This is a genomic window from Ruegeria sp. HKCCE4148 (assembly GCF_017872495.1).
Taxonomy (GTDB): domain Bacteria; phylum Pseudomonadota; class Alphaproteobacteria; order Rhodobacterales; family Rhodobacteraceae; genus Ruegeria.
The window spans coordinates 281,369-338,784 of the sequence record NZ_JAEDOS010000002.1; the positions used below are offsets into that span (position 1 = coordinate 281,369).

Sequence of the window (57,416 nt, forward strand, 5' to 3'; positions counted from 1 at the left end):
AGATGCGCGGCAGACAGCAGCATGATATTTGGTGCCAGCGTTGCCAGCACATAGCTTAGGGCACTCAAGATGGCTGCGCCGATCAGGGCCATGGTTACACCCAGCCGGTCTACCAACTGACCCAACCACATATTGCCCAGGGCAAAACCGATCATCGTAAGCGTGTAGGGCATCGAAGCTTCTGCGCGACCAGCGCCGAATTCAACCTCGACTGCGGGCATGACCACTATCACCGCCCACATCCCCACATTCGCCACTGTTGCAATGGCGAGTGTGATCAGAAGGCGAAGCCAGGAATAGCGGCTGTCGTGGATCGGGTGGCTCATGCGGTGACGCTAGGGTGCGGTAGGTGTTTTGACCAGTCACATCTTGCGTGAGCTATTTGTGTTCACGTCACAGCGTCTTCTGTTTCGGTGCGCTTCAGGTGTAAACCGGCGCGGGCCGCAGTCATGGTGGCCTGCCATGTGACCGGGGGCAGGGCGCGGGCCCGGCGGCGGGTCAGGGTCCAGCGTCTTGCTTCGCCCTGATGGGCGGCAGCCATGTGCCAGCGTGTCTCGACCCCTTGCGCGCCACCGTCACCGGGTGTCAGCAGCAGGCCAAGCGGAGCCCGCCCCATCGTGCCGCCCTGTTCGGCGGCCAGATGCATCCGGCGCACCGGTGTCAGATCCGGCGCGCCCGGCAGGTCGCCGATGATCAACGGGATCGCCCCGCTGCGCAGCGCCTCTTCCATGCACCACAACAGATCTTCGGCGCGGGTGGGGTGGACAAAGATGAACCGGGCCGGATCGGCAAAGGGCATCATCCCGTCCGGGTTCAGCTGGCCGGGCTCCCACGCGGGAGAGATCCACAGTACGGGCCCCTGCGCCTGGCCAGCCAGCCACATAGCAAAGCTGCGCCGGGCGGGGCCGCATGCCTCGTGCACGCGGCCCAGTTGCAGGGTGATCTGATTATGCAGGTTTAACCCCGGAGCAGCACGCGCGGGTTTTTGATCGAGAAGATGGGCAGACATGCGGGCAGATTAGCATGTTCTTATTTTGTTCTCAATGATCGAATGCAGCCCTGAAGAGGTCAGCGTGACAGGATCATGCGCCCGTCTGCGAACTGGATGTTCGAAAACCGATGCAGGTAATCCATCCCCAGCAGGGATTTGTGCAGCTCACCCTCATTGACCCAGGCCGAAACGTTTTGATCGGTGATGGGGCCAACCGTCAGGGTTTCCAGCCGGATCGGAGCCGTGCGCACCTCGCCATTGGCAGTCAGGGCGCGCCCGAAATAATTCAGTTGATCAGGATTGATACCTGCACGTTCCGCATCCTGCGCGCTCAGAACAATCTGGCTGGCACCGGTGTCGACAAGAAAGTTGATCGGCTCACCATTCACCAAAACGGGTAGGTAATAATGGCCATCATAGGCGCGGGGCACCTCGATCGTCTCGCCTGAAACGGTCATCTGCGGGGCGGGGCCAACCGAGGACCGGATATCCTCCCACAGGCCGATGACGGCAATGACTCCGACAAAGATGAACACCCAGGCCATTACCTGCTGCAACGTCTTGTTCAGGGACTGGCGGTTTTGCGAGACGAACCAGAAAGCAACCGCCAGGCCAAGCACGACCAGATAGACCAGTTGTCCTATGTTGACGTCTTCCATTCGGGTATCCCCACTTCGGTCAGTACTACGGTATATGGGGGTTTATGCGGCAAAACCAAAGGCTTTGAGGCCATCCAGAATGAACTGTACCGAAAGCGCCGCCAGCAACATCCCCAACAGCCGGGTCAGAACGTTCAGACCGGTCTTGCCCAGAACGCGCGCCACTGCGCCGGATGTCAGATACATCACGAATACCATCGCCAGAACGACCAGCATGACGCCAATAACAACGGCAAGACCCTGAATGCCGGGCTGCTGGCCCGCAAGCAGGATCATCGTTGCAATCGAGCCGGGGCCAGCGATCAGCGGAATGCCCAGTGGGAAGACTGATGGGTCCGGGTGCTCCTCTTCTTCGGCGCTGCTTTCACGGCGTTTGGTGCGGCGCTCAAACAGCATGTCGAGCGCGGTCAGGAACAGCAGAACGCCCCCCGCAACGCGAAACGCCTCCATCGAGATGCCGACAAATCCTAGAAGAGCTTCACCGAAAGCGGCAAACAAAGCCAGAATGAAGCCTGCCGTCAGGCACGCCCGGATCGCAATGGATCGGCGCGTGTGCCAATCCATCCCCTGAGTCAACGCCACAAAGATCGGTGTTTGCGCAGGTGGGTCCAGGACAACGAAGAGCGTTGTGAACGCGGTAATTAAGAATGCACTGTCCATTTTAGTTGCTGCTCCGTTGCAGTGCCTGCAGGATTTTCAGGGCGTCTTTCGACCGGTTTGAAGGCACATAGACATGATCGTGGTGATACCCAGCGACCATGTTTGCAGGAATGCCAGCCTGAGCCAGCGCGTCGGATACGGTTGCGGTCAAACCGACACCTTCCAGCGAAGAGTGAACCTGCAATGTGATGCAACGCATTGCGACGGCATCCTGCGGCGCCTGTGCGGTTGGCACGATGAGAGACAACCCCTCAGCCTCGACACAGCTCGCACGCGTGCCTTCTGGCCAGGGTTCGTTTTCTGACCAGACAACAAAGGCAAACTCACCAGGCTGTAAAACAGGATGCATACCGGCAATCATAGCGTTGGTATCCTTGATCGGTGTTGTCATGCTGTTTCTGCCTGTTCCAGCCGTTCTGCCGCAGCAACCCATAGTGCTTCGGCCTTTTGCATCGCCTCGGTCACTTCCGCGAATTTGCGGTTCCAGGTTTCCAGATCGTTGATCCTGTCGTCTTCATACAAAGCCGGGTCCGACAGTTTGGCCGAAAGCTTGTCATGCATATCCGTCAGCTTCTCGATCCGATCCTCGCATTTGCGCAAATCGGCCCGCAAGGCCAGCATAGCCTCGCGCGAGGGGCGTTTGGACTTGCTGACTTGCGGCTTTTCTTTGACCGGTTTGTCCCGCGCCAACAACAAAGATCGGTACGCTTCAAGGTCGCCGTCGAAGGGTTTGACTGTCCCGTCCGAGACCAACCAAAGCCGGTCCGCGACAAGGCTTAGAAGGTGCATGTCGTGGCTGACTAACACGACTGCACCGGAATAGGCGGTCAGTGCTTCGACCAGAGCCTCGCGGCTTTCGATATCGAGGTGGTTGGTCGGTTCATCCAGGATCAGCATATGCGGCGCATCAATCGTGGCGATCAGCAGCGAAAGGCGTGCTTTTTGGCCACCGGACAGACGACCAACCTCGGTTTCGGCCTGATCCGCGTTCAGTCCAAATCCAGCCAGCCGAGAGCGCCACTTGCCCGGCGCTTCGTCAGGACGCAGACGGCGCAGGTGGTCCAATGGCGTTTCGTCCACATAAAGCTCATCCACTTGATGCTGTGCGAAATAGCCGATGCGCAGCTTGTTGGAACGGCTCATCTTGCCCGCCATCAGGGGCAGGCGGTCAGACAAAAGCTTGGACAAGGTTGATTTGCCCTGACCGTTCTTGCCCAACAGGGCAATCCGGTCATCCTGGTCAATCCGCAGGTTCAGGCGGCGCAGAACCTCAGTCTCGCCATAGCCTGTCGCACCGCCCTCGATCTGGATGATCGGCGGCGACAGTTCTTCGGGTTCGGGGAAGGAAAACGCGCGCAGGGCGGCCTCTTGCGGGGTCGAGACAAGTTGAATGCGCTCGATCATCTTCAGGCGGGATTGGGCCTGAACGGCCTTGGACGCCTTATAGCGGAAGCGATCTACAAAGCTTTGCAAATGCGCGATGCGTGCCTTCGCCTTGGCGTTCTCGGATTCCGCCTGCGCCAGACGTTCGGCGCGTCGTTCGGCGAACTTGTCATAAGGCACCGCGTAATAAGTCAGCTTGCGGTCCTCGAGATGCAGGATCGAGCCGACAGCACGGTTCAACAACCCTCGGTCGTGGCTGATGATGATCACCGTGTGCGGATATTTGGCCAAATAGCTTTCCAGCCACAGAGCACCTTCAAGGTCCAGATAGTTGGTCGGTTCGTCCAGCAACAGCAGATCGGGCTGCGAAAACAACACCGCCGCCAAAGCGACACGCATCCGCCAGCCGCCCGAGAAATCGGAACACGGGCGCAACTGGTCTTCGTCGTCAAAACCCAACCCCTTGAGGATTGAGGCTGCGCGCGCCTCGGCGGACCAAGCGTCGATATCGGCAAGGCGGGTCTGGATCTCGGCAATGCGGGCCGGGTCATCCGCCGTCTCAGCCTCGGCCATCAGGGTGCTGCGTTCTGTATCAGCGGCAAGAACCGTGTTGATCAACGAGACGCCAGACGAGGGCACCTCTTGCGCCACACCACCAATCCGAGCGCGTTTGGGGACCAAGATATTGCCGGACTCCAGCGCCAGTTCACCCCGGATCAGGCGGAACAGAGTGGTCTTGCCGGTACCATTCCGGCCCACAAGGCCAACCTTGTGCCCGTCTGGTATGGTCGCGCTTGCGCCGTCAAATAAAGGGCGGCCTTCAACGGCATAGGTGATGTCTTCGATCCGTAGCATGGGCCGCTCTTAGCAGAGGCGTGATGCCGCCGCCAGCGGCTTGGCATGTTCAAGCCTCATTCAATGTGTTAGCGCTGTGTCGTTTGCTTTTCTGATCGGTTTTTCCAATGCGCGCGGCCCAAACGCCCCCTCATCTGATCACGCTGATCTTTGCCACTGCGTTGTCGGTGCTGTCGCTGAACTTGTTCCTGCCGTCGCTGGCCCACATGAGCGAAGATTTCGGCGTGGATTACGGCCTGATGAACCTGTCAGTTGCCGGGTATCTGGCGGTTTCAGCCGTGCTGCAACTGATCATGGGGCCGCTGTCTGATCGCTTCGGGCGCAGACCGATACTGTTGATGTGCATGACCTTCTTCGTCATCGCCTCAATCGGATGCACACTGGCCCAGTCGATCTGGGTGTTCTTGGGGTTCCGTCTTTTGCAGGCCGCAGTGGTGGCCGGGTCGGTTCTGTCCAGCGCATCAATCAGAGACCGGTATCCGCCGAACGAGGCGGCCAGCAAACTGGGTTATGTGACGATGGCCATGGCTTTGGCGCCGATGCTTGGGCCGATGCTGGGCGGCGGGCTGGATGTGCTTTTTGGTTGGCGCTCGGGGTTTGTGCTTTACACGTTGCTGGGTGCAGGGGTGCTGGTTCTGCTGTGGTTTGACATGGGCGAAACCAACACGAACCGTTCTTCTACCTTTACTGCCCAACTGCGCGAATATCCGGATCTGTTTCGCGCCCGCAGGTTTTGGGGTTACGCCTTGTGTGCGTCGTTTTCGATTGGTGGATTCTATAGCTTTATCACTGGCGCGCCTCTGGTCGCGGCTGCTTGGTTCGATCTAAGTCCGGCGATGTTGGGTCTTGGGATTGGCATCATAACCGGTGGGTACATGGTCGGGAATTTCGTCACCGGCCGGATCGCGGCGCGGACACGCCTGACCACGATGATCCTGATCGGCCGGGTTGTGGCTTCGACCGGGCCATTCCTTGGATTACTGCTGTTTCTCACTGGCCTGGGGTCAATCTGGGTGTTCTTCGGATCGGCCATCTGCGTTGGATTCGGCAATGGCCTGACCAATGCAAATGCCACTGCAGGTATCATGTCCGTGCGCCCTAAGTTGGCGGGCAGCGCAGCCGGGCTGTCTGGGGCAATGATCGTGGCGCTTGGGGCTATCCTGACCTCGGTGACGGGTGCATTTGTCAGCCCTGAAAACGGGCCCTTTCTGGTTCTGGGCATGATGTGGGCGTGCAGCTTTGCCGGGTTGTTGGCCGTAGTTTATGTTCGTCGTCTGGATTGGATCGACCCGCTGCCTGACACAATCTGAACCCCAAAGCGGCAAACGGGCCATCATAACACTTTTCATAAGCCAAAGACCGTGATACGCGGCGCGCGATGGATTTCGGCGCGGGCCCCGCGCCACATTGTAAGGAGAGGCCGACATGGCACTGGAACGCACATTCTCGATCATCAAACCCGATGCAACCCGCCGCAACCTGACTGGCAAAATCAATGCCAAGTTCGAAGAGGCCGGCCTGCGCATCGTCGCGCAAAAGCGCATCCACATGACCAAAGAGCAAGCTGGCAAGTTCTACGAAGTGCACGCCGAGCGTCCGTTCTATGACGAACTGTGCGAGTTCATGTCGTCGGCTCCGGTCGTTGTTCAGGTTCTGGAAGGCGAAGGCGCCATTGCAAAGAACCGCGAAGTCATGGGCGCAACCAACCCCGCAGACGCAGCCGCTGGCACCATCCGCGCCGAGTTCGCGGAATCGGTTGGCGAAAACTCGGTCCACGGTTCGGACGCTCCGGAAACCGCAGCGGTTGAGATCGCGTACTTCTTCTCGGGCATCGAACTTGTTGGCTAAGCCAACGCTTCTGCCAAATCATTGGGCCGCTCCAACTGGGGCGGCCTTTTTTGTTCAGATTTGCTTTAGATCTTGTGGTGCAACGCGCACGCCAATGGCATCCAGATCGGCGATCATCTTATTTTCCGGCGCGGCACTGTTGCCTGACTTTATGGCGTCAAAGCGTTGACGCAGGGCCTTCTTTTCTTCACCCTTGCAATCGTTCCACGGACGGCCCTGCAAGCCCATCACCAGCACGTAGTAACCGATGAAGTGGGCCTTAGTGCCTGCTTTGAGCAGGCGGGCATAGGCTTCATCCGGCCCGAGATCACGCAATTCTTCAGCCGAGTGAATACCCGCACGGGCGCAGGCTTGTTCGAAAGCCGGGCCAAGGTTTCGGATCGATGAAACAGGGTCGCTCATTCGTTCGTTTTACGTTTATCCCTGACCCCTGTCACCCGGGGATTACGCATGGTCAAAGCGGAATGTCTTGAAGTTTTTCCAAGCTTGAGATTGCATAAGGCTATGCTATCGCGGAGGGTCGAGTGTCAGAACACAAAAAGACCAGAGGTGGATCAACCGCAAGGAGGATGCCCGGGGCGTCTGAAGACCTGTTTTTTCTGCCCTCTGTGATGGACACGTTCGCTGTTGAAGCCGCCTTGCCGGGGTTCTCTGTTGTTGTTGAACAGGACAGCGAGGCCAAACCTTTTTCATTGCTGGATTGCCATGATCAATCTTTGCGGGCCAAGGGTTGGATGCTGATCGAAATCGGTGATGCGTTGCAATTGCTGCAAAAGGAACAGCGCCCATTGTTCCAGAACTGCTCAGGCAAGGGGCGGTTCATTCAGGATCTGCCGAGCGGTGAAGTGCAGGCGGCGTTGCGTGATTTTCCAAAGCTCAGAGCCCTCATGCAGATTGGGGCCGGTAAGTTAGAAGAAAAAAACTTTGTTGTGCTGGATGAATTGCAAAAGACCCAGGTCAGAGGGGTGATCTGGTCAATGACTTCAACCTCGGGGCAGGCCACGCTTGTCCGGCTTCAGAGGTTGCGCGGGTACGAACGGACATATCAAAAGGTCAGTACAGCCTTTGCCGATCTGCCAGACTGCGCGAAGGATGTTGAAGCGCTGTATGCCGGGTTGTTTCCTGGCATGGAGACCTATCGCGCCAAGCCCGATATCCAATTGGGAAGAGCGGAACCCTCCATCGAAGTCGCAGCAGATATTATTCACACATATCTGAAGGTTGCCCGGCAAAACGAAAGCGGTATGGTTGCCGACATTGATACAGAGTTTTTGCACGATTACCGTGTTTCGCTACGTAAGATCCGGTCTGTGATCAGCCTGTTCAAAGGCGTCTTTTCCGAAGATCAAACCGTCGAGCTTAAACGAGTGTTTTCAGATATTATGGCACCGACCGGGCGCATGCGTGATCTGGACGTGTATCTTTTGGAAAAAGATATGTATTTCAATCTAATACCAGAGCATCTTCATTCTGGTTTGCAAGCGATGTTCGACCGGTTCCAGTCAGAGCGCGGGCAAGAATTGTCGCGCTTGTCTCGCAGATTGCGCAGCAAAGCCTATGCCACCTCGATGAAGCATTTGATCGAAACGTTCGACGGCATCGGTCAACTGCAACCCGGGCCAAATGCGGATCGGGGCGCGTACGACTATGCCTGCGCGCTGATCTGGAAACGCTATCGCAAGGTATGCAAAATCGCACGCGGCATCACCGATGACACCCCGGACGAAACGGTTCATAACCTGCGCATCGACTGTAAGAAACTGCGCTATCTGATGGAATTCTTTGCACCTCTCTTTGACGCAAAGGGATTTAAATTGATCCTCAAGCCTTTGAAAAAGCTTCAGGATAATCTGGGTCTTTTTAATGACTATTCCGTCCAGCAAGAGGCTTTGCTGGCCTTTGTCTCTCAGCAAAGCAACACGCAGGGCCGTGTGGACGCCCAGGTTGGCCTGGCCGTTGGTGGATTGATTGCCGTTCTGGATCAACGCCAAAAATCCGAACGCAGCCGTGTGATCGCCAGTTTCCAACACTTTGACAGCCCCGAAACCCGAAATCTGTTCCGCAGTTTGTTTCACGACAAAGAGGAGTGAGGAATGAAGATCATTGCCTGCTACAGCAACAAGGGCGGTGTCGGCAAAACCGCGACCTCGGTGAACCTGGCTCATGCATATGCACATGCAGGCAAGCAGGTTTTGCTGTGTGATCTAGACCCTCAGGGCGCGTCGGGTTTTTATTTTCGCGTGAAGCCGTCCAAAAAGTTGACGGACGCGCGGTTTTTCGAGGACGTGGAACGGTTTACCAAAGCGATCCGGGCCAGCGATTTCGAAGGATTGGACGTGTTGCCCGCAAATCTGACCTTCCGCGATTTCGATGTTTTCTTGTCCCGAATGCGCAACAAGCGCTCACGCTTGAAAAAGGCGCTGGTGTCCGCCGGCAGCGATTATGACGTGGTCCTTCTGGATTGTCCGCCGAACTTTTCCACCCTGTCTGAAAACATCTTCAAGGCGGCAGATGAAATCGTTGTTCCCGTCATCCCCACGACTCTGTCCGAGCGAACGTTTGATCAATTGGTGCGCTTTTTCGACGAACACAAGCTGCGCAAGAAGAAGTTGCGTGCGTTCTTTTCGATGGTGCAGAAACGAAAGGTTTTACATCAGGAGACAATGGCCTCGATGCGCAAGCTATATCCTAAACGGTTTTTGCAAACGGCGGTTCCATTTGCTGCGGATATTGAAAAGATGGGTCAGCATCGAGCGCCCGTCAGCACCTATGCCGGGCGCAGTGCAGCCTGTGTGGCCTATCGGGCGCTGTTCGACGAACTGGAAAACGGAGTGGTTTCAACCCAATGAGCAAAGAAATCGAGCGCAAGTTTCTGGTGGCAGCCGCGCCGGACCTGAGCAACGCGCAGAAATCCGTTGTGCGACAGGGTTACTTGACCGCGCCTGACGACTCGACTGAGTTGCGGTTGAGGCAGAAGGACGATGCGTTTTTCCTGACACTGAAAGGCGGCGGTGGTCTGGTCCGTGTTGAGCGCGAGGCACAAATCACAGCGGAACAGTTTGAAACCTTCTGGCCCGAAACAGAAGGCCGCCGTGTCGAGAAAGAGCGTTACACCGGGCGTTTGCCGGATGGGCTCATGTTCGAGCTGGATATTTTTTCCGGTGATCTGGCGCCGTTACGCCTGGTTGAGGTCGAATTCGACTCGGAGGATGATGCCGAAGCTTTTGTACCACCTGATTGGTTCGGGGCGGATGTAACAGAAGACAAACGCTTTAAGAACAAGACGATGGCAACAAACGGTATCCCGATTTAGGGATTCTGCGCCAGATAGATCGTCGCCTTCAGCCCAGGATCACAATTTTGGGCTGCAAACCTTCCGCCATGCATATGCGAAATCGCTGCGACCAATGCCAGACCCAGCCCGGCGTTTCGCTCCGTACGCGCAGGGTCAAGCGTTACGAAAGGCAGTTGCAGGCGATCCAGTTCTTCAGGTGGGACGCCCGGGCCTTGGTCGCGCACGTGCAGACATGCAAAACCGTTTTCGGTATCCAGCGAAATCGTGATGGTCGACTCCGCAGGCGCATATCGCATCGCGTTTTCAAGCAGGTTGGACAGGGCCTGTGACAATAGAGGGCGGTGCCCTTCGATTGGGGGGGCTGAGCCAGTCACCTCGAGTGTTATGCCCTGATCGGCAGCCACCGGGTCGTAAAGTTCGACAACATCGCCGACGAGGTGCTGCAAGTCGATGGTTTCAAACTGTTCGCGCCCAAGCCCGGCTTCGGCGCGCGAAATCTCGGTCAGCTGTGCCAGCACGCGCAGCACGTGGTCAATTTCTGCCGTAGCGCGGGCGACATCGATTTCTCGTTCCAAATCGGTTTTTCCCGGCTCTGACAGGGCTTCAACGCGCTGGCGCAGGCGTGACAATGGAGACCGCAGGTCATGCGCGATGGAATTCGACGTGGTGCGCAGGTTGCTGATCAATTCTTCGATCCGGTCCAGCATGTTGTTCAAAGTGCCCGAGACCTGGTCGAATTCGTCGCCGGTTCCGCGCAGGGGCATTCTTTTGGATAGATCGCCTGATACGATGTTTTCTGCTGTGCTAGCTATGTCCGAGAGGCGTGCAAAGACCAGGCGTGTAAACAGCCAGCCGGTAATCACGCTCAGCACAAAGGCAATCCCCAGCGCCAGTGCAACGGATCGGAACAAGACGCGGTCAAACTGCTGACGCGTGGCGGCGTCGCGCCCAACCAGAAGACGCTCTCCGCCGGGCAGGCGGATCGATGCAGCAGAGACCGGAACAAGCTGGTCATTGTCGGCGCGGCGAAGCTCCAGATCGACCCAACCACTGCCTGCTGCAACATTGACAGGCCAGGATTTCAGGTTGCCCACCAGCTTGACCCCAAGCCGGTCGGTCAACAGGTAAAGCGCGTCGCGTTCAGAGGCGCTTGGCAGGCGACGTTCGATTGCGGTGATCAGCCCAAGCAGGCCTCGCCGTTCATATTCATCCGCCAACCCGGTCAGCTCGGCCGAGACGACCGAGCGTGTCTCGGCTTCAATGCTTCGGTTCGCGGTGACGTACACCACGGCCAGTACCGACGCAGTCAGAAAGGTGCTGAGAAACATGCTGGTCGCGACCAGCCGTGTTCTGGAATTGTTTAGGGAAAGCCGAAGGTTATCCATCGGACATCATGTAACCCGCGCCGCGAACGGTTTCAATCAGGGGGGCATCGCCGCCTTCATCCAACTGCCGCCGCAGCTTTGAGATATGGACGTCGACAACATTTGTGTTTGGATCGAAGTGATAATCCCAAACGCCTTCAAGCAGCATGGTGCGAGACACCACACGGTTCTTACGGCGCAGAAAATACTCGAGGATCTGGAACTCGCGCGGGGTGAGGGTGATCTCATGCCCGTCGCGGGTAACCTTGCGGGTCAACAGATCCATCTCAAGGTCTTTGCAGGTGAGTGTCGGAGTTTCTTCGGATTCCTGAGGACGACGCAGCAGAGCCTCGATGCGGGCGTGCAACTCCTGAAAGGAAAACGGTTTGACCAGGTAATCGTCTGCGCCCGAGCGCAGGCCCTTGACCCGTTCATCCACCGCGCTCATGGCTGTCAGCATCAGGACGGGTGTTTTCAAACCGGCTGCCCGCAGTGACTTGATCAAGGACAGCCCATCCAAGCCCGGCAGCATCCGGTCCAGTACAATGGCGTCAAACCCGCCATCTGTGGCGTGATACAACCCTTCGCGCCCATCTGCGGCGGTTTCGACCACATAGCCTTCTTCGCCGAACCCTTTGGCGATGAAGTCCCTGGTGTCAGCGTCATCTTCCACGATCAACAGGCGGCGGCTCATGGTCTGGCTCCTTTCTATCGGGATTTAAACACAATTTTCAGGTGATGCACATGGAATTCGGGGGATCTTGCCGGGTGCTGGGCACGCACCCGGCAAGCCCGGCAGACAGTGGACAATTCTGATCTGCCGGGTGAGGCGCGCCGAAAATCCCCATCAAGCGGCGCGCCCGGTTTCCTGATCAGGCGAGTTCGACTGCGACGAAGATCTGACTACCGCCGCGATTGATCAGCACCAGAGCCGGATCGGTCTTTTCGCTGTCCAGCGCCGCCTTCAAAGCATCGGGTGTGAACGTCTCTTGGTTGCCCAGTTTGACGATCACGTCACCACGCTGCAGACCGGCCTTTGCGGCGGGGCTATCGGGTTTCAGATCCGTGACGACAACACCGTCGACAGTCTCGGGAATGCCCGTCTCGGCACGGACCGTTTCAGTCAGCGGGGCTACAGTGACACCCAGTGTCGTACCTGCAACCTCAGCCTCGACCGGTGTATCAGGTTGGGCAGACGCCGCCTGATGCTGACCGACTGTCAGAGTCAGCGTTTCCTGCTTACCATCACGCAAAACCGTCAGAGTGCTGTCCGTGCCAACTTTGGTCGTGCCGACGAGAATGGGCAGGTCACTGCTTGAGTCTACGGCTTCATCGTTGAACGTCAGGATCACATCGCCTTGCTTCAGAACACCATCCGCCGGGCTGTCGGAAACAACATCGGACACCAGCGCGCCAGAGGAAGCATCGATACCCAAAGCGGCTGCAAGTTGTGGGCTGACATTTTGGATCGAAACGCCCAACCAGCCACGGCTGACCTGGCCATCGTCACGCAGGTCGGCTGCGATATGCTGGACGATATTCGAAGTCACCGCAAAGCCCAGGCCAACGGATCCACCGCTGGGCGAATAAATGGCTGAATTCACGCCAATAACTTCGCCTTCCATATTGAACAGGGGGCCGCCCGAGTTGCCCTTGTTGATCGCAGCATCGGTTTGAATGAACTCTGCATAGGGGCCTTCAGAGATGTTTCGCCCTTTTGCCGAGACGATGCCGGTGGTCACTGTGGAGCTGAGGCCAAAAGGATTGCCGATGGCCACGACGTCTTCGCCGACACGGATGACATCGCTGTCGCCCAGTTCAACGGCCTGAAGCGCGGTGTCCGGGTCGATTTTCAAAACGGCGATGTCGGTCAGCGGGTCGGTGCCGACCACCTCGGCTTCATAGCTGCGATCATCACTCAGCCGAACGGTCACGGTAGAGGCGTTGTCTACGACATGATGATTGGTGACGATATATCCCGCCTCATCCAGCACAAAGCCCGAGCCCAAGCCCTGTGCCGGACCGCGCTGGGGTGCATTGAAACCTTCGGGCGCACCAAATCGCTTGAAGAACTCGCCAAACGGGTGCCCGTCAAAGTCGAAGTTTTGCCCAGGCGCTGCGCTAGGTACATTGTCCTGCTCCGCGATGATGGTCACCACCGAAGGGGAAACGGTTTCAACCAGATCAGCCAGTGCCTCGTCCGCCACGGACGGAATGGCTGTTGTCGCCAACAGCGCGGCCCCTAGGGCGCTGATGCCCATCCAGTTGGAGGTTCGGGGAAGTAAAAGCGATGATTTGCGGATGCTCATTTCTGTCTCCTGTATGTGTCGCGCAGATTCGACTGCGCGTTAAAGCAAGAGATGCAGCACCAGGATTGGTCTTTCCTGAGGGATACGTGAAGAAATCTTAATTTCGCCACAAAGGCGATGTTCTGTGACGATCGACGTCAGACTGGATTCGTCGAAATTGACGGGTCGGAGTCGTGCGAATCGGAGGATTGTTGCTGAAATCGACGTCAAACTCTCAAAACCGTTGAATTATTTTTGTTTTGTTGACAATGATTGGTCAGCAGGATGGGGGAAATAGCTGCTCCCTCAATGGTTGTGTGTTTGAAGGCTGCTGGTCGGCCTTGACACCAAAAATGTAACGTGTGCGAGGTGAAATCGCGAATAAGTTTGCGCATAATCTCGAATCGTTATCTTGTGCATAAATTCGAAATCGCCCTAGGGTTGATCGTCGTAAATGGCGTTGTTGCCCAAAAACCATTCAGAGTTGAGCCAAGTTAACCATTCCCTCCAATTTTACATTGTTTTGAACGATCAGATCAGTGAGGATGAACATGCCCAAGTGAGGGGGAGCCAAAAGCGCTAGGGGGCGCTGCTGGTTCACTCGATCACCGAGAGTTTTAGCGGCGTGTTAACGAGGGGGTCTTGTTTAGGTTTGGCGGCTATTTAGTCAGCGTGCTTTGACGGCGCACTGGCCGGACTTTTGGGATTGAGGAAAGTGGTAGTCCTGTTTTGGGCAACGGCCCGGTCTTAACAGACCGGGCCGAGTTTATTCTGGGGCACGGTTTTTTTTCCAAGCGTCCCAGTCTTGGGGTGTATCCAAGTCCAGCAACGCATTTCGGTCGGGCAGGCGGTGCAGGTACACTTTTTGTGCATGTGCCTGGACCACCTTTTGCGCGCCTTCATCGCCCCGTAGGCCCGAGAGTTGATCAAAGAGCGATTGGTCAAAGACGACTGGATGGCCCGGCTTGCCATTTGCAGTGGCCCCGCGCCAGATGAGGTTTTCCGGGTGGGCATCGCGTGCCTGTAAAACCGCGCGCAGATCGAGCTGAGTCAGGTTAGGCAGATCTGCAAGCAATACCATGACAGCTTCTGCACCCGGCGGAACATGTCGCATCGCCGCCCGTAAGCTTGCATTCATTCCCTCTGCGGCTTCAGCGACCGGCACCGGAAGAACGTCCAAACCCTTTAGCGCCTCATATCGAGGATGCGGTTTTGGGGGCAGGGCGACTAATACGGGACCTACAGCTCGCGCCGTGCGTGCGGATCGCTTCAGCAGCGGGGTGTCGTCGATTGGTTGCATCAACTTGTCCACGCCGCCCATGCGGCTGGATTGACCGGCGGCCAGCAGTATGATGGGAACATCAGTCATGCAGCCACCATGCCGCCGGTAAAGCGCAGTGTCATCCCCTCATGCGTGCCCCGTCCGGATCGAACAAGGGCGTCGAGATCACCCGGGCCTTACGCATCTGCCCCAGGATTTCGATTTCGACCTCAAGCCCGTCTGACACACGCTCAGAAGGCAAGAACCCCATCGCAATGGATTTCTGCGCGAAGTGAGAAAAGCCACCCGACGTGCAGAAGCCAACCACCGAACCGTCCAGCCAGATCGGCTCATAGGCGTTGACGTCTGCATCTTGTGCATCGACTTCAAACGCAACCAATGTGCGGGCGCTTCCGTCCGCGCGGTCTGCCTCGGCGGCGGCGCGGCCGATAAAGTCGCTGTTCTTGCGGAAGGAGATGAAGCGGTCCAACCCGGTTTCCGCAGCGGTGTAATCAGGCGAGAACTCTCGCATCCACGAGCCAAAAAACTTGTCCAACCTCAGGCTCATCATCGCGCGCATCCCAAAGGGAACCATGCCATGTGTTTGCCCGGCTTCCCACAATGCCCACCAGAGTTGTCGTTGGGCCATCGGATCGCAATAGATCTCGTACCCAAGATCGCCGGTATAGCTGACACGTTGAACGATACAATCGGTCATGCCAACTGTCATACGGCGGACATCGAGGAACTGGAAATCACTCAGATCGTCACGCGTGCAGGCGGCCAGCACCTGTGTTGCCTTGGGGCCTGCGATCTGAAACCCGTTCAAGCGGTCGCTGATGTTCTCGATGGATACACCTTCCTGCACATTTTGTAAGAACCAGCGCATGTGGAACGCTTGGCTGCCGTATGAGGCCGTAAGTCGAAACTCGTTTTCGCTCAGACACGACACGGTGAAATCGCCGATCAGTTTGCCTTTGGGCGAGAGCATCGGTGTCAGGGACAGGCGGCCGGGTTTTGGCATACGTCCAGCCATGATCCGGTCCAGCCAATCCCGCGCCGATGGTCCGGTGATCCGGTATTTACCAAAGTTGTGGACCTCGTTGATACCCACGTTCTCGCGCACAGCGCGCACTTCGCGACCTGTCGCATCGAACGCGTCAGACCGTCGGAACGATGGGGTCTCGAACCCCGGCTCCTCTCCTTGGGCAAAGTAGTTGGCGACTTCGAGCCCGTATTGCTGGCCCCAAACCGCGCCCAGATCACTGAAGATGTCGTACATCGGCGTTGTGCGGTTGGGACGCGCTGCGGGCAGTTCCTCGTTCGGGTAGGCGACGCTGAAGCGTTTCTGATAGTTCTCGATCACTTTGGGGCGGGTATAACCGGGGCTGATCCAGTCGCCGAACCGGGCCACGTCCATGGCAAACACGTCGCGTTCGGGCTCGCCTTCGATCATCCATTGCGCCAGCGTCAGGCCAACACCGCCGCCCTGGCTGAACCCGGCCATCACGCCACAAGCCGACCAGTAGTTGCGCATTCCGGGAACCGGCCCGACCAGAGGGTTTCCGTCGGGTGCGAAGGTGAACGGCCCGTGGATTACAGACTTCACACCAGCTTCGGCGAGAACTGGGAAACGTTTGTAGGCAAATTCGATGCTGTCGGTGATCTTGTCATAGTCATCAGGCAGCAGTTCATGGCCGAACTCCCAAGGTGTTCCATCGACGGCCCAGGGTTTACAGGGTTGCTCGTAAAACCCGATGCAAAGGCCGCGCCCTTCCTGCCGGAGATAGCTTTCGCCCGCCGGGTCCATCACATGGGGATGCTCGCCACCGGCGTCGATGATCGCCTCGATCTGAGGGATCGAGTCCGTGACAAGATATTGGTGTTCCATCGGGTGCAGAGGGAAGTAGATACCCGCCATCGCGCCCACCTCGCGCGCCCAGAGACCGCCTGCATTGACCACATGCTCCGTGTGAATCGTCCCCTTGTCGGTCACCACATCCCATGTGCCATCCGGGCGCTGGTTGGTTTCTCGCACCATGCAATGGGTTTCGATCGTGGCCCCACCCATCCGCGCCGCCTTGGCGTAGGCATGTGTGGTGCCCGAGGGGTCAAGATGCCCATCGAGAGGGTCGTAGAGCGCGCCGATGATGCCATCGGTATTGGTGATCGGGGCGATTTTTTTGATCTCGTCCGGCCCGACGATTTCTGTTTCCAACCCCATGAAACGGTGCTTGGCGCGCTCGGCCAGCAGCATGTCAAAACGGTCCTGATTGTCGGCCAGGGTCACGCCGCCGACGTGGTGCAACCCGCAGGACATGCCTGTGATTTCTTCCAGCTCTTTATACAGTCGGATGGTATAGCCCTGCAGCGCGGCCATATTGGTGTCGCCGTTGAGGGTGTGAAACCCGCCCGCCGCGTGCCAGGTCGATCCGCTGGTTAACTCGGAGCGTTCCAGCAGCATGACATCCGACCAGCCCAGCTTGGTCAGGTGATACAGGACTGAACAACCGACGACACCGCCGCCAATGACCACCACGCGGGTTTGCAGTTTCATAAAGACCTCCGATTGATTTCCGCCAGTGTGCGCAGGGCGCTACTGAGCGCAATGCCAAACGCGACAAAACTTGTCGTGGAAGTCATTCGCAAGGCTGGATAAACGCACCCAAGGTCGGTCACGCGCCCGTTACAGAATCAATCTAAAGGCGCTGCGACTGCACCTTCGTGAGACTCTCAGTTAGGAAATGAAATGAGTAAATTCGAACTCAACCCCCAAGCGTTGAGCCGCCGTGAGTTCATGGCGAAATCTGCGGCCCTGGGCCTGAGCGCGGCTGTAGCCAGCACCATTTGGGCTGAATCCGGGCTGGCGGATACGCCCAAGAAAGGGGGGCACTTTGTTCTGGGTCTGAAAGGAGGAGAAAGCACCAACACTCTGGACCCGGCCCTGTCGACGTCGCACGTGACTGCGAAGGCTTTGCGCGCCTTTGGCAACACTTTGACGATTGTCACCGCAGATGGCGACATTGCCCCCAGCATTGCTGAAAGCTGGGAAGCGTCCGGGGATGGCAAGGTTTGGACTTTCCGCATTCGCAAGGGAGTAGAGTTCCACAATGGAAAGACCTTGACGCCAGAGGATGTTCAACAGACGTTGGCGCGTCACTCGAACGAGGATGCTCAATCCGGTGCGTTAGGGATCATGCGTGGGATCGAGGATATCCGGGTCGACGGTGACTATGTGGTCGTCACCTTAACCACCCCAAATGCGGACCTGCCGTATCTGATGTCGGATTACCACCTGGTCATGCAACCGGGTGGCGGCATGGACAATCCGGCCGAAGGCATTTCGACCGGGGCATACAAGGTCGTCGCGGACGAACCGGGCGTACGCTATGGGTTCGATAAATTTGCCAACCACTGGGATGACAGCGTCGGCCATTATGACAGCCACGAGATTCTGGTTCTGAATGATGACACCGCTCGTTCGGCGGCTTTGCAGTCAGGTCAGGTTCACGCGATGAACATCGTCCCACCACGGACCGCGAAACTGTTCGGGCGCGCGCCTGGCATCAACATCAACGCCACATCGGGCCGCGGGCACTACATCTTTGTTATGCATTGCGACACCGCTCCGTTCGACAACAAAGACCTGCGTCTGGCGCTGAAATACGCGATCAATCGCGAACAGATGGTCGAGAATGTATTGCGCGGCTACGGCTCGGTCGGGAACGATATACCGATCAATGAAGCCTATCCTTTGTTCGATGATACGATGGAACAGCGCGCTTTTGATCTGGCCAAGGCTTCCGAGCACTACAAAGCGTCGGGCCATGATGGCTCGCCTATCGTACTGCATGTCTCGGATGCCGCTTTTGCAGGTGCCGTTGACGCCGCGCAACTGTTCCAACTGTCAGCGCAAGAGGCGGGTATCCCGCTGGAGATTCAGCGTGAGCCCGCAGATGGGTACTGGTCCGAAGTGTGGAACAACAAGCCGTTCTGCGCGTCCTATTGGGGTGGTCGCCCGGTGCAGGATCAGATGTGGTCGGTTGGTTATCTTTCCACTGCCGACTGGAACGATACGCGTTTCAAAAACGAACAGTTCGACGCGTTGCTCTTGAAGGCGCGTTCCGAGTTGGACGAGACCAAGCGCAAAGAGCTCTATGGTCAGATGGCCCGGATCGTCTGGGAAGAAGGTGGTCTGATCAACCCGATGTTCAACCAGTTCATCGATGGCTACTCGGATAAGGTGACCGGCTGGGGCGCGCACGCCAATGGCGACCTTATGGACGGCTATGTCGCCAGCCGTACCTGGTTCGCCTGAGGTAGAGATTGCGACCGGTGCCCTGATTTGGGGCACCGGTTTTCGCGACGCCTTACAGCGGGCGGACTTTCAAAGCGGTGATACGATTGCCTTCGCGATCGGTCACTTCGAAGCGGAACCCGTGGAACGAAAACACCTGACCCACGACGGGGATCATTTGTGCTTCGTGTATGACCAGCCCAGCAAGTGTATTGGCCTCTTCATCCGGCAGTGACCAGTCCAGCGCCCGGTTGGCATCACGGATGGTCATTGCGCCTTCGACAAGGTACTGCCCGTCTTCGGTGCGGGTGACAGGCACTTCTTCATCAATGTCAAATTCGTCTGCGATTTCGCCTACGATCTCTTCCAGAATGTCTTCCAGCGTGATCAGTCCGCGCAAAGATCCGTATTCGTCGACCACCAGTGCAAAATGGCTGTGCATCCGCAGGAATTCACGCATCTGGTCGTCCAGAGTGGTGGTTTCCGGCACGAAATAGGGGTCATTGGCAACTTTACCGATATCAAAGCTGGCCAGACGGTCAGTGCCGCCATCGCTGCCACCGGCTTGCGCATACATCGCTCGGAAAAGGTCTTTGGCATGCACAACACCCACAATGTTTTCCGGCTCATCCCGAAAGACGGGAAGGCGCGTATGCGGGCTTTCCAGACATTGCTTAAGGATCGCTTCGGGCGCGGCGTCGGCGTCAATCATCTCGATATTCGAGCGGTGCAACATGATCTCTTCCACCGCGCGGTCACCCAAATCCAGTGCGCCCAGAATACGGTCGCGGTCTTCCTTTTCTACCACGCCTTCGGAATGGCCCAGTTGCAGGGCGCCGGCAATTTCTTCACGAACAGCCAGAATGTTGCTGTCGGGGTCGATCTGCACCCCAAACAGGCGCAAGACACCGCGCACCAGCAATCGCACAGCGGCAACGATGGGCGAAAACACCGTCACAACCACGCTGATGATTGGTGCAACCGCAGATGCAGCTTTTTCAGAATTGGTGATGGCGTAGGTCTTCGGCAGCACTTCGGCAAAGATCAGAACCAGCAATGTCATCACCAGTGTCGCCAAGGCCACGCCGCTTTCGCCGAACAAGCGTGTGAACAACGCCGTCGCCAGCGACGCCGCCAAAATGTTGACCAGGTTATTGCCCAGTAGAACCGATCCGATCAGACGTTCGTTGTCATCGGTGATCTCGAGCGCCTTTTTTGCCCCGCGTGATCCTTTGTCGGCCTGCGCCCTGAGTTTTCCGCGAGAAGAGGCCGTAAGCGCTGTTTCCGAGCCAGAAAAGAAGCCGGACAAGACGAGCAAAAGGAGGATAGCACCAGAGGTAAACCAGAAAGTGCTGTCGATCAGAGAAGGTGAGGGTTCCATAGGTCCTTGAGAGCTAGAGTTCTGCATCCGTTATGGGGATGCGACCCCGCCGGATCAAGGGCTTAGCCCTCGTCTTTCTTGGGGTCTTTGCTCAGCGGGTGATGCTGCAACACCAGTTCCGCCAGACGTTCGTCCAGAACATGGGTGTAAATCTCGGTTGTTGCGACGTCGGCGTGACCCAACAGTGTCTGGATCGAACGCAGATCAGCGCCATTTGCCAGAAGATGCGTGGCAAAGGCATGTCGCAACGTGTGCGGCGTAACCTTTTCGGGTGAAACACCACCGTGCACGGCCAGTTCCTTGACCAGCAGAAAGAACCTGTGTCGCGTCAGATGGCCCGATTTCCCGCGCGACGGGAACAAAAAGCGGGACCTTTGGCCACCTTTCTCAACGGTCTGCTCTTCGGCTTCATCCCGTTCGGTCAGCCAATCGGCCAATGCATTCCGCGCAGGTGGGGACAATGGCACCATGCGTTCCTTGCCACCTTTGCCCAGCACCAGCAGCATACGCGGATCGCCGCGCGCCGAGGAAACGGGCAGGGACACAAGTTCGGTCACGCGCATTCCCGTGGCGTAAAGCAGTTCCATCAGGCAAGTGTTACGCAACCGGTCCGACTGGGTGCGTCCGGTTTGGCGCGCTGCTTCAAGAAGGCGGTCCACCTCGGGCACACCCAAAGTTTTGGGAAGACGTTTCTGTCGCCCGGGACCTTTGATCTGAATGGCCGGGTTCACATCGTGCCAACCTTCCTCGAAGGCAAATCGATAGAGTTGTTTGATGGCCGAAAGACGTCGCGCTCGGGTGGAACGGGACAAGCCCTGCGCATCGCAGTCGATTAGGTAGGCTTCGATTTGGTCGCGGTCGGCCTGTTCAAACCCTGTGGCTCGGTGCTCCAGCCACGCGGCAAGATCTTTCAGATCACGCCCATAAGCCAGCAACGTGTTTGTCGCCGCGCCAAGTTCAGCCGCCTGCGCTTGCAGGAAGGTTGAGATCCATAGCTCGTTGGATGCTGGGCCGCCCATGGTCACCGCTCTTGCAGGATCAGCAGCGTCAGCGCGGCACGGCGGGCCGTGTCCTCAAGCCCCACCTTTCGGAAGGTTGCGATTGCTCCGGCCAGATCCACCAGATTGCCGCGCGCGCCATGGGCAAACAGTTGCATCGCTTCCAAAATGGCTTCGCCCAACTGACCGTTGGCTAACAACGCGTCGATGTCGCTGGGCACAGGTGCCAACCACTCGAATCCCTGCGCGACGGCATCTGCCAAGGGGGAAGGGGAAACAGCGCGTCCGGGATCGCCTTGCGCAAGTGCCGCAAGGAACAATGTGTCGGTCCCGTTGTTGGGCGTAGCAAGGGCTGCACGCTCATACATGTCGGACAACATGAGGATGCGCCAGCGCAGGTTTTCGGTGGCGGGCACCGGCAAAGTTACCTGCGACAAGCGCTCGGCAAAAAGGTCGGCAAAGGATACTTCAAGTCCCACGCTGCGCATCTGTTGCCAGACTGTAGGCAGAGTCTTTCCGATGGCGTCGGCATTGCCCGTATTCAGCGCGCTTTCAAATTGTTGGATGGCTGCGACACGATCCCAGACTGCACCAGAAGCAGCGGGATCACGTTCGGTATACAGGCCCAAGAGCTGATTTGGGGTCAAAGCACCGATCCGCGTCAACCGTTCTGCGGCTTCGATCTGAGCCTTCCAGCCCGCGACGTCCCGCAGATCTGCATTGGCAAAAGCACGCGGCAAAGGGGCGGATGGCAGGCGTTCCCCGATGGCTTCGAACAGCCGGAAACTCAGCGGGTCCGGGTCTTCGGGCTGCGGCAAATAGGCTGCGCCCTCATAAAGCTCGGGGCTTAGAAACCGATCAAGAACAGCAAGTTCTTCGGGCGGCAGAAGTTCTAGTGCGTGCGCCGCTTCGAGTGTCAGCGCCGCAGACGCCCAATCCCCGCGACGTGCTTTGCAGAATATCTGCACCGCATAGTTCTGCGACAGATGAGGTTGGGCAATCAGGGCGGTGCAGCTGCGATCTTCGTCCCCGGTCAGCAGAGTTGCGTCAAACCAGCGTTGAAACCGCTCCTGGGTATCCGTCGGTCCTGCCAATTGCACAAGGGATTGTACAGGATCTGCTGCACCCAACTGCATCAGCCGATCCAGGCGGGCCAAAAGCAGCACCTCTTGCGCATCAGGCCCGGACGGGGCGCGGGATTCGGACAAGAGCAACGTGAACAGCAAGCGCTGCATGGCAGGATTGTCACGAACAGGGATTTTGGAGATCAGCTCAGCCAGGCGAGCGGGGTCACTGCCTTTCCAAAGGTCGATCGGCAGTCCCGTAACGGTGGACGAAACAAGACCCAACGGCCGCGACAGAGCCTCAAGCGACGTCACCTCGATGTCCGGTAATGCGCCGTTTTGGGCGACCGGGGGCTCTAGCAGAACGGTTCCGGGAAGGTTTTCGGGCGGATTTGACAGCCAATCGATGGCTGACAAAGGGTCCTGCGCCTGTGCCGATCCTGCCAGAAAGACGGCAAAAAGCGCCTGTTTAGTCGACATCCAGCACGACCGGTTCGCGGATTTCACTTTGGGGTGCTGAGAAATCCGCGCCAAAGAAAGGACCGACATAGGCATAAGCCACCAGCCCAATGAAACCCAGGCAAAGAACATATATCACGAATTTGATCAGACGGCCCATGGCCCCACGCTGCCTCAATTTTTGATTTTGGCCAAGTTATAACTGGCATTTTTCCTAAGATCACGTCATTCACAGAGAAATGAGCGAAATTAAGCATAACACGCACATCGCAGACGCACAGGGCAGGTTTGATCTGCACAAAACCGTGGTTTTGGTCGGGATGATGGGGGCAGGCAAGACTGCTGTGGGCCGCGCTTTGGCGGCGCGCTTGGGCGTTCCGTTTCTGGACAGCGACGCCGAGATCGAATCAGCGGCCAACATGACCATCCCGGAAATTTTCGAACGGGACGGAGAACCGTTTTTTCGGGCAAAGGAAGCGCAGGTTATCGGCCGCTTGCTGGAAGAGAAGAAGGGTGTCCTGTCCACTGGCGGCGGGGCATTTCTGCAACCGGGAAACCGGCGAACGATCAGCCAGCAGGGCGCCTCGGTATGGCTACGGGCTGACCTGAACGTGTTGTGGAACCGGGTGCGCCACAAGGACACGCGCCCGTTGCTTCGAACCGCAGATCCGTATGCGACATTAAAAGCCCTCTACGAGGCGCGCGTACCGGTTTACGCCGAGGCGGATTTGACGGTCGAGTCCGATGGCGAAACCTCGATCGAGAATATGGTGGACAGGGTTGTCGCAGCGTTGCTGGCGCGCCCCGATGTTTTGGAACAGAAGTAATGCATCAAACAGTACATGTGGATCTGGGCGACCGTTCGTATGATGTCGAGATCGGCCCGGATCTTCTGGCGCGGGCAGGAGAGTGGATTTCCCCACTATTGCCGCGCCCCAAAGTGGCCGTCCTGACCGATGAGAACGTGGCTGAGTTGCACTTGGACGCTCTGCGTGCGGGTCTCAACGCCGCCGGTGTCGAGATGACTGCCTTGGCCTTGCCTGCGGGCGAGGCCACCAAAAGCTGGCCACATTTTGAACGCGCGGTTGAATGGCTGCTGGCAGAGAAAGTCGAGCGCCGGGATGTGGTTGTGGCTTTGGGTGGTGGGGTCATTGGTGATCTTGCAGGTTTTGCTGCGGCTGTCCTGCGCCGCGGGGTCAGGTTTGTGCAGATCCCTACCTCGCTGCTGGCGCAAGTTGACAGCTCGGTTGGCGGCAAAACCGGGATCAATGCGCCTCAGGGAAAAAACCTGATTGGGGCGTTCCATCAACCATCGCTGGTTTTGGCCGATACCTCGGTCCTGGGAACCATGACCCAGAGGGATTTTCTGTCGGGCTATGGCGAGGTCGTGAAATACGGTCTGCTGGGTGACGCGGAATTCTTTGAATGGCTCGAGCAAAACGGCCCAAGCGTGTCCGCCGGAGACATGGCGGCACGCGTGCGGGCCGTCACCCGTTCAGTGCAGATGAAAGCCGATATCGTTGCACGGGATGAAACCGAACAGGGTGATCGTGCTTTGCTGAACTTGGGGCATACGTTCTGCCACGCGCTTGAGGCGGCAACAGGGTATTCCGACCGGTTGCTGCATGGCGAAGGCGTCGCCATCGGCTGTGCGCTTGCGTTTGAACTGTCCTCGCGTCTTGGCCTGTGTTCGCAGGAAGACCCAAGCCGGGTGCGGGCGCATCTACGCGCGATGGGGATGAAAACCGATCTTGCTGATATTCCTGGAGACCTTCCAAGTGCCAACGCGCTGGTGGAACTGATGGGGCAGGACAAGAAGGTTGTGGATGGGCAATTGCGCTTCATCCTCGCGCGCGGCCTCGGTCAGGCTTTTGTTACGTCTGATGTTCCGAAAGACGCCGTTCTCTCAGTCCTGTCAGACGCTTTGGCAGCGGCGTGAAACAGGGTCCTAGCGGCCCTGAATCACCATGAGTTCACCGATATTCTCACGCGTGATATAGCCCACCATGCGCCCGCCATGGGTGACAACAGCGATGGCCGGAGCGCCTTTGTGAAGATGCTCCAGCACCTCTTCTAGCCCAGTGGTCAGGGCGACTGAGGGAATATCGGCATCCATCACCGAAAGCGCAGAGGTTGATCGGGGCTGATCGCTGGCCAGAGCGGCGAACAGGCGATCCCGGGTTACGAAACCCAGCAGGCCACGATCATCCTCCAGGACAGGAAATTCGTGCTGTGTCGTATGAATGACGGCTTGCGCCGCCGTGCTGAGCGTGTCGCTGGGGGATAAGGCGTGAAACTCGGTGATCATCGCGTCCCGGGCCAAGACGCGGCGGGCGGCGGACCGCAATGCAACATCCTGGCTTTCTGCGTTGGCTGCGATGAAAACGAACACCGCAATCAGGACAAGGATGGGGTTTGCGGTGCTAAGACCAAGAAAGCCAAGGCCGATGGCGACGATCTGGCCACCTATTGCGGCCAAACGCGTTGCCTTGACCCTGTCCATGCGCAAGCACAACAGGGCCCTGAACACCCGCCCTCCGTCCATGGGAAAGGCGGGGATCATATTGAAAGCGGCCAACAGCAGGTTGATATAGGCCAACCTGTCCAACAACCCGGTACCGGGCGAGTCGATCTGCGCAAAAGTTTCAAATGGCGTCCCTGCGCCAAGGGCAACAAGTACGATCCAGATGACAATATTCACAGCAGGGCCCGCAAGCGCCACATAGACCTCTTGCATGGGTTTTTCCGGCATGCGTTCCAGCCGAGCCAGTCCACCGATTGGCAGCAGAGTTATGTCAGGGGTTTTGATACCATAGCGCCGGGCCATGAGGGCATGGCCAAATTCATGCGCAACCACACAAGCAAAAAGCGCCAGAACAAAAATAAGGTTGTCTATGGCGGCGGGCAGACCGCCCGCGGAATAGGCTGCAAAGCCGACCCATGCTAAAAGCAAAAGAAAAGTGACATGGACCCTCAGTTCGGACCCGAGCAACCGGCCGAGAGAGAAGGACCATGTCATGTCGTGTCTCCGTTTCGATTAGAACGGAATCTCGTCGTCGTCGATTCCACCTGATGCAGGCACTGGTGAGCTGGACGGGCCACCGTAAGGGTCGCCGTAACCGCCACCAGCTTGGCCGCCGCCATAACCACCGCCACTTCCGCCGCCACCTTCGCCACGGCTGTCCAGAAGGGTCAGTTCACCTCGATAGGGGCGCAGGACAACTTCGGTGGAATAACGATCCTGACCGGATTGATCCTGCCACTTGCGGGTTTCCAGCTGACCTTCGATGTAGACCTTGCTGCCCTTGCGCAAATATTGCTCGGCAATGCGGGCCAAAGGCTCTGAGAAGATGGCAACCGAATGCCATTCTGTACGTTCGCGACGCTCGCCTGTGTTGCGGTCTTTCCAGTTTTCCGAGGTGGCAATGCGCAGATTGCACACTTTGCCGCCGTTCTGAAACGACCGAACCTCGGGGTCGCGGCCAAGATTACCTACCAGAATGACCTTGTTGACTGAACCCGCCATGTAATTCCTCGTTCTGTTTCGCGTATATGCACCGAATCCGGCGCGGCTTGTTTCGTGAGACCCTATACGGCCTGCATCGTGGTTGAAACACAGTTGATACAACAGTGTTCAACAAGAGTCTTACTTTGATGTTTACCAAGCTTTCATTTTTGTCGGGAATACCTATACTCCGACTGGTTTCTGATCGAGCAGGATTGGCATTGATGCGTTCTTGGGTTGCTGGGTTTACTGTTGTCTGCCTTGTGCTGGCTGTTGCGCCCGTGCAGGCGCAAACGCTGTCCACCAAAAGCCGTAAGGATATTTTTCTGAAGCAATCCAAAGTTTTGGATTCACGCGCGGCCACTCAGTATCGGGATTCTGAGCGTCTCAAACCCAAAACGTCCCGCGCGCAGGTCAGCAAACGCTATACCGGAAAGTACCGGGGTCAGTATCTGGACCTGGCGAAGCAAGCTGCGAGGCTTCACAACATCCCCGAGGACTTGTTCCTGCGCCTTGTACAACAGGAAAGCGGATGGAATCCGCAGGCGAAATCTCACAAAGGCGCGCTGGGACTGGCGCAGCTGATGCCTCAGACCGCCGAGCTTTTGGGTGTAAATCCGCTCGATCCCAAACAAAACCTGGAAGGCGGGGCCAGATATCTGTCCTGGCAGTATCGCAAGTTCAAATCCTGGCCACTGGCTTTGGCTGCTTATAATGCGGGTCCCAAAGCGGTTGAAAAACATGGTGGTATTCCGCCGTATAAAGAAACGCAGAACTATGTGAAGGTCATCTGGGGCGGGTAAGCCCGGATGCTGCGACGCAGAGCGTCCAATTCTTGATTCCGTGCGGCTCGTCCAACTAACCTGAGAGGGTACCGCCCAGTAACTGGTGAGGCCCCTCATGCCTGTTGACCACCCGCAAATTCCCAAAGAAACACTGGCCAACTGGCAGCAACTGGTTGATCTGGTCGCCGAGTTGGCAGATGTGCCCGCGAGCCTGATCATGAAAACCGATGCGCCTGACCATGCGGTTCTTATCACCTCAGATCATCCCGAAAACCCCTATCCGGTCGGATTGACCTTCCAGTTGAATCCCAAACTCTATTGTCAGGGCGTTCTGCAGCGGGACGGAGAGCTGGTGGTCGAGGATGCCACCTGTGACCCGGTCTGGTCGGACAATGACGATCTGGAACACGGCATGACGTTTTACATCGGTCTGCCGCTGAAATGGCCCGATGGATCCGTGTTCGGAACAATCTGCGTTCTAGATCGCAAACAAAACCGCCGGGCATTGCTGTTCCGCGAAGGGCTGGCGCAGTTTGCGCGCATGGTCGAGTCGGATTTGGCTTTGTTGCAAGAGGTTTATCTGCGCCGCGCGTTGGAAGAGAAACTGAATGAAACACTTGCGCAGCTTGAAACACGGGTCTCGGATCGCACGCGTGAATTACAGGAAACCAACACGGCGCTGCGCGTGTTACTGTCCAGTCTTGAAGATGATCGCAAGAGCCGTGACATGGAGATTGTCGAACAGGTGCGTAGCCGGGTGCTGCCCTATCTGGATAAGGTTCGAGCGCAGTTGGCAGGTGATGAGGCGCAGAGTGTTTACCTCGACCTGGTTGAGAATAACCTGAACGAGATCACGTCGTCGCTGTCCGACAAATTGACAGATGCGTTTGCGGCGATGACCCCGACCGAGATGGAAATTGCCCAGATGGTGATGTTTGGAAAGACTACCAAGGACATCGCAAAGGCGCTGTCGCGCGAGACTTCGACAATCGACTTTCACCGCAACAACATTCGCCGCAAATTAGGCCTTGATGGGCGCGACCAGAACCTGCGCAGCCATCTTCTCTCAATTTCGTGATGGTGGAATATGGGGATTGCCCCCATATTCCACCCCTATTTTTCCGGTCTGAGCCAACATGCTTTGGCTTGTTACCCTCTGTGATGGGGTGCGGGCAAATCGCACACGTCCAACAGAGAGGTACATTAAATGGATCGCAAAGATCTGAAACCGACCATCCTGAACGGGGACAAGGATCACCTGGCACCTGGGCTTTCACGTCGATCATTTTTTATGGCCGCAGGGGCTGCCGGCGTTGGTGCGACGGCTTCAGTACTGGGCGCAAAACCGGCTGAGGCGCAGTCTCAAGCCTGGTTGCAACCGGGAAACAATAACCACGTCATCGATCTGCAGGGATCGACCGGGCAGGCCAGCACCGGAACGGTAGGGATCGACTATTATGGTCATTGCGCCATCAAAATCACGTCACCCAACGGGGCGACCGTTCTGTTTGACCCGTGGCGCGATGATCCATCAGGGGCGTGGGGTTTGTGGTTCCGCAACGAGTTTCCTCAGATCCCGGTGGATATCACGTTGTCGACCCACGCGCATTTTGACCATGACGCCATCGAACGGCCAAGCTCGACCATGGTGCTGGACCGGATGGTTGGCAAATTTGAGTTCGCCGATCTCAAGATCACTGGTTTTGCAGACAAGCACGCCTGCGTTGCACCCGGGTGGTATGATTGGACCAATGCGCTGGCCGAGTTCGGGGCAGAAGCCTGTCCGCCGAACAATGTGGGTCACATGGATATGGTGGTCTATCTGGTGGAAACCGGTGGAATTCGCACGCTGATCTGGGGCGACAATCGTCACAACCCGCCGCAGGAGTTCTGGGATGCCATTGGACAGGTGGATGTTCTGACATTGCCGGTGGACGGATCGGAACATATTCTCAGCTTTGAGCAAGGCAATGATATCGTTTCTAAACTTAAGCCCAAGGTTATCATTCCCACCCATTACCTGAACGAAGTCACATCCTACACACTGACCACGTTGCAATCGGCTGACGATTGGGTGAAGGGGCAGCAAAGCTACAAAATGCTCGAAAGCGCCAGCTTGCAGCTAGAGGCCGGTGACGTTGCCGGAATGAACCAAGAGTTCATGCATTTCGGCAACAATGTCATGACAGGCTGAGGACAATCGGGGACACCACTCACGCATATTCCTAAGCGCCGCCGGTCTCCCCGCAAAACGTGGCGCTACCAGAAAGGGCCGGTCAATGACCGGCCCTTTCTAAGTCTTATTGGCAAGGTTACTCCGCGGCGACTTTGATCACCGGTTCCATCCGCGCCAGAATGTCTTCGGCCAGATGGCATTTCACCTGATGCCCATCTGCCAAGGTCTGCACCGGCGGAACATGTGACTCGCAACGCCCATCCGGCACTTCGGATTTCCAGCGGCATCGTGTCTGGAACGGGCAGCCCGGCGGCGGGTTCATGGCTGAGGGAATATCACCTTCAAGCACGATATGCTGCTTCTCGACCGAAGTATCGGCGATTGGAACAGCGCTCAAAAGAGCTTCGGTGTAGGGGTGATAGGGCGGGGCAAAAACCTGATCGGTCGTGCCCAATTCGACTACATGACCCAGATACATGACCATGACCCGGTCACTGAGATACCGCACGATGGACAGATCGTGGCTGATGAACAGCAAGGTGGTTTTATGCTCTCGTTGGATTTCCATCAGCAGGTCGGTCACAGCTGCCTGCACCGACACGTCCAGGGCCGAGACAGGCTCGTCCGCAACCACGATACGAGCATCACCCGCAAAGGCGCGCGCAATGCCCACGCGCTGTTTCTGACCACCGGACAACTGGCGCGGCATCCGATCCGCAAATGCACGCGGCAGCTTCACCAGATCCAGAAGCTCCAGCATCCGCTTCTTGCGCTCGGCCTCAGAGTTTCCAACCCCAAAAATCTCGAGCGCTCGAATGATCTGACGCCCGACGGTCATCGAGGGGTTCAAGGTGTCAAACGGGTTCTGGAACACCATCTGAACTTCGCCAACCGTCTTGGCATCCCGTTCTTCGATGGGCACCTGTTCGATATTCCGATTGTCCAACAGGATTTGACCATCCGTGGCCGTTTCCAGCCCCATGAGCACCTTGGCAAAAGTAGATTTGCCGCAACCGGATTCACCCACGATGGCCAGCGTCTCGGATTCATGTGCTTCGAAACTGAGCGTTTCGTTGGCTTTCACAACTTTCGTCTCGCCGCCACCGAACAGAGCGTTTGCCGCAACCTCATAGTATTTCTTGAGGTTGTCCATTTTCAAAACAGTCCGCCCGATTTCGCCTTTCTCTTTCTGTTCGCCTACCGTGATCGGTGCGTTCCAGTCGATCTCTTGGAATTTCAGACAGCGCGTATGGTGCCGGTCATTTCCCGGCACAGCCTCCATCAGAATGTCTTTTGCGTCGCAGCGCCCCTCTTCGAAGTAGTCGCAGCGCGGGCCAAAGTTACACCCCGGAGGCCGCTCATGGGGTAGGGGGAAGTTGCCGGGGATGGCCACCAGCGGACGCGAATTCTTGTCGGCCCCCGGCAGCGGGATCGACCGGAACAACGCCTGTGTATAAGGATGCTGCATCTCGTCGAACACATCCTTGATCGAGCCACGTTCGACCGCTTCGCCCGAATACATCACACACAGCCGGTCGCAGGTTTCCAGAACCAGCCCGAGATTGTGCGAAATGAACAGCATAGAGGTGCCGTATTTCTTGCCCAGATCCTTGACCAGCTCAACAACGGCGGCTTCGACTGTCACGTCCAAAGCTGTTGTTGGCTCATCTAAGATCAGCAGCGCCGGTTTCGACATCAGCGCCATCGCAATCACAATGCGTTGCTGTTGACCGCCAGAAAGCTGATGCGGGAAAGAATTCAGCATTCGCTCCGGGTCAGGCAAGCGCACATCCGTCACCACTTCCAGTGCTCGTGAATATGCTTCTTCCGCACTGACGCCTTCGTGGATCATCGGGACTTCCATCAGCTGTTTGCCGATCTTCATCGCCGGGTTCAGCGATGCCATCGGCTCCTGATAGATCATCGCGATTTCGTTGCCGCGAACATCGCGCAACTCTTCCGCCGACATTTCTGAAAGATCCCTGCCTTTGAACTTGATCGTCCCTCCGACGATCCGACCGTTCTTGCCAAGATCCTGCATGACACCCAACGCCACGGTTGACTTACCGCACCCGGATTCACCGACCAATCCCACAGCCTCGCCGGGCTGCACACTGACTGAGAAATCCATCACGGCGGGAATTTCCCGCAGGCGGGTAAAGAATGAGATAGACAGCTTGTCGATCTCCAGGATCGGGCCGTCATAATCCGCCATTTTGCTCATCTTGTTTACTCCTCACCAAATGCGGGGATCCCCTTCATCTGGCTAAAAATACCTCGGGGGTCCGGGGGCAGAGCCCCCGGCCTCGATCACATCAGTCCTTCAGGCTTTCTTCGCGCAGACCGTCAGCCAGCAGGTTCAGACCCAGAACCAGCGACAGCAGGGCAAAGGCAGGCGGAAGGGCAGGGTGCAGGTAGATAGACAGGAGCTTACGCCCCTCGTTGATCGTCGAACCCCAGTCCGGGCTTTCAGGTGGAAGGCCCAGTCCGAAGAAGCCCAAGGTTCCCAGCAGGATGGTCGTGTAACCGATACGCAGACAGAAATCGACGATCAGTGGACCACGAGCGTTGGGCAGGATTTCCCACAGCATGATGTACCACGGTCCTTCGCCACGAGTTTGCGCCGCCGCGACGTAATCACGGGTTTTGATGTCCAGCGCCAGACCCCGCACGATACGGAACACCGTAGGCGAGTTCACAAAGACCACTGAAACGAACACCACCAGAATACCGCCCGGAATGTCGAACAGATCCAGATATGTCGGCAGGCCCCAGATGCGATAGTCATCGGTATTAATCACATACCCACCGGTCGAAATCAGCGATAGGTACAGCCAGACCGTGATCCCCAGCACCGCCACCAGAAGCGGCGTCCGGAATTTCGGACGTGTATAGAACCGAGAGTTCAGCAAAACTGCCAGGAACAGGATCGGGAATACAAACAGCACCGCGGCCATATAGTTCGGTACCCCAGTCGCGACGATCTCGGGCGTTACCAGAAGGTAGAACAGCAGGATCACTGGGAAGGCAAGGATCAGGTTGGCCAAGAACGACAGGAACGTGTCCAGACGACCGCCATAATATCCTGCGGGCAGACCCAGAGTGATGCCGACCATGAAGGCAAACATCGTGGCAAGCGGCGCGATTTGCACCACGATCCACGCGCCCTTTACCATTCGGCTGAAGACGTCGCGGGCCAGATTGTCACCGCCCAGCAGGTACCAGGCATATTGCCCGTCTTCCAGATTTGGCAGAGGCGTGCCAGGTACCTTGTTCTTCATGCCCGAAAGCTGCGTCAGCGGGTCATGCGTCACAATCATGTCCATTGCGCCGAAGATGCCGGTAAACACCCAGAACATCACAAGACCGAAACCGATCATGCCGATGGGGCTGTCATAGAGTTTGCCGTACAATCCAAGACGCCGTTTAAAGGCGATGGACGACGCAAACATGATGATCAGCGCTACCCAAACAGGCAGGAACTGTTGCGACATCGCGCCGATGATCCCTGCATTGGTCCCCATAAAAATGCCCAGCAGCAGATACGCAACCGACAATCCGACGCTGGCCAGAAAGCTGTAGTGAAGCGCCGTTTGGATGAGGCCTCGCAGCCCACCGCTTGAACTGACAGAGCCATCCGAGTTTACGGTGATCTGCTGTTCAGGCAAAAAGATACTCGCGACGATCCAGACTATGATCGAAAGCGCCAGTGCGGCGAGTGCGAGCAACAGGATTGGATTCAGGAAGGCGATAGAGCCGGTCCAGGTAAGTGGTTCCATAATCTATCCCTCCTTAAGAAATGCGAATGCGCGGGTTAAGGTAGACATAGCCGATATCCGAAATCAGCTGAGTCAACAGAACCACAAAGACCGACACGACCGAGATCGCCAGCAGAAGCTGAATGTCGTTGTTGCCCGCCGCCTGAACCAGTGCCCAGCCAAAGCCCTTGTAGTTGAAAAGGGTCTCGACGATCACGACGCCATTCAGCAGCCACGGGAACTGCAGCATGATGACGGTGAAGGGCGCGATCAGCGCGTTGCGCAGCGCGTGTTTCATGACGATGTTGCTGAAGGACACCCCCTTGAGCCGCGCGGTCCGGATGTATTGCGCGGTCATCACCTCGGTCATCGAGGCGCGGGTCATGCGGGCGATATAGCCCATCCCGTAAAGTGAGATGGTCAGTACCGGCAGGAAGAAGTTCTCGAAAGTCGGGTTTTCCATCGCTGATGTCGCTGTTCCCTTGAACCATTTTAGTCCAACGGTCGACGAGGTGAAAATCGCGATGAAGATCACGCCCGACACGTATTCAGGCGTCGCGGTCGTGATGATAGAGAATGTCGACAGCGACCGGTCCAACGCGGATCCTTCGCGCATCCCAGCCAGAACTCCGACTAAAAGTGCAGACGGAACCATCAGGACCAAAACCCAGAACATGAGATAGCCGGTGTTGCCAAGACGGACGCCGACGATCTTTCCGACCTCATCCTTGAAGACAGTGGAATACCCCCAATCCCCTTGCAGGACGCCGCAATAGCGGGGCGTATCTTCTTCGGTCAAACCGGGACGCACACAGGTGCCCTGGAATGTGCCGTCTTCCAGTGTTTTGGTGAAGCCCGGCATCACGCCAAGCCACTGACCATACTTGATCAGCGTTGGCTGAAGGTAGCCACGATTCCCCAGCCATGTTTCGACCTGCTCGTCAGACATCCGCTGGTTGCCTTGCGTTTTGGCAAGCTTTTCAAGGTTCGGGTAGAGGTTGGTCAAAAAGAAGACCACGAAAGTCAGGCAGAGTGCTGTGAGTAGCATCACGCCAAACCGTCGGAGGATAAAAAGTCCCATGTTGGCCCCTGTTGTTCGGGTGTTCCGCAGATCAGTGGACCATTTTCTGGCCTCGGACATCCGACCCCGTGTCGGCAGGTCTGCGGCTGGAAAGGGGCGCCCAATCAGGCGCCCCTTGTGAGAAGCAGGCTGGCGTTAAGCGGCCCAGCCCCACTTGTAGTGATGATGTTCGAACGACACGTGCATGTCAGTACCGACCAGACCATCTTTCATATGGCGATAGAGCGCACGCCAATAGGGCTGGATGGTTACACCTTCTTCCTGGATCAAGGCCTCGCCCTTGGCGACGACTTCGCGGCGCTTGTCCGCATCTGCGATCGCCAGAGCTTCCGTCAGGATTGAGTCGAACTCGGCGTTGGACCAGCCAAATTCATTCCACGCTTCGCCTGTCCGATAGGCCAGTGCCCAGATTTGAACACCAAGCGGACGGTGGTTCCAGTTGGTCGAGCTGTAGGGGTACTTTGCCCAGTCGTTCCAGAAGGTGTTGCCCGGCAGAACGGTCCGCTTGACCTTGATCCCCGCGTCGCGCAGCTGCGCGGCCACGGCGTCGGTTGTGTTCCGGCGCCAGTCGTCGTCGATCGAGATCAGCTCATGTTCGAAATCGGCCATTCCGGCCTCTTCCATAAGGGCGCGTGCACCCTCAGGATCCACTTTCTGCGGTGGCAGTTCGTAATAATCTGGATGAATCGGGCCGACATGGTGGTTTTCGGCAGGCGTGCCGCGGCCACCAAAGCCCAATTCCAGGCAGACCGAATTGTCAACGGCCATTTGCAAAGCCTTACGCACGCGCTTGTCCGCGTAGACTTGCTTGCCATCAATTTCGGCCAGCTGGTTCGGCCGGATAACAATGGTGTTCATCGTGACCACTTCGGACTTCACATAGCCAAGTCCGTCCATCACGTCGATGAACTCGCCAACTGATTCATACAGCATGTCGACTTCGTCGGACTCCAGTGCCGCCAGCCACGCTGACGGGTCGGTTCCATAGTCGGTGTATACGATGCTGTCCAAAGCAGGGCGACCAAAGACCTCTTCTCCCCACCAGGTGTGATCTTCGTTGCGCGTCAGAACCGCTTTCACACCGACTTCCAGCTCACTCATCAGGTAGGGGCCCGTACCGACGTTGTTCAGCAGGTCAGTTTCGCTGAATGAGCTGTGTACGATCGCAGCCGGATAGTCAGCCATACCTGCGATCAGCGAGATATCAGAAGCAGGCAGGTTCAGCTTAACGGTGTTGGCGTCGACAACTTCGATCCCGCCTTCCACGGCCTGACCTGTATCTGCGTCAACCAGCGTAGCAAAACGACCAGCCATCGAGTTGGTTTCCGAACTCTTGTCACACCAACGTGCGATGTTGCGGGCCACGTCATCAGCGGTGAAATCATCGCCATTGTTCCACTTGACGCCCGAACGGACTTTCAGAGTGTAGACCGTTGCGTCTTCGTTGACTTCCCAGCCTTCCAGCAACATGCCGCGGAATGTCCCGTCCGAGTTGTACTCGACCAGATATTCCAGAGTCCCGCGTGAGACGTTCGCGATTTGCGACCAGTCATAAGTGCGCGGATCTTTCAGTGCGCGTACTTCTTGTTGAACGCGAATGGTTCCGCCTTCTTTCTTGGCGTCTTCGCCTTCGGCTTGAGCAGGAGCGGCAAGGCCGATCATGCCATATGCAGCGGCTGCGGTAACGCCCAGACCGGTGGCACGGGTCAGGAACTCACGGCGGCTCAGCTTGCCGTCACGGTATTCCTGTGCGTGCATCTCGGCCGCCCAGTGTACCTTGTCATTGGTGGTTACGTCATTCGTCATAGATGTCTCCCTGTGACATTAGATTTTGTTGATTGATTATGGTTCTACGCGACCCGGTTTTTACCGGTCGCCAGATTGAAGGGTTTTGATTTTTGGTTTCTGTGCATCCCCATGACGGTATTCGGCACCAGAATTCCGCCAACGTCAATGTTCGAATTCGTCATTAAACGTTCAAAAACGACATTCTCGCCAAGTTGAACACGTGGTCTGTCGTCATTAGACGGTAAAGATTCGAGCGCGGCCGTTGTTAAGGGTCACTTGTGGATTTGAAATAAAATCATTAAAAACAGTGTCTTGACGGCGCTTAAGGAGATCATCCCAGCAACGTTAATGTGCTTGGTATCATGGTGAGATTTCGACGTGATTCCATTCTTTCATGCGCGCCCGAAACCAGGTGCGCTGACGCTTAGCGAATTGCCGTGTCGCAATCGTTGCGCGTTCACGAGCCTGATCCAAGGTCATTGACCCGTTCAGGTAGGCCCTGAGCTCGGGTACGCCGATGGCTTTGCACGCGGGCAAGCTGGGGTCAAAGCGTCCCTGCATGGCGCGCACTTCCTCGATGGCACCTTGATCCAGCATCTGATCGAATCGACGCTCTATTCGCGCCAAAAGCCAAGCCTTATCAACGTCGAAGACAATTGGCACTGTGTCGCTTAGGTTCAAAACCGGTGGTGGCGTGTCGACCTGCCAAGACAGCAGGCTTCGTCCGGTGGCGCGTTGCACTTCCCAGGCGCGTTGCACGCGAGCCCGGTTTTGTGTGTCCAGACCGGATCGCGTGTCGCTGTCTATTCCGTCGATTAACTTTTGCAGCGGTATCTGGTCCGCCTCAGACCGGATCGCTTGGGGCGTGGCCGGGATCTGTGCCATGCCCTCGGTCAACGCGGTAAAGTACAAACCGGTGCCGCCCACGATGATTGGGCGCTTGTCCCCGGTCAGCAAAGGGATCACCTCGCGCAGCCAATGACCTGTTGAATAATCCTGATCATATGCGACATGACCATAAAGGCGATGCGGGGCTCGGGCCTCTTCTTCGGCGGATGGTCGGGCAGAGACAACGCGCCAGCAATCATAAACCTGGCTGGCATCCGCGTTAACGATCACACCGCCAAACCGTTCGGCAATCTCAAGCGCTAAAGCAGACTTTCCTGACGCCGTCGGGCCCGCAATCAGCACCGGTTTGTCGTCGGGGATGGCGGGTAAGTGTCGAAATAATTGCGCTGTTGATTGCTGGGCCATGTGCGGTTGCCTCGATCCTCACCAACCGCATTGAACCTGCGGAGCTTTTGCTTCATTTTGCGCCGGAAATTAACCCCGTGCCAGCCCGGAGCGCAATATGAGCCTTTCCCCTTCATCAGAAACCGCAGAAACCCCGAAAACCAAGTATAACAGAGTTATGCTGAAAATCTCGGGCGAAGCATTGATGGGGGATCAGGGATTCGGCTTGCACCCGCCAACCGTTCAGCGCATCGCGCAAGAGGTGAAATCGGTTCACGATCTGGGCGTTGAGATCTGCATGGTCATCGGCGGCGGCAATATCTTCCGTGGCCTGAGCGGATCAGCTCAGGGCATGGAACGAACCACGGCAGATTATATGGGCATGTTGGCCACGGTTATGAACGCGCTGGGAATGCAGTCGGCACTGGAAGAAATCGGGGTGTTCACGCGTGTGATCTCGGCCATTCGTATGGATGAGGTGTGCGAGCCGTACATTCGTCGCCGCGCCGTGCGCCACCTTGAGAAAAAGCGGGTCTGTATTTTTGCAGCCGGAACCGGTAACCCTTATTTTACTACGGACACCGCCGCCACCCTGCGTGCCAATGAAATGGCGTGTGAGGCGATCTTTATGGGCAAGAACGGTGTTGATGGCGTATACGACAAAGACCCCAAAGAACATGCTGACGCGGTACGCTATGATACCGTCTCATACGATGATGTGCTGGCTAAGCGACTGCGTGTTATGGATGCCTCGGCGATTGCGCTGGCGCGGGACAACAACCTGCCCCTGATCGTTTTCGGCTTGGATGAGCCCGGTGGTTTCCGTGGCATTTTGGCGGGCGAGGGGACGTACACCAAAGTTCAGGGCTAAATCCCGTTCCAACGCGCGATGTAAACCTCGGGTTCTTTCCGGGGTTTTCTTTTTTTTGCAGCGACTTGACGGTTATGGAAGCGGCTGTCTAAGTACTACTGCTCTTTCTTATCAAAGAGCTGCCGTGTGGTGCGCCTTTCTTCGGCGTAACGACAGGCTGGGCTGGAAGACCTGCCATGATTTCTGAGGTGTCTGGAAACATGAGCGGGCATCTCATTGATCTGACTGCAAAAACTAAGGAGCAAAGAGGCATGAGCTCTCTTGATATCGATTTTGTTCGGGCGCAATTCCCAGCTTTTTCCGAACCCAGCTTGCAAGGTCAGGCTTTTTTTGAAAACGCCGGTGGGTCGTACACGTGTCAACCGGTGATTGACCGACTGACGCGGTTCTACACGCAACGCAAAGTTCAGCCTTATGCGCCTTACGAGGTCAGCCGTTTGGCAGGGGCCGAAATGGATGAAGCACGAGCGCGTATGGCCGCAATCCTGGGGGTCGACACCGATGAGCTAAGTTTCGGCCCTTCGACCACGCAAAATACCTATGTTTTGGCGCAGGCGTTCCGGCAATGGATGAAGCCCGGCGAAGCCATCGTCGTGACCAATCAGGATCATGAGGCAAATTCTGGCCCTTGGCGTAGATTGGCCGATGAGGGGATCGAAATTCGCGAATGGCAGATTGACCCTGAAACCGGTTCGTTAAAGCCCGAAGACCTTGAAAATATGCTGGACGAAAGGGTGCGTCTGGTCTGTTTCCCGCATTGTTCAAACGTTGTAGGTGAGATCAATCCAGTGACGGAAATCACCGCAATTGCCCACGCGGCAGGCGCGTTTGTCTGCGTTGACGGCGTTTCGTACTCCCCGCATGGTTTTCCGAATGTTGGTGACCTTGGGCCAGATATCTACCTGTTTTCGACTTATAAAACCTATGGCCCGCATCAGGGCTGCATGGTCATCCGACGCACAATAGGAGAGTTGCTTCCCAATCAGGCGCATTATTTTAACGGTGACGTTTTGTATAAACGGTTCACCCCGGCCGGTCCGGATCACGCGCAGATCGCTGCCTGTGCGGGCATGGCGGATTATGTGGAATTGCTGAGTGCGCACCATGGCGGGCCGATCTCTGATGCCGCCGCACAAGGCGCTTTTGTACATGACCTGATGCGCGGTCAGGAAGTGTCCTTGCTGCAGCCGGTGCTGGACGCGGTCAAGGATCGCAACGCAGTGCGTTTGATCGGCACATCTGACGCCACTCGGCGCGCGCCAACAGTTGCGATGTCGTTAAATCGACCGGCTGAAACTGTTGCCGCAGAGTTGGCGCAACACGGCGTTATGGCAGGTGGCGGAGACTTCTATGCCGTGCGCCCGTTGCAAGCCATGGGGGTTGACCCGGCACAGGGCGTGCTTCGGGTCAGCTTTACGCATTACACATCGCAACAGGAAATTGATCAACTTTTAGAGGCGCTTGAACGCGTTTTGTGATCCATTATCCCTGAGCCTTCGTATACGAAGAAAACAGCAGGGCAAACATGGCACACGGGCAAACTCCGATCATTTTTTGGTTCCGGCGGGATCTGCGCCTGTCGGACCATCCAGCCTTAACAGCAGCGGCTGAGAGTGGTCGCCCGGTTATTCCGGTCTTTGTTTGCGATGACCTTGTTGGACGCCTGGGTTCGGCACCAAAATGGCGTCTTGAGTTAGGATTGGGCGCGCTTGCCGAGGGATTGGCGCGACTGGACAGCCGTTTGATCCTGCGAAGCGGAGATGCGCTGGCTCAATTGCAGAACTTAGTGGCAGAGACCGGCGCCACTTCGGTCTATTGGTCGCGTTCTTATGATCTGGCCTCGATTGAGCGTGACACAGAGATCAAGGCCGCGTTGACCGAGCAAGGTGTGACAGCCAAGTCCTTTGCCGGGCATTTGCTGTTTGAGCCTTGGACAGTCGCAACCAAGGCCGGTCAGCCCTTTCGCGTTTACACCCCCATGTGGCGCGCGGTTCAGGGCCGGGACGTTCCTGCGCCCGCTGCGAAGGTGACGCGTTTGCAATCACCTGACACCTGGCCTGCAACTGAGGATCTGAACGCGTGGCAGATGGGGCGTGCAATGAACCGGGGCGCAGCCGTTGTGCGACCTTTCGTTCAACCTGGCGAGCGGGCCGCCCGCGATCATCTGGACGAGTTTCTGGACCGCGTTTCAAAGTATTCCAGCCAGCGTGACCGGCTGGATCAGGACGGAACATCGAACTTATCTGAATACCTGTCGCTGGGCGAGCTTGGCCCGCGCACGGTTTGGCACCGGGTCCACCAAGCTGCTTTGATGGGGGTTTCGGGCACCGAGGCTTTCTTGCGTCAGTTGGTGTGGCGTGAGTTTGCCTATCACCTTATGTACCACACGCCGCATCTGCTAAGCGACAATTGGAAGCCAGAATGGGATAGTTTTCCGTGGAACACGGACCCCGAACATCCGGACGTTATTGCATGGACACAGGCCAGAACCGGTATCCCTGTGGTCGATGCTGGTTTGCGCCAGATGTATGTGACAGGCCGGATGCACAACCGGGCGCGGATGATCGTGGCCAGCTATTTGACCAAGCATCTGATGACACACTGGAAAATCGGGATGCAATGGTTCGAGGAGTGCCTGATCGACTGGGATCCGGCCTGCAACGCGATGGGATGGCAATGGGTGGCGGGTTCTGGCCCTGATGCCGCGCCGTTTTTCCGGATTTTCAACCCTCAGACGCAGGCTGAGAAATTTGACCCGGACGGCGCTTATCTGAGGCGCTGGATTGCCGAAGGCCATAGAAAACCCAGCGCAACGGCCCGTTCCTATTTTAAAGCGGTCCCCCGGTCCTGGAACCTGCACGAGGACGCAGACTACCCAGCGCCAGTTGTTGCTTTGGCAGAGGGTCGAAGCCGCGCGCTTGGCGCTTATGAAAGCCGAAAAACCCACTAAGGAATTGAAAACTTGCCAGAAACAAAATCGCGGCCTAGCTTAATATCGACACCGCAAAGGGGAGAGCGGATGATCCTGACGACGACTGAAGGGCAAAAAGACTTGCCCAGATATTTTGCTCAAGTTTTCAAGATGCTGACCAAAATGGAATACGGGCGGCTTGATATCGTTTTACCCGATGGTCGCACATTCCGCGCCGAAGGAGCCAAGCCGGGGCCGGTTGCTGAGGTCCACGTTCATGACGGCGATATCTTTGCGCGCCTGGTACGAGAGGGCGAGTTGGGCTTTTCCGATGCCTATCTGGATGGCCACTGGAGCACGCCCGACCTGCGCTCGTTCATGGACCTTGTGCATCTGGGATCCGAGACCGTGTATGACGGGTTTACCGGCAAATTCCTAGTGCAAGCCTACGAGCGGCTTCGGTTCTGGTTGCACCGTAACAACCGGACGCAGGCGAAAAAGAACATCTCGTACCACTACGATCTGGGCAATGATTTCTACAGCCTTTGGCTGGATGAAACCATGACCTATTCCAGTGCGATTTTCGAGACCGGGCAGGAGAGTTTAGAAAAGGCACAGACCGCCAAATATGCAAGCCTTGTGGATGAGATGGGCGTCAAACCCGGCGATCATATTCTGGAAATCGGCTGCGGCTGGGGTGGGTTTGCGGAATATGCGGCCAAAGAGCGTGGTCTGCGTGTGACCTGTCTGACCATCAGCCAGGAACAGTTTAAATTCGCCAAGGAACGCATTGACAACGCAGGATTAAATGGTCAGGTGGAGTTCAAGTTGCAAGACTATCGCGACGAAAAGGGCTTGTATGACGGTATTGCTTCAATCGAGATGTTCGAGGCAGTGGGTCAAAAGTACTGGCCGGTCTATTTCGAAACTGTTCGTGACCGGCTGAAGCCTGGCGCACAAGCGACATTGCAGATCATCACCGTGGGCGATCATCGCTGGGACTATTACAAGAACGGTGTTGATTTCATTCAGAAATATATCTTCCCGGGGGGTATGTTACCGTCCCCCTCGATCCTGCGGCAGCAGATCGACCAAGCCGGATTGAGCGTGGTTAAATCTAAAGAGTTTGGCAAAAGCTATGACCTGACACTGCGCCGCTGGTACGAGACGTTCAATTCCAAGTGGGACCAGATCGCTGAAATGGGTTTTGATGAGCGTTTTCGCCGCATGTGGAATTATTATTTGACCGCATGTGGCGCGGCCTTTGACACAAGCAATTGTGATGTGACACAGATCACCATAGCAAAACCAAGTTAACGAACGGACCGTCATATGCCCACTGCCTCGCGTCTTGTTGCCGCTGTTTGCCTTGTCGTGCTGGCCTTCATCGTCTCAGGGATGATCATCGACAATGGTGAAGAAGGTAAGGACTATGGGTACTTTACCTATGTAAACATGGCGCTTGGCGCGGCCTGTGGCTGGACAATCATGGGCAAGCGCGCCGGACGAGGATGGACGGCGGGCATCAACAACGGCCTGACAGGTGTTGCGTCGTTGGTATTTTGGGCCTTGTTCGTACAGGGCTGCTACGAGATGTTCCGCCTTGCCATGCGCAATAGATATGGCGGTCCGTTTGAGGCGGTCATGGCCATTTTCCAGATTGGTATCGAGTATGGCAAGTTGCTGATGGTCCCCGAAATTTTGATCGCATTTGCCGTTGGAGCAGTTGTCGCTGGTCTGGCCACTGAACAGGCCCATCGCCAATGGCGCTGATGCGAAGTGCCACCTGAGAGATTGAATTTGTCTGATTTGTTTTTCTACGGAACGCTTCGGCATTTACCCTTGCTTGAACGCGTTCTGGGACGTCCGCTACAAGATATTTCCGTTCAATCGGCGGTTCTGCCTGATCACGCTGTTCACGCAGTGAAAGGGCAGGATTTCCCGATGATCCTGCCTTTGTCTGGCGACAGCGCGCATGGCGTGTTTGTTCAGGATTTGTCGTCTGAGGATCTGGCCAGGTTGGCATTTTATGAAGGAGCGTTCGACTACGACCTGACCCCTGTGACAGTTGATCTGCACGACGGAAACAAGCGTGAGGCAAAGGTCTTTTTTCCCGCACCCGGTAGTTGGGAACCGGATGGACAATGGTCTTTGCAGGGATGGGCAGACAGGCTGGGTGACATCACGGCTTTGGCCGCTGAAGAAGAGATGGCGTATTTTGGCAGGATCGAGCCTGAGGTGATGGCAGGTAACATTCGCGCCATTCAAACCCGGGCTTGGGCCAAAATTCTTGCGGACAAACGGCGCACAGGCGACCCAAGAGATACAAATAAGGATGTCATCGTGCATCGTCACGATCGCGCCTATGTCAACTATTTCGGGATGGAGGAAGTCGACCTTCAACACCGCCAGCATGATGGTTCAATGGGGCCTGTGCTGCATCGGGGCAGCTTGATGCAAGGTAGTGCCGTGTCCGTTCTGCCCTACGACCCGGCGCGGGATACGGTGCTTGTGGTCGAACAATTCAGGCCACCCGCTTTTTTGATTAACGACCCCGAACCGTGGCTTTGGGAGGCCGTGGCAGGGATGATAGACCCGGGCGAAGAACCCGAACAGGCCGCGCATCGTGAAGCAATGGAGGAAGCCGGTGTAAAATTCGATCGGTTGGAATACGCGGGTGGGGCCTATTCCTCAAGCGGGTCATCCACCGGCTTCATGTATCTGTATGTCGGATTGGGAGATTTGACCCATACGACAAACACCGGCGGTCTCGATACCGAAGGCGAAGACATTCGCAGTCAGATCCTGCCTTTCGACGCGTTCATCGACATGGCAGACCGTCATGTTTTCAAGGACGTACAATTGGTTGCTCTGGCTTACTGGCTGGCCCGTCATCGCGACAGGCTGCGTGTATGACTATCACGCTTGTGGTCACGGCGGCGCGGCTGTAAATCTTCTTCGATACCAAACGACAAGAGGGCGCCATGCGCATTGCACGAGACCTTGCCGACGCAGTCGGGAAAACACCGCTGATCCGGTTAAAGCGCATCAGTGAAGAAACCGGTTGCGAAATCCTGGGGAAGGCCGAGTTCATGAACCCTGGCCAGTCCGTCAAGGACCGTGCGGCGCTGTATATTATCCGGGATGCGATTGCGCGGGGCGAATTGAAACCCGGCGGAACAATTGTCGAAGGGACAGCAGGCAACACGGGGATCGGCCTGGCCCTGGTCGGAGCTTCGATGGGGTTCAAGACAGTGATTGTCATCCCCGAAACCCAGTCCGAAGAAAAGAAAGACATGCTGCGTCTGGCAGGCGCTCAGCTTGTGCAGGTTCCTGCCGCGCCTTACCGCAACCCCAACAATTTCGTGCATTACTCGCGCCGTTTGGCCGAGAAGTTGGCCAAGACCGAACCCAATGGCGCGATTTGGGCCAACCAATTTGACAATGTGGCCAACCGTCAGGCGCATGTGGAAACAACAGGCCCTGAAATTTGGGAACAGACGGACGGCAAGGTCGATGGTTTTGTCTGTGCCGTAGGATCTGGTGGAACGTTGGCCGGCGTGGCCGAGGCGCTGCAGCCCAAGGGTGTTAAGATCGGTCTGGTCGATCCGATGGGGGCAGGGCTTTATTCCTATTATACCACCGGCGAAATCGCGATGGAGGGGGGCTCGATTGCCGAAGGCATCGGTCAGGTTCGCATCACAAAGAACCTGGAAGGGTTTAAACCGGACTTCGCATACCAGATGAGCGACAACGAAGCGCTGCCGTATATCTTTAACCTGCTGCGCGAAGAAGGTCTGGTCATGGGGGGCTCGACCGCGATCAACATGGCCGGTGCGGTACGTCTGGCCAAAGAATTGGGGCCGGGCCATACCATCGTTACTATTCTCTGTGACTATGGCACACGCTATCAGTCCAAACTGTTTAATCCGGAATTCCTGCGTGAAAAAGAATTGCCTGTGCCGGATTGGATGACAGAGGCCCCCCGTAGTATTCCCGGCGTATTCGAGGACGTGTGATGCTGGCACAGGTCCGCCTGTTTTTGGTCCTGGTATTTTTGTGCCTTGTTGGGTTCACAAGCAGCGCGAATGCGCAGTTGACCGATCGGCAAAGCGAGTACTACCAGGGGTGGCTAAGAACGGCGGACCGAGCTGAATCCGTGATCGAGGCGAACCGCGCCTCGGACGCGGCGTTAGAGAATTTACGTTCCGAAATAAACAATTACAGGGACGACTTCAATCGAGCACGCGGAGCAAATACTGACCGTATCAACACGTTGCAAAGTCAAATCAAGGCTTTGGGTCCAAAACCCGAAGGGGACGCGCCCGAGCCTGAAGACATAGCTCAGCTTCGGGCCCATCTTGAAGAACAGCTAAACAGCCTCCGTGTGCCGCGTATCATATCTGATGAGGCTTACAGCCGTGCAAATGGGCTGATCAGCGAAATAGACCAAATCCTGCGCACACGGCAAAAAAAAGAATTCTTTGAGCAGGGTCCATCGCCGATAAACCCGTCACACTGGGGCCCAGCATGGGTGGATATCAAAGAAGCAATCCAGAGCCTGACAAATGAAACGGTAACCAATCTGCGATCAGACGTCGTACGTGAACAGATTCGTGATCGCGGACTGGCGATCTTTGTATTGTTGGTCATTGCGGCTGTACTGCTCATCTTTGGTAAACGTTGGTCTGAACGGGGTGGGGATTATTTGAGGTCCCTGGCTGGTGCCGGTACGGGTGTATGGTCTTTTGCCATATCCCTATTTCGCATTCTGCTGCCTTGGGTTGGGGTGTTGGCCGTGGTCGTAGCAATCAGCCTCACCGGCGTGACCGGGTTGAGGGGAAGCTTGCTTCTGGAAAACGTCCCTTATTGGGCAGCGATCATTTTGTTTTATGACTGGATTGGTCGTCAAGCATATGTGATTGGGGCGTCACAAGGGTTCAAAAGGTTGTCTGCTGCGCGAATTTCCGAACTTCGCGTGTATATCGATCTACTCGCTGTGCTGTTGGTTCTGCACGGAATGGCGCTTTTGTTTGAACGTATTGAAAACGTTTCCGACGCGACCCGTGCCGTCGTAAGTTTTCCGATTATCGTCGCAACAGCGTTGTTGCTTTTGCGAATACGCCAGATTCGATCAACAGACAGCTCAGATCAATCTGCTGCAACCGGCTCTGCGGGTTTCAGTCAAGTCGTAGAGTTCTTGCGTCGGGCGTTGTTCCTCTTGGGCATCAGTTCTCCTGTCCTTGCGATCTTCGGGTACACCAATGCCTCTGAAGCCATCGTGTTTCCAGCGGTGAAAACACTTGTGCTGATCGGCGCGCTGGTCATCCTGCAACGATTTATCAGTCAAGTTTACGGTTGGATCACCGGGCAAGGAGACGCGGCGCGGGATTCGCTGTTTTCGGTATTGGTTGGATTTGCACTGGCCATCATCGCGTTGCCTATTCTGGCGATATACTGGGGCGCGCGTAAAACTGATCTGCTGGAAGCATGGTCGCGGTTGCTGCTTGGATTTGACATTGGTGGCGTCACAATCTCTCCCACCAATTTCCTGACCTTTGTTGCTGTTTTTGCGATCGGCTACACCCTGACGCGACTGTTGCAAAGCGGCTTGCGCAATTCGCTTCTTCCGAAAACCAAAATCGACCCCGGTGGTCAGAACGCAATTGTATCCGGGTCTGGTTATGTCGGGATCACGATAGCCGCGCTGATCGCAATCATGGTGGCAGGCTTTGATTTGTCATCGCTGGCCATTGTTGCGGGTGCACTGTCTGTTGGGATCGGCTTTGGCCTGCAAACGATCGTGTCCAATTTTGTGTCGGGCATCATTCTTCTGGTCGAGCGCCCGATCTCGAAGGGGGACTGGATCGATGTGAACGGGATGATGGGTTATGTCCGTGACATCTCGGTTCGGTCGACCACGATTGAAACCTTTGACCGAACCGATGTTATCGTTCCGAACTCGGATTTGATCAGCGGCGTGGTGACCAACTATACACGTGGCAACACGATCGGACGCGTCATCGTTCCTGTGGGCGTAGCGTATGGCACTGATACGCGACAGGTTGAAACCATTCTGGGCGAGGTTGCTAATAACCACCCGATGGTTTTGGCCAACCCTGCACCCAGCGTTGTTTTCCAAGGGTTTGGTGCGGATTCCCTGGATTTCGAGATTCGCGCAATCTTGCGTGATGTGAACTGGGTATTGTCCGTGAAATCGGACATGAACCATGAAATCAACCGCAGATTCGCAGAAGCCGGGATTGAGATTCCCTTTGCTCAGCGAGATGTTTGGTTGCGCAATCCTGAAGCTCTCCAACCTGCTGAAAATGAAAAGCAGGGGCCTGTTAAGCCTGAGCCAAGCACGCCAAACACTCTTTCGAACAGGCCCGTGGATATGACAGAGGCTGATTTGGATCCCGATACCGGGGATGAGGTGTGATTGCGTAACTGCTGCCTCTGAACGGGCAGGTATTTGCGTTGTGAAAGCCGCGTGAGAACTGAATAACTTATTTGTTCCGTTCCCGATTTTTCGCCACATTGGGGCCTTGCAAATCTAACCGCATTGGTCCAAATAACGCCGACACGGAGAGGTGGCCGAGTGGTCGAAGGCGCACGCCTGGAAAGTGTGTAGGCGGGAAACCGTCTCCAGGGTTCGAATCCCTGTCTCTCCGCCATAACCTTCCTAAAATTGACGGCAGTAGGCGAACTGGTGCTGGTCGAGTTGTTTCACTGTTGGCAAACTTCGAAACTTTCGTGATGAACGAACGGGTGGGAGCGGTCATTAAATCTCGGCGCTTGCGTTTGCTACATCTGCTGCATTGATCCCTTGAAGTTGTTCACCCGCTGAAACCTGTGGCGGTTCTGGTTTGTATTCCCCAAAAGTTCTCCGTCGGCCGGATCGGGTAGATCATAAACGTTAACAAAAATATCAAATTGATATAGACTTGTGGTGTTATTGATCAGTAACGCGCGGGTATTCGTGTGGCACAGACACTTTATGAAAAGTATGGCGGCTTCAAAACAATCAGCCGCGTAGTAATGACCTTCTATGAGATGGCATTGGATTCTGACGAAATCGGCCATTACTTCGAAGACATCGATATGCCCCGTCTGATCGACCATCAGACGAAGTTTGTGTCTTCGTTAATCGGCGGTCCTGCATCCTTCAACGACGACAGAATTGAAGCTGTTCATCGGCATCTGAACATCTCGCACGATGAATTCGACGTCATGGCGGAACTGTTCGGCGATGCGCTGAGCGTTCATGGCATGTCGGACAATGACATCAAAACAGCGCTGGCTGCAATTGAGGGCAAACGGTCCATCATCGTCGTCCGGACAGCGGCATGAGCATACTGGCAATCAATGAGCAACTGTTGCGTGCCATTGGTGTTGGTGTCGCCGTGGTTCGTGCCTCGGATCTGGAGTTTGTGTTTCACAACGGACCTTTCGCGGAATGGTTTGGGGTACCAGAAGAAGGCAATACGCTTACAGACATTCTGCCGGACCTCGACTCCAAAGAGCTGGAGGATGTCAAACAATCTGGCCTTAGGTATTCCGTCGAGCTTCAGATCAAACCAAAACGCCGAACGTTGATCTTTGCGGTGGCAGTGTCTCTGGCCAATGGTCTTTCTGAACAGGTGCTGATTGTCGAATGTCAAAACATCACGCGCATTCGCGAGTTGGAAAGCATGATCGACAGCTATTCCACTATGGTCGAGCGCAATACCCGAGAACTTGAGCGCGAAAAGGAGAGGGTGGAGCGTCTGTTGCTGAACCTGATGCCAAAAGCTGTGTATGAAGAATTTAAGACCTTTGGTGTCGTGACACCGCAGCTGTACCAGCAGGTTTCGGTGGTCATGCTGGATTTTGTCGGGTTCACCGATTTTGCTGCCAAAACGGATCCGACCGTGACCCTTAGTGAGCTGAACGATATTTTCACAGCCTTTGACCGCATCGTCGAGCAATTCGGGTGCGAGCGGATAAAGACAATTGGTGACGCTTATCTGGCGGTGTCCGGCATGCCTGACCCAACCCCGGATCACGCCACGGCCGTTGCACATTGTGCCGTACGTTTTCTGCGTTATCTGGAGCGCCGGAACGAAAGCCACCCGCATAAATGGCAGGCCAGGATCGGTTTGGGGATGGGGGCTGCGGTCGGATCGGTCGTCGGTATTCAAAAATATGTCTATGACGTTTTTGGTCCGGCTGTGAATATTGCTTCCCGCTTGCAAGTATTTGCCAACCCGATGAATATCGTGGCCCCGGAAGAGATGAAATATGCGCTGATCGACGAATTTCAGGTTTCTGACCTTGGGTGTGTCGACATCAAGGGTATCGGCGAGATGGACCTGATCAATGTGACCTCAGGTCTGAGCATGCCACAGGGCAACAGGTTGCTCTGACCTGTTTCAGTCGTCCTGCGGAATGAGGCCAAGACCGCGCAGGTAAATGCCAATTCCACTTTCCAACAATTCTTCGGGTGGGAAAGGTGAAGTCGCGCCCGTGTTGCGCGCGAACAGTTCAACAACACCGTGGCTCATCGCCCAGATATGAGCGCTGAACATTGATGCAGGTGGGCGTTTTTCTGGCGGAATATGTTGAGACAGATCCGCCGCTGCTTTTTCCAAAACCGATTTGGCGCGATTGGCCGCCAGCGAGAGCTCGGTCGTCCGGTTTAACGAAATCCCACTCTCGAACATGGCGATGTAATGGCCGGGGTTCTTGCGGGCAAAGGCCAGATAGGCGCGTCCGGTTGCCTCGAATGCCGCCAGCGCTGACGGTTGCCCCTTGTCATAGGCATATTGCATGAGGTCAGCGAACATCTCGAACCCTTGCCGCGCGGCCTCGGCAATCAGGTCCTCGCGCCCCTGAAAATGGCGATATACAGCTGCGGGCGTCACTCCGGCGGTTTTTGCGGCTTCGGACAGAGTGAAACCGGTCGGGCCTTTTACTTCGATCAGGGACAAGGCGGCCTCGACCAAAGCCTGTTTCAGGTTCCCGTGGTGATAACCGCGTTTCGTCATCCAGCCCTCAGTTGTTTTGATTCAGTGTTAAAAAGCAACGAGATAGCGCATACATGTGCGACCGTCCAACCTTTGCCACCATATGGACGCGATGAAACGAGGGTTTATGCATCCCAAATATCCGGGCCACCGCAAATCTTTGGATCAATCCTTCCGATGCTCTTTTTGTCTTTCTCATCATAGTCCAACGCGTGCAGCACGGTGCGAATGGCAGCGAGACGTGCGCGTTTTTTGTCGTCTGAACGTACAATCGTCCAAGGGCATACGTCGGTGTGCGATCTGGTCAGCGTTTCCGAGATCGACTGTGTATACTCATCCCACTTGTTCAGCCCCGCCACATCGATCGGGCTAAGCTTCCACTGTTTCAGAGGGTCTGTTTCACGCGCCAAAAAGCGGTTCAGCTGCTCTGCACGCCCGACATTGAGCCAGAACTTGAAAAGTTGAATGCCGTCATTCGCCAGACCCATTTCCAGCGGCAAAACCTGACGGAAAAACCGCTCACGTTCCTCCTGTGTACAAAACCCGAAAACATTCTCGACGACACCCCGGTTGTACCAGCTTCGGTCAAAGAACACGATTTCGCCCGCAGCAGGCAGGTGAGAGATATAACGCTGAAAATACCATTGGCTGCGTTCCGCGTCTGAAGGTTTGGCAAGTGCTACGTTGCGCGCGCCGCGCGGGTTCAGGTTTTCACGGAACCGTTTGATGGTGCCACCTTTGCCGGCGGCGTCACGACCTTCAAAGATGATCGCCACCCGCTGGTCGGTTTCTTTCACCCAGGACTGCATCTTGACCAGCTCGATCTGGAGAAGATCCATCTGATCGTCATAGTCCTTGGTCTTCATTTTCTCGCGATAGGGGTAAGAGACGTTCAGAATATCCCCTTTTCCTGATTTTTTGATTTCTTCCCGCACCGCTTTGGGAGCGTCTTTTTGATAATATCTTTCGATTGAACCTTTTTCGGACCGGGCCATATGTCACCTCGCGATAAAATCCATATCTTACTATGGATTAGAGCCCTGACTAACGCAAACCTGCGCGCTGTGCCGCACGATCTATTGCGGCTGCAACTTCCGGGGCGGCGACCACCTGTGGCATATGTCCGATACCGGGCAACTCGATAAGTTCGGCCCCGGGAATCTGGTCAATCAGGCGTTCTGAATGCCATTCAAGACCAACCGTATCGTCAGCGGTTCCGTGGATGATTTCCGTCGGTACGGAAATCTCGCTATATCTTGGCTGTAGGCGTGTGATCTCATCCAACAGATTGGCGCGCTGTTTGGCGTTTGCGTGCATCGAACCCTGCCGGATCGTTAGCCCGGGACCGAAGTGTTCGGCATATCCCTTGGGCGCTGATTGCGGTGCAAACACTTTGTCCAGCGCTTGGGTGACATACCAGTCGGGTATGAACGAGCTGATCAGGGGCAGGGCCAGCGCATTGCCTGCGGTGGTTGAGGCCAGCCGGTTGAACCCATCCAAAGGTGTTTCCCACGGGATAGCAGCGGGGGCGATCAGAACAAGGGCCGAGATGTTATCAGGACGCGTCACAGCCCAGGCAAGCGAGACCGACCCGCCATAGCTTTGGCCTGCAACGATGGGTTTATCCGCCCCAAGCTGAGCCGCTGCACGTTGCAGAATATCTGCTTGTTCGATGATAGTTTCACCGTTGGGGTTAAAGCTTTCAGAATAACCCAGACCAGGACGATCAAACACGATGACACGGAAGTTCTGCGCCAGAATGGGGGCCAGCGCGAAGGTCATGTCACGTGTGTTCCCGCTGGATCCGTGGATCAGAACGACATCCGGGCCTTCTCCCATGACAACGGCATGAACGGCGATGCCGTCGACATCCAGGAAATGACCTTCTGGCGGAAAGGCTGCCTCGGCCATCGCCTCATTCCTGGCGCTGCGCCAAGCGGTCAAAACGGCCAGGCCTAAAACGATAAGACCAATGGATATCAAAGCTTTACTTGCCAATTTCACTCATATCAAAAGGTGTGGACTGATAGATCTCGTTGATCCAGTTGCCATACAGCAGATGCGCATGGCTGCGCCATCGGTTCTGTGGCGTCTTAGAAGGGTCATCATCCGGGTAGTAGTTGACCGGCACGTTGATTGGCGTGCCATTGGCAACGTCCCGGTCATATTCCTGTTTCAACGTATCGCTGTCATATTCGAAATGGTTGAAGATATAGAGTGCACGGTGCTCGGGATCTTCGACCAGACAAGGGCCCACGTCATCGCTACCCAGAAGAGTATTCAGACCAGAGGCGCGATCAATTTCATCTTGTTTCATTTCCGTCCAGCGGCTGACCGGGATCACACAATCATCCGAGAACCCACGCAAGAACGGCGAGGCCGGGTTCAGGTTCCGGTGGCGGAAACAACCAAAGGCCTTGGCATCCAGCATGTGTTTACGCACGCCGTGGAAATGGTTGATCATCGCCATACCGCCCCAGCAGACACCAAAGGTGGAATGAACATTCGTTTGCGTCCATTCGAAGACCTTGCTGATCTCTTCCCAATAGGTGACGTCGTCAAATTCCAGATGCTCGATCGGCGCACCCGTAATGATCAGACCGTCAAACTTCTGGTCTTTGACCTCCTGAAAGGGGCGGTAAAACTCCGACATGTGTTCTGCCGCAGTGTTCCTGGTACGATGTTCCGTCATGCGGATCAGGGACAGGTCGATCTGCAAGGGCGTCGCACCAATCAGGCGGGCGAACTGGTTTTCCGTCTGGATTTTCTTGGGCATCAGATTCAACAACCCGATGCGCAAAGGTCGAATGTCCTGACGCATGGCCTGATCTTCATCCATGACCATGACGCCTTCTTTCGTCAGGACGTCAAAAGCAGGAAGATCAGATGGGATTTTGATGGGCATGTGTTAGACTTCGAAGAGAATAAGGAAAACTGCTAGTTAGGCGTTCTTGGGCTCGGTCTCAAGGGTGCGCTCGATCAACTCATCGAAATCAGCCGCATCGCGGATCTTACCAATGTCATCTGCGGCAATCGTCACGCCCCAGTTTTTGGCCATCGCCTCATAGCGAGGCTGTCGGTGCGCCAGAGCCTGTGCATAGGTCCAGCGGACAAAATCATCGGGGTTTACATCGGATTCTGCGCACCCTTTTTGATCCAGATACTCGGCCCATGTGCGGGTCAGAAAGTCGGCTTGATAAGACATGGGTTTGGGTGCTTTATCGAACCGGCGTACCAATTCGGTTGTGTGTCCTTCATCACCCTTCAGCCAGATCATAAGAGTGTGACGGGACAGCTCTGACAAGATCTGATCCTTGGGGTCTTCGGGGTCGACCCATTCGCAGATCGAACCGCCCGTATCACAAATAAAATGCGGGTATTCATACAAACGTTCAGCACGATCGATGAAATACTCGGTGTCAAGAAGGGCGTGAATTTCCGCCAGGCGGAACTGTTCCTGTCTGCGACGGTACTCTGGCATCTCAAGCCCACCCAGAGCCGGATTGCCTGGTTTGCCAAGATAGGTGGCAACTGGGGTCAGGTTTTCGAACGAAATGTTCGAGCCGATAAAGATCGAATCCGACAACAGCAGTTCTCGTAGAAACGGAACCTTCATAGCCTCGGCCTTGGCGTTGTCGGTGATGTATTCGCCCATGTATCGTGTGCCGATCCGGTAATCGATCGAATAGTGGAACCAGTTCCCAGAATCCCTGAGGATGTTAGAGACATAGGTCTTGCCCAGGCCAGACATGCCAAAGAACAGCACTTTCTTGCGGCGGGCGGTGCGCCAGTCTTCGGCGGAGGTGTAAATCATGGTGAGCTGTCGTCCCTATTTTTGCCTTTGCTAAATCGGGCAACGGACGACGTCAATCACGACGGCCAGAGCGATTGAGTACCAAAAGACCCGTGGCAAGAATGCCAAAGCCCAAATAGGCATTGGGGGGCAGGGCTTCACCGCGCAGTAATGACCCCAGAACGATGGCGACAGGGGGAATAACCAGTGTCACCAACATCAGATTGCCACTGCCGGCCATGGCCAGAACACGGTAGTACAGCAGATAGGCCCCGGCGGTTGCAACGATCGCATAATATGCGATGGCAGCCCAGGTGACGGCTGGCAAAACCAGACTTGGCCAGCCGTCGATCATAAGTGTCAGCGGAAGGACCAAAATGGTCGATCCCGTCAACATGCCAGCCGCAGCAACGATCGGTGGAAGGTCGGACAGAGCGTATCGGGCCCACGCGGCCGCAAAGGCGTACGAAACTGTTCCTGCCAGTACCGCAAGCTGCGCTGTGCTTTGCAGGCTGAACCCAATGAAGTTTTGAATCCCGATGGCAATCGTGACGCCGAAAAAGCCTAGACATACGCCAAACAGACGCGACCTTGTCAGGCGTTCATCGCGAAAAAACAGTGCTGCAACCAGCACTCCAAAAACGGCGGTTGTTGCGTTCAGAATCGCGGTCAATCCGGTGTCGATGTAGAGCTGCCCCCAAGCCATGAGGCTGAAGGGGATGGCATTGTTGAGCAGCCCCATGATCAGAAACGCACCCCAAACCCGAGGCGCACGCGGCACTTTGTGCCCTTGGGCCCATACGACAAGCCAAAGCACCAGCATGGCCCAGAAGGTGCGATGCAGAACGGACGTCATGACTGGAATCGTGTCCAGCGCGATTCGGATCGAGACAAAGGACGCGCCCCAGATGATGCCAAGCAGTAAAAGCTCGACCCAGGCGCGGGGTGAGAGGTGTTTTTGAGCACTCATGGCGTCACTGTCTCATCCAGGGGCTTATACCGCGACCCGGTTCTTGCGAAAAAGCCCCGCTGAAACAGCGGGGCTTTGACATGTACTGAGATGGTGGCGATCAGTTCAGAGCGTATGTGATCTGGAACCCAACACTCCAGGCGCTGTTGCCTGTGAATGTTGCGCGCGCACCGGGACCAGCGCCGTCTGCTGTTGCGTCGCCAATATCCGTATAGCGAATGCCGCCAGAAATCTGTGCATTCTCAAGAGAGTAGGTGCCGCCTACGCCGATGCTCCAGAAACCATCGGTCGGACCGAGGTTTGAAACCGGGGTACCTTGAGACGACTCGTAGCCAAGAGTCACAGCGCCGGAGAACTCTTCCGAGAACTGGTAGCCCAAACCCAGCGAGTAGGTGAAGGTGGCATCGTCATAGTCAACAAGGTTGCTGGTCGGTGGATAGTTTGGCGGGTTGTAAACCAGCTGTGGCCAGTCGACCCAACGTACCGATCCGAACAGCAAGGTTTTGGGGGCAACACCTGTCTGGAAGTCCAGATTGATGGACTGGGGCGTTTCAATTTCGCTGTTGGTGTTGAAGGTTGCAACCGTTCCCGGAGGAATTGGGGGAATTGGCGGTGGGTTCAGAGATTCTGTCTGCGAAAGATCATGGCTGATCTTCGAGTTGTAGGTCAGAGAGACGCGGGCCGCGATCTCAGGCTTTTCCCAGGCTACACCGATTACGTACCCAAATGCTGTGTCGGCGTTCGTGTCTACGTTATAGCCCGCAGCAAGTGGTACGGTGACTGACGCTTTTACGCGCTGCGCACGAATGCCGCCGATGGCACTAAAGCCTCCGTCGAACTTATAGCGCAACAATGCGGTGATCGCATCCGTGTCCGCCGTTGCCCTCAGAACGTCCGACCGACCACCGGGAATTGGGTTGATCGACAGTGGATAATTAGCTGCATATTGGATGTCAGCGCCAAAAGGCTGATCATACATGATCGCGAAATCAAGCTGTTCGGTCAGCGCCGCCTTGTAGCCCAGGTGCGGCGTAAAAAAGTCGTTCGCCACCTCGCCAGAGTCTTGAGGTTGACCAATGTTTGGACCTGCTAATGCAGGCATTGTTCCGGTCACGCTTGGATTGGTATATCCAAGACGGAACTGCACGACCGAGCCTTCTTCGAAAATCAAATTGATCCCCTGACCGCTTCGGTCAAGGCCACCTGCATGGGCTGTCGCGGCCCCAACGCACAGCGCGCAGGTTGTGAGTAATGTTCTTTTCATTCTGTCCTCCCTGTAGGTCTCCTGCGGGTTTTATTGGCGACTGTAGTGAGTGAATAGATCGCCTGCCCGTTGTATTCCGCACGATACTTTCTTTTTGGTTACTTTAAGGTCAACTGGTGACGGAGCGTTACTTGGTTCGACTCATGTTTGAAGTTGTTGCCAAATTGCTACGATTTTCAGACCAGGTATTTAAAAAGATGCCAGAGAAAATGACCGCAGCACCGATTAGAACCCAATGGTCGATGGGTTCGTGATAAAGGATCATGCCAACGACCGCTATCGTGGGAAGCCGGGCAAAGTCGAATGGAATGACGACGGTGGCCGGGGCAATGGCCAGAGCATTGGTGATGCAGAAATGGGCCAGCAATCCGGCCAACCCTACAAGTACAAGATAAGGGGCCGTGGTTGCGTTCGGCAGTGAAACCTGACCATCGAAACCCGCCGCTACAGCCCCCAATACAGCCTGCATGGCCGTTAACCAGAAAACGATGCACCCAATGCTGGCGAATCGTGTGAGTTTCTTGGTGGTGATCGTTGTAAAGGCAAAGAAAATCGCCGACAGCGCCGCGGTAACAAGGCCGGGGCTCAGCGGTGCCGAGCCGGGTCGGGTGACGATCAAAACGCCTGCAAATCCGATAAGCGCTGCTACAATCTTAAGCGGGGTCAGGCGTTCTTTGAGAAACAGAGGGGACAGCAGAATGACCCAGAGGGGTTGCGTAAATTCCAGCGCAAAGACCTGCGCCAACGGGGCCACCGCAAGCGCATAGAACCACAGGTTTTGTCCTGTGAAATGCAGTGTGTTGCGTATGGCGTGCAATCCCAAGCGTTCCGTTGAAACCTGCGTCCAGTTGCCTGTGACGGTTAAAACGACAGCCACGGTAAAGAAACCCACGATGCTGCGGTACATCATGATCTCGAAAGTGTCGTGGGTCAGGCTCAACTCGCGCCCGGCAACGGCCATGGATGAAAAAGAGGCAATGGCACCGGTCATCCAGAGTGCAGCTTGAAGTGTTTTTGCTTGTGGCTGTGTCACGATAAATCTGCTGATCCGGGTGCGCCTACACAGCACTCTTAGGCATTCCGAATGTCAACGGGTCAATGGTCGTTTAGGTATGGAAAAGCCCAAATGCGCTACAATAAAAACAATACCGCTGGGCGACAGCAGTTAAATAGCATAACTCACAGAGTTTACGCGGTTTTCCAAAACCCGATCTACTGCGCATCGGCTCTGGTTGCAGGTGCATTCGATTTGCAGAACGTGGATCAAAGCGACCAACGTATCTGCAAATCCGAATTTCCCAACACTATTGGTCCTGAGTGTTGAGTAGAAAACGCCCGTGCTCAATGTGGCTGGTTTATTCCCACTCGATTGTTCCGGGCGGTTTCGATGTGATGTCATAGGTGCATCGGTTGATGCCTTTGACCTCGTTTATGATCCGCGTGGCGGTTTCGCCCAGGAACTCATGGCTG

The 57,416-nt window shown here is 56.1% G+C and carries 53 protein-coding genes and 1 tRNA gene (2 of these 54 running past the window's edge); 22 read left to right on the top strand and 32 right to left on the bottom strand.

Features of this window, described 5'->3' with window-relative positions:
• The 6 genes from I9187_RS06540 to I9187_RS06565 form a co-directional block, all read right to left on the bottom strand.
• Positions 1 to 326 carry the beginning of an MFS transporter gene (locus tag I9187_RS06540; protein WP_171174485.1) on the bottom strand. Its footprint begins 889 nt before the window's first position, so the window shows 326 of its 1,215 coding nt (coding positions 1-326); the start codon lies at positions 324 to 326; its stop codon lies off the left edge, out of view.
• 62 nt (positions 327 to 388) lie between these two features.
• A complete protein-coding gene (locus tag I9187_RS06545) occupies positions 389 to 1,009 on the bottom strand; it encodes a hypothetical protein (protein ID WP_171174483.1) in 621 nt (206 codons plus the stop codon).
• A gap of 59 nt (positions 1,010 to 1,068) precedes the next feature.
• Positions 1,069 to 1,650 (bottom strand): TIGR02281 family clan AA aspartic protease, encoded by a 582-nt coding sequence (locus tag I9187_RS06550; protein WP_171174481.1) that lies wholly within the window; start codon positions 1,648 to 1,650, stop codon positions 1,069 to 1,071.
• 42 nt (positions 1,651 to 1,692) lie between these two features.
• Positions 1,693 to 2,310: a MarC family protein gene (locus I9187_RS06555; protein ID WP_171174478.1), complete on the bottom strand. Its 618-nt coding sequence runs from the start codon at positions 2,308 to 2,310 to the stop codon at positions 1,693 to 1,695.
• A 1-nt stretch (position 2,311) separates the two neighbouring features.
• Complete coding sequence (locus tag I9187_RS06560) at positions 2,312 to 2,701, bottom strand: ACT domain-containing protein (protein WP_171619186.1); 390 nt, start codon at positions 2,699 to 2,701, stop codon at positions 2,312 to 2,314.
• On the bottom strand, positions 2,698 to 4,548 hold the full coding sequence (locus tag I9187_RS06565) for an ABC-F family ATP-binding cassette domain-containing protein (protein ID WP_171237460.1): 1,851 nt from the start codon (positions 4,546 to 4,548) through the stop codon (positions 2,698 to 2,700). The genes I9187_RS06560 and I9187_RS06565 overlap by 4 nt, the downstream gene beginning before the upstream one ends.
• Positions 4,549 to 4,655: 107 nt before the next feature.
• Here I9187_RS06565 and I9187_RS06570 point away from each other — a divergent pair, with 107 nt between their 5' ends.
• On the top strand, positions 4,656 to 5,858 hold the full coding sequence (locus tag I9187_RS06570) for a multidrug effflux MFS transporter (RefSeq protein WP_171174472.1): 1,203 nt from the start codon (positions 4,656 to 4,658) through the stop codon (positions 5,856 to 5,858).
• A gap of 115 nt (positions 5,859 to 5,973) precedes the next feature.
• Positions 5,974 to 6,396 carry a nucleoside-diphosphate kinase gene (gene ndk / locus I9187_RS06575; protein ID WP_155143779.1) on the top strand — a complete coding sequence of 141 codons (423 nt, stop codon included), beginning with the start codon at positions 5,974 to 5,976 and terminating at the stop codon, positions 6,394 to 6,396.
• Between the two features lie 54 nt (positions 6,397 to 6,450).
• Here the strand turns inward: ndk and I9187_RS06580 are convergent, their stop codons facing one another.
• Entirely contained in the window at positions 6,451 to 6,798 is a 348-nt protein-coding gene (locus tag I9187_RS06580; RefSeq protein WP_171174470.1) for a TfoX/Sxy family protein, read from the bottom strand.
• 167 nt (positions 6,799 to 6,965) lie between these two features.
• Here I9187_RS06580 and I9187_RS06585 point away from each other — a divergent pair, with 167 nt between their 5' ends.
• Genes I9187_RS06585 through I9187_RS06595 form a run of 3 tightly spaced genes read left to right on the top strand, consistent with a single transcriptional unit; the run spans position 6,966 to position 9,709 of the window.
• Positions 6,966 to 8,486 carry a CHAD domain-containing protein gene (locus tag I9187_RS06585; protein WP_171174468.1) on the top strand — a complete coding sequence of 507 codons (1,521 nt, stop codon included), beginning with the start codon at positions 6,966 to 6,968 and terminating at the stop codon, positions 8,484 to 8,486.
• 3 nt (positions 8,487 to 8,489) lie between these two features.
• The gene (locus I9187_RS06590) at positions 8,490 to 9,245 is read left to right on the top strand and encodes an AAA family ATPase (protein WP_209509235.1); all 756 of its coding nucleotides are present in this window, start codon (positions 8,490 to 8,492) and stop codon (positions 9,243 to 9,245) included.
• A complete protein-coding gene (locus tag I9187_RS06595; protein ID WP_171174464.1) occupies positions 9,242 to 9,709 on the top strand; it encodes a CYTH domain-containing protein in 468 nt (155 codons plus the stop codon). The genes I9187_RS06590 and I9187_RS06595 overlap by 4 nt, the downstream gene beginning before the upstream one ends.
• On the opposite strand, the gene I9187_RS06600 is transcribed toward I9187_RS06595, so the two are convergent.
• The 5 genes from I9187_RS06600 to I9187_RS06620 all read right to left on the bottom strand — a co-directional run bounded on the left by I9187_RS06600 (position 9,706) and on the right by I9187_RS06620 (position 17,161).
• Positions 9,706 to 11,019 carry an ATP-binding protein gene (locus tag I9187_RS06600; protein WP_245223147.1) on the bottom strand — a complete coding sequence of 438 codons (1,314 nt, stop codon included), beginning with the start codon at positions 11,017 to 11,019 and terminating at the stop codon, positions 9,706 to 9,708. The genes I9187_RS06595 and I9187_RS06600 overlap by 4 nt on opposite strands.
• Before the next feature lie 49 nt (positions 11,020 to 11,068).
• On the bottom strand, positions 11,069 to 11,749 hold the full coding sequence (locus I9187_RS06605; RefSeq protein ID WP_171174460.1) for a response regulator transcription factor: 681 nt from the start codon (positions 11,747 to 11,749) through the stop codon (positions 11,069 to 11,071).
• A gap of 178 nt (positions 11,750 to 11,927) precedes the next feature.
• On the bottom strand, positions 11,928 to 13,364 hold the full coding sequence (locus tag I9187_RS06610; RefSeq protein WP_171619176.1) for a Do family serine endopeptidase: 1,437 nt from the start codon (positions 13,362 to 13,364) through the stop codon (positions 11,928 to 11,930).
• A gap of 745 nt (positions 13,365 to 14,109) precedes the next feature.
• Positions 14,110 to 14,712, bottom strand: a complete 603-nt coding sequence (locus tag I9187_RS06615; RefSeq protein WP_171727514.1) for a nucleotidyltransferase family protein — start codon at positions 14,710 to 14,712, stop codon at positions 14,110 to 14,112.
• 31 nt (positions 14,713 to 14,743) lie between these two features.
• Positions 14,744 to 17,161, bottom strand: coding sequence for an FAD-dependent oxidoreductase (locus I9187_RS06620; RefSeq protein ID WP_171619172.1), 2,418 nt, complete (start codon positions 17,159 to 17,161; stop codon positions 14,744 to 14,746).
• A gap of 192 nt (positions 17,162 to 17,353) precedes the next feature.
• Between I9187_RS06620 and I9187_RS06625 the strand changes: the two genes are divergently transcribed.
• Positions 17,354 to 18,922, top strand: coding sequence for an ABC transporter substrate-binding protein (locus I9187_RS06625; protein WP_171174452.1), 1,569 nt, complete (start codon positions 17,354 to 17,356; stop codon positions 18,920 to 18,922).
• 52 nt (positions 18,923 to 18,974) lie between these two features.
• Here the strand turns inward: I9187_RS06625 and I9187_RS06630 are convergent, their stop codons facing one another.
• The 4 genes from I9187_RS06630 to I9187_RS06645 form a co-directional block, all read right to left on the bottom strand.
• Positions 18,975 to 20,282, bottom strand: coding sequence for an HlyC/CorC family transporter (locus I9187_RS06630; protein ID WP_171174450.1), 1,308 nt, complete (start codon positions 20,280 to 20,282; stop codon positions 18,975 to 18,977).
• 62 nt (positions 20,283 to 20,344) lie between these two features.
• The gene (locus tag I9187_RS06635) at positions 20,345 to 21,301 is read right to left on the bottom strand and encodes a site-specific tyrosine recombinase XerD (protein WP_171174448.1); all 957 of its coding nucleotides are present in this window, start codon (positions 21,299 to 21,301) and stop codon (positions 20,345 to 20,347) included.
• A 2-nt stretch (positions 21,302 to 21,303) separates the two neighbouring features.
• Complete coding sequence (locus I9187_RS06640; protein WP_171174446.1) at positions 21,304 to 22,824, bottom strand: hypothetical protein; 1,521 nt, start codon at positions 22,822 to 22,824, stop codon at positions 21,304 to 21,306.
• Positions 22,814 to 22,963, bottom strand: a complete 150-nt coding sequence (locus I9187_RS06645) for a hypothetical protein (protein WP_171174444.1) — start codon at positions 22,961 to 22,963, stop codon at positions 22,814 to 22,816. Before I9187_RS06645 ends, I9187_RS06640 begins: the two co-directional genes overlap by 11 nt.
• Positions 22,964 to 23,042: 79 nt before the next feature.
• Here I9187_RS06645 and I9187_RS06650 point away from each other — a divergent pair, with 79 nt between their 5' ends.
• Together I9187_RS06650 and aroB are read left to right on the top strand one after the other, a co-directional pair.
• Complete coding sequence (locus tag I9187_RS06650; protein ID WP_171174443.1) at positions 23,043 to 23,630, top strand: shikimate kinase; 588 nt, start codon at positions 23,043 to 23,045, stop codon at positions 23,628 to 23,630.
• Positions 23,630 to 24,742, top strand: a complete 1,113-nt coding sequence (gene aroB / locus I9187_RS06655) for a 3-dehydroquinate synthase (protein WP_171174441.1) — start codon at positions 23,630 to 23,632, stop codon at positions 24,740 to 24,742. The genes I9187_RS06650 and aroB overlap by 1 nt, the downstream gene beginning before the upstream one ends.
• 9 nt (positions 24,743 to 24,751) lie before the next feature.
• Here the strand turns inward: aroB and I9187_RS06660 are convergent, their stop codons facing one another.
• Positions 24,752 to 25,822 (bottom strand): site-2 protease family protein, encoded by a 1,071-nt coding sequence (locus tag I9187_RS06660; protein ID WP_171234136.1) that lies wholly within the window; start codon positions 25,820 to 25,822, stop codon positions 24,752 to 24,754.
• Positions 25,823 to 25,840: 18 nt separating this feature from the next.
• Complete coding sequence (gene ssb / locus I9187_RS06665) at positions 25,841 to 26,329, bottom strand: single-stranded DNA-binding protein (RefSeq protein WP_209509238.1); 489 nt, start codon at positions 26,327 to 26,329, stop codon at positions 25,841 to 25,843.
• Positions 26,330 to 26,532: 203 nt separating this feature from the next.
• Between ssb and I9187_RS06670 the strand changes: the two genes are divergently transcribed.
• From I9187_RS06670 to I9187_RS06680, 3 genes are all read left to right on the top strand, one after another.
• On the top strand, positions 26,533 to 27,111 hold the full coding sequence (locus I9187_RS06670) for a lytic transglycosylase domain-containing protein (protein WP_171174435.1): 579 nt from the start codon (positions 26,533 to 26,535) through the stop codon (positions 27,109 to 27,111).
• Between the two features lie 97 nt (positions 27,112 to 27,208).
• Positions 27,209 to 28,171, top strand: coding sequence for a LuxR C-terminal-related transcriptional regulator (locus I9187_RS06675; protein WP_171174432.1), 963 nt, complete (start codon positions 27,209 to 27,211; stop codon positions 28,169 to 28,171).
• Between the two features lie 129 nt (positions 28,172 to 28,300).
• Entirely contained in the window at positions 28,301 to 29,287 is a 987-nt protein-coding gene (locus I9187_RS06680) for an MBL fold metallo-hydrolase (protein WP_171174424.1), read from the top strand.
• A gap of 118 nt (positions 29,288 to 29,405) precedes the next feature.
• On the opposite strand, the gene I9187_RS06685 is transcribed toward I9187_RS06680, so the two are convergent.
• From I9187_RS06685 to miaA, 5 genes are all read right to left on the bottom strand, one after another.
• Complete coding sequence (locus I9187_RS06685) at positions 29,406 to 31,493, bottom strand: ABC transporter ATP-binding protein (protein ID WP_171174422.1); 2,088 nt, start codon at positions 31,491 to 31,493, stop codon at positions 29,406 to 29,408.
• 91 nt (positions 31,494 to 31,584) lie between these two features.
• Entirely contained in the window at positions 31,585 to 33,048 is a 1,464-nt protein-coding gene (locus I9187_RS06690; protein WP_171174420.1) for an ABC transporter permease, read from the bottom strand.
• A 13-nt stretch (positions 33,049 to 33,061) separates the two neighbouring features.
• Positions 33,062 to 34,108, bottom strand: a complete 1,047-nt coding sequence (locus tag I9187_RS06695) for an ABC transporter permease (protein ID WP_171174417.1) — start codon at positions 34,106 to 34,108, stop codon at positions 33,062 to 33,064.
• Positions 34,109 to 34,243: 135 nt separating this feature from the next.
• Positions 34,244 to 35,914, bottom strand: coding sequence for an ABC transporter substrate-binding protein (locus I9187_RS06700; protein WP_171174416.1), 1,671 nt, complete (start codon positions 35,912 to 35,914; stop codon positions 34,244 to 34,246).
• Between the two features lie 342 nt (positions 35,915 to 36,256).
• Positions 36,257 to 37,150, bottom strand: coding sequence for a tRNA (adenosine(37)-N6)-dimethylallyltransferase MiaA (gene miaA / locus I9187_RS06705; protein WP_171727513.1), 894 nt, complete (start codon positions 37,148 to 37,150; stop codon positions 36,257 to 36,259).
• A gap of 97 nt (positions 37,151 to 37,247) precedes the next feature.
• Here miaA and pyrH point away from each other — a divergent pair, with 97 nt between their 5' ends.
• The 11 genes from pyrH to I9187_RS06760 all read left to right on the top strand — a co-directional run bounded on the left by pyrH (position 37,248) and on the right by I9187_RS06760 (position 49,319).
• Complete coding sequence (gene pyrH / locus I9187_RS06710) at positions 37,248 to 38,000, top strand: UMP kinase (protein WP_171174412.1); 753 nt, start codon at positions 37,248 to 37,250, stop codon at positions 37,998 to 38,000.
• A gap of 251 nt (positions 38,001 to 38,251) precedes the next feature.
• The gene (locus I9187_RS06715) at positions 38,252 to 39,478 is read left to right on the top strand and encodes an aminotransferase class V-fold PLP-dependent enzyme (protein WP_209940118.1); all 1,227 of its coding nucleotides are present in this window, start codon (positions 38,252 to 38,254) and stop codon (positions 39,476 to 39,478) included.
• Between the two features lie 47 nt (positions 39,479 to 39,525).
• A complete protein-coding gene (locus I9187_RS06720; protein WP_209509239.1) occupies positions 39,526 to 40,950 on the top strand; it encodes a deoxyribodipyrimidine photo-lyase in 1,425 nt (474 codons plus the stop codon).
• 69 nt (positions 40,951 to 41,019) lie between these two features.
• Positions 41,020 to 42,228, top strand: a complete 1,209-nt coding sequence (locus I9187_RS06725) for a cyclopropane-fatty-acyl-phospholipid synthase family protein (protein ID WP_171174405.1) — start codon at positions 41,020 to 41,022, stop codon at positions 42,226 to 42,228.
• Positions 42,229 to 42,243: 15 nt separating this feature from the next.
• A complete protein-coding gene (locus I9187_RS06730) occupies positions 42,244 to 42,684 on the top strand; it encodes a TrgA family protein (protein ID WP_171174403.1) in 441 nt (146 codons plus the stop codon).
• Between the two features lie 27 nt (positions 42,685 to 42,711).
• A complete protein-coding gene (locus tag I9187_RS06735; protein WP_171727511.1) occupies positions 42,712 to 43,827 on the top strand; it encodes an NUDIX domain-containing protein in 1,116 nt (371 codons plus the stop codon).
• A gap of 68 nt (positions 43,828 to 43,895) precedes the next feature.
• On the top strand, positions 43,896 to 44,930 hold the full coding sequence (locus I9187_RS06740; RefSeq protein WP_171174399.1) for a cysteine synthase A: 1,035 nt from the start codon (positions 43,896 to 43,898) through the stop codon (positions 44,928 to 44,930).
• The gene (locus I9187_RS06745) at positions 44,930 to 47,353 is read left to right on the top strand and encodes a DUF3772 domain-containing protein (protein ID WP_209509240.1); all 2,424 of its coding nucleotides are present in this window, start codon (positions 44,930 to 44,932) and stop codon (positions 47,351 to 47,353) included. Before I9187_RS06740 ends, I9187_RS06745 begins: the two co-directional genes overlap by 1 nt.
• A gap of 145 nt (positions 47,354 to 47,498) precedes the next feature.
• Positions 47,499 to 47,588, top strand: a tRNA-Ser gene (locus I9187_RS06750).
• 307 nt (positions 47,589 to 47,895) lie between these two features.
• Positions 47,896 to 48,264 (top strand): group 1 truncated hemoglobin, encoded by a 369-nt coding sequence (locus tag I9187_RS06755; protein ID WP_171174395.1) that lies wholly within the window; start codon positions 47,896 to 47,898, stop codon positions 48,262 to 48,264.
• Positions 48,261 to 49,319: an adenylate/guanylate cyclase domain-containing protein gene (locus I9187_RS06760; protein WP_171174393.1), complete on the top strand. Its 1,059-nt coding sequence runs from the start codon at positions 48,261 to 48,263 to the stop codon at positions 49,317 to 49,319. Before I9187_RS06755 ends, I9187_RS06760 begins: the two co-directional genes overlap by 4 nt.
• Before the next feature lie 6 nt (positions 49,320 to 49,325).
• Here the strand turns inward: I9187_RS06760 and I9187_RS06765 are convergent, their stop codons facing one another.
• From I9187_RS06765 to guaA, 9 genes are all read right to left on the bottom strand, one after another.
• Positions 49,326 to 49,940, bottom strand: coding sequence for a TetR/AcrR family transcriptional regulator (locus I9187_RS06765; RefSeq protein WP_171174391.1), 615 nt, complete (start codon positions 49,938 to 49,940; stop codon positions 49,326 to 49,328).
• Positions 49,941 to 50,044: 104 nt separating this feature from the next.
• Complete coding sequence (gene ppk2, locus I9187_RS06770) at positions 50,045 to 50,914, bottom strand: polyphosphate kinase 2 (protein WP_171174389.1); 870 nt, start codon at positions 50,912 to 50,914, stop codon at positions 50,045 to 50,047.
• A gap of 49 nt (positions 50,915 to 50,963) precedes the next feature.
• Positions 50,964 to 51,917 carry an alpha/beta hydrolase gene (locus I9187_RS06775; RefSeq protein ID WP_171174387.1) on the bottom strand — a complete coding sequence of 318 codons (954 nt, stop codon included), beginning with the start codon at positions 51,915 to 51,917 and terminating at the stop codon, positions 50,964 to 50,966.
• Entirely contained in the window at positions 51,907 to 52,824 is a 918-nt protein-coding gene (gene metA, locus I9187_RS06780; RefSeq protein WP_171174384.1) for a homoserine O-succinyltransferase, read from the bottom strand. The genes I9187_RS06775 and metA overlap by 11 nt, the downstream gene beginning before the upstream one ends.
• Positions 52,825 to 52,860: 36 nt before the next feature.
• The gene (locus I9187_RS06785; RefSeq protein WP_171234150.1) at positions 52,861 to 53,733 is read right to left on the bottom strand and encodes an ATPase; all 873 of its coding nucleotides are present in this window, start codon (positions 53,731 to 53,733) and stop codon (positions 52,861 to 52,863) included.
• 52 nt (positions 53,734 to 53,785) lie between these two features.
• Entirely contained in the window at positions 53,786 to 54,682 is an 897-nt protein-coding gene (locus I9187_RS06790) for a DMT family transporter (protein ID WP_209509241.1), read from the bottom strand.
• 100 nt (positions 54,683 to 54,782) lie between these two features.
• Positions 54,783 to 55,946 carry an outer membrane protein transport protein gene (locus tag I9187_RS06795; RefSeq protein ID WP_171174378.1) on the bottom strand — a complete coding sequence of 388 codons (1,164 nt, stop codon included), beginning with the start codon at positions 55,944 to 55,946 and terminating at the stop codon, positions 54,783 to 54,785.
• Between the two features lie 127 nt (positions 55,947 to 56,073).
• Positions 56,074 to 56,937 (bottom strand): DMT family transporter, encoded by an 864-nt coding sequence (locus I9187_RS06800; protein ID WP_171176193.1) that lies wholly within the window; start codon positions 56,935 to 56,937, stop codon positions 56,074 to 56,076.
• Positions 56,938 to 57,301: 364 nt separating this feature from the next.
• On the bottom strand, positions 57,302 to 57,416 hold the final stretch of the coding sequence (gene guaA, locus I9187_RS06805) for a glutamine-hydrolyzing GMP synthase (protein ID WP_171174376.1). The gene runs 1,445 nt beyond the window's last position; only the last 115 of its 1,560 coding nucleotides appear in the window; its start codon lies off the right edge, out of view; the stop codon is at positions 57,302 to 57,304.

What these genes read in the sequence shown, in the direction of transcription:
- I9187_RS06545 (WP_171174483.1), bottom strand. Translation starts at nt 1,009, where the DNA reads ATGTCTGCCCATCTTCTCGATCAAAAACCCGCGCGTGCTGCTCCGGGG.
- I9187_RS06550 (WP_171174481.1), bottom strand. Translation starts at nt 1,650, where the DNA reads ATGGAAGACGTCAACATAGGACAACTGGTCTATCTGGTCGTGCTTGGC.
- I9187_RS06555 (WP_171174478.1), bottom strand. Translation starts at nt 2,310, where the DNA reads ATGGACAGTGCATTCTTAATTACCGCGTTCACAACGCTCTTCGTTGTC.
- I9187_RS06560 (WP_171619186.1), bottom strand. Translation starts at nt 2,701, where the DNA reads ATGACAACACCGATCAAGGATACCAACGCTATGATTGCCGGTATGCAT.
- I9187_RS06565 (WP_171237460.1), bottom strand. Translation starts at nt 4,548, where the DNA reads ATGCTACGGATCGAAGACATCACCTATGCCGTTGAAGGCCGCCCTTTA.
- I9187_RS06570 (WP_171174472.1), top strand. Translation starts at nt 4,656, where the DNA reads ATGCGCGCGGCCCAAACGCCCCCTCATCTGATCACGCTGATCTTTGCC.
- ndk (WP_155143779.1), top strand. Translation starts at nt 5,974, where the DNA reads ATGGCACTGGAACGCACATTCTCGATCATCAAACCCGATGCAACCCGC.
- I9187_RS06580 (WP_171174470.1), bottom strand. Translation starts at nt 6,798, where the DNA reads ATGAGCGACCCTGTTTCATCGATCCGAAACCTTGGCCCGGCTTTCGAA.
- I9187_RS06585 (WP_171174468.1), top strand. Translation starts at nt 6,966, where the DNA reads ATGCCCGGGGCGTCTGAAGACCTGTTTTTTCTGCCCTCTGTGATGGAC.
- I9187_RS06590 (WP_209509235.1), top strand. Translation starts at nt 8,490, where the DNA reads ATGAAGATCATTGCCTGCTACAGCAACAAGGGCGGTGTCGGCAAAACC.
- I9187_RS06595 (WP_171174464.1), top strand. Translation starts at nt 9,242, where the DNA reads ATGAGCAAAGAAATCGAGCGCAAGTTTCTGGTGGCAGCCGCGCCGGAC.
- I9187_RS06600 (WP_245223147.1), bottom strand. Translation starts at nt 11,019, where the DNA reads ATGTTTCTCAGCACCTTTCTGACTGCGTCGGTACTGGCCGTGGTGTAC.
- I9187_RS06605 (WP_171174460.1), bottom strand. Translation starts at nt 11,749, where the DNA reads ATGAGCCGCCGCCTGTTGATCGTGGAAGATGACGCTGACACCAGGGAC.
- I9187_RS06610 (WP_171619176.1), bottom strand. Translation starts at nt 13,364, where the DNA reads ATGAGCATCCGCAAATCATCGCTTTTACTTCCCCGAACCTCCAACTGG.
- I9187_RS06615 (WP_171727514.1), bottom strand. Translation starts at nt 14,712, where the DNA reads ATGACTGATGTTCCCATCATACTGCTGGCCGCCGGTCAATCCAGCCGC.
- I9187_RS06620 (WP_171619172.1), bottom strand. Translation starts at nt 17,161, where the DNA reads ATGAAACTGCAAACCCGCGTGGTGGTCATTGGCGGCGGTGTCGTCGGT.
- I9187_RS06625 (WP_171174452.1), top strand. Translation starts at nt 17,354, where the DNA reads ATGAGTAAATTCGAACTCAACCCCCAAGCGTTGAGCCGCCGTGAGTTC.
- I9187_RS06630 (WP_171174450.1), bottom strand. Translation starts at nt 20,282, where the DNA reads ATGGAACCCTCACCTTCTCTGATCGACAGCACTTTCTGGTTTACCTCT.
- I9187_RS06635 (WP_171174448.1), bottom strand. Translation starts at nt 21,301, where the DNA reads ATGGGCGGCCCAGCATCCAACGAGCTATGGATCTCAACCTTCCTGCAA.
- I9187_RS06640 (WP_171174446.1), bottom strand. Translation starts at nt 22,824, where the DNA reads ATGTCGACTAAACAGGCGCTTTTTGCCGTCTTTCTGGCAGGATCGGCA.
- I9187_RS06645 (WP_171174444.1), bottom strand. Translation starts at nt 22,963, where the DNA reads ATGGGCCGTCTGATCAAATTCGTGATATATGTTCTTTGCCTGGGTTTC.
- I9187_RS06650 (WP_171174443.1), top strand. Translation starts at nt 23,043, where the DNA reads ATGAGCGAAATTAAGCATAACACGCACATCGCAGACGCACAGGGCAGG.
- aroB (WP_171174441.1), top strand. Translation starts at nt 23,630, where the DNA reads ATGCATCAAACAGTACATGTGGATCTGGGCGACCGTTCGTATGATGTC.
- I9187_RS06660 (WP_171234136.1), bottom strand. Translation starts at nt 25,822, where the DNA reads ATGACATGGTCCTTCTCTCTCGGCCGGTTGCTCGGGTCCGAACTGAGG.
- ssb (WP_209509238.1), bottom strand. Translation starts at nt 26,329, where the DNA reads ATGGCGGGTTCAGTCAACAAGGTCATTCTGGTAGGTAATCTTGGCCGC.
- I9187_RS06670 (WP_171174435.1), top strand. Translation starts at nt 26,533, where the DNA reads ATGCGTTCTTGGGTTGCTGGGTTTACTGTTGTCTGCCTTGTGCTGGCT.
- I9187_RS06675 (WP_171174432.1), top strand. Translation starts at nt 27,209, where the DNA reads ATGCCTGTTGACCACCCGCAAATTCCCAAAGAAACACTGGCCAACTGG.
- I9187_RS06680 (WP_171174424.1), top strand. Translation starts at nt 28,301, where the DNA reads ATGGATCGCAAAGATCTGAAACCGACCATCCTGAACGGGGACAAGGAT.
- I9187_RS06685 (WP_171174422.1), bottom strand. Translation starts at nt 31,493, where the DNA reads ATGAGCAAAATGGCGGATTATGACGGCCCGATCCTGGAGATCGACAAG.
- I9187_RS06690 (WP_171174420.1), bottom strand. Translation starts at nt 33,048, where the DNA reads ATGGAACCACTTACCTGGACCGGCTCTATCGCCTTCCTGAATCCAATC.
- I9187_RS06695 (WP_171174417.1), bottom strand. Translation starts at nt 34,108, where the DNA reads ATGGGACTTTTTATCCTCCGACGGTTTGGCGTGATGCTACTCACAGCA.
- I9187_RS06700 (WP_171174416.1), bottom strand. Translation starts at nt 35,914, where the DNA reads ATGACGAATGACGTAACCACCAATGACAAGGTACACTGGGCGGCCGAG.
- miaA (WP_171727513.1), bottom strand. Translation starts at nt 37,150, where the DNA reads ATGGCCCAGCAATCAACAGCGCAATTATTTCGACACTTACCCGCCATC.
- pyrH (WP_171174412.1), top strand. Translation starts at nt 37,248, where the DNA reads ATGAGCCTTTCCCCTTCATCAGAAACCGCAGAAACCCCGAAAACCAAG.
- I9187_RS06715 (WP_209940118.1), top strand. Translation starts at nt 38,252, where the DNA reads ATGAGCTCTCTTGATATCGATTTTGTTCGGGCGCAATTCCCAGCTTTT.
- I9187_RS06720 (WP_209509239.1), top strand. Translation starts at nt 39,526, where the DNA reads ATGGCACACGGGCAAACTCCGATCATTTTTTGGTTCCGGCGGGATCTG.
- I9187_RS06725 (WP_171174405.1), top strand. Translation starts at nt 41,020, where the DNA reads ATGATCCTGACGACGACTGAAGGGCAAAAAGACTTGCCCAGATATTTT.
- I9187_RS06730 (WP_171174403.1), top strand. Translation starts at nt 42,244, where the DNA reads ATGCCCACTGCCTCGCGTCTTGTTGCCGCTGTTTGCCTTGTCGTGCTG.
- I9187_RS06740 (WP_171174399.1), top strand. Translation starts at nt 43,896, where the DNA reads ATGCGCATTGCACGAGACCTTGCCGACGCAGTCGGGAAAACACCGCTG.
- I9187_RS06745 (WP_209509240.1), top strand. Translation starts at nt 44,930, where the DNA reads ATGCTGGCACAGGTCCGCCTGTTTTTGGTCCTGGTATTTTTGTGCCTT.
- I9187_RS06760 (WP_171174393.1), top strand. Translation starts at nt 48,261, where the DNA reads ATGAGCATACTGGCAATCAATGAGCAACTGTTGCGTGCCATTGGTGTT.
- I9187_RS06765 (WP_171174391.1), bottom strand. Translation starts at nt 49,940, where the DNA reads ATGACGAAACGCGGTTATCACCACGGGAACCTGAAACAGGCTTTGGTC.
- ppk2 (WP_171174389.1), bottom strand. Translation starts at nt 50,914, where the DNA reads ATGGCCCGGTCCGAAAAAGGTTCAATCGAAAGATATTATCAAAAAGAC.
- metA (WP_171174384.1), bottom strand. Translation starts at nt 52,824, where the DNA reads ATGCCCATCAAAATCCCATCTGATCTTCCTGCTTTTGACGTCCTGACG.
- I9187_RS06785 (WP_171234150.1), bottom strand. Translation starts at nt 53,733, where the DNA reads ATGATTTACACCTCCGCCGAAGACTGGCGCACCGCCCGCCGCAAGAAA.
- I9187_RS06790 (WP_209509241.1), bottom strand. Translation starts at nt 54,682, where the DNA reads ATGAGTGCTCAAAAACACCTCTCACCCCGCGCCTGGGTCGAGCTTTTA.
- I9187_RS06795 (WP_171174378.1), bottom strand. Translation starts at nt 55,946, where the DNA reads ATGAAAAGAACATTACTCACAACCTGCGCGCTGTGCGTTGGGGCCGCG.
- I9187_RS06800 (WP_171176193.1), bottom strand. Translation starts at nt 56,937, where the DNA reads ATGACCGGTGCCATTGCCTCTTTTTCATCCATGGCCGTTGCCGGGCGC.